The organism is Duganella sp. GW821-FHT01E12, from assembly GCF_059422325.1.
On record NZ_JBWKWR010000004.1, the window covers coordinates 349393 to 404839 of the forward strand.

54 protein-coding genes (1 of these 54 cut by a window edge) are annotated in these 55447 nt (G+C 66.0%); 33 read left to right on the top strand and 21 right to left on the bottom strand.

The window, feature by feature from the left end; translation table 11 throughout:
* Nucleotides 1–284 precede the first annotated feature (284 nt).
* A complete protein-coding gene (locus AC07WS_RS14880) occupies nucleotides 285–551 on the top strand; it encodes a PAAR domain-containing protein (protein ID WP_117009760.1) in 267 nt (88 codons plus the stop codon).
* Here the strand turns inward: AC07WS_RS14880 and AC07WS_RS14885 are convergent.
* Nucleotides 548–1057, bottom strand: coding sequence for a UPF0149 family protein (locus tag AC07WS_RS14885; protein ID WP_494729831.1), 510 nt, complete (start codon nucleotides 1055–1057; stop codon nucleotides 548–550). The genes AC07WS_RS14880 and AC07WS_RS14885 overlap by 4 nt on opposite strands.
* A 120-nt stretch (nucleotides 1058–1177) precedes the next feature.
* Here AC07WS_RS14885 and AC07WS_RS14890 point away from each other — a divergent pair, with 120 nt between their 5' ends.
* Nucleotides 1178–1693, top strand: coding sequence for a hypothetical protein (locus tag AC07WS_RS14890; RefSeq protein WP_494729832.1), 516 nt, complete (start codon nucleotides 1178–1180; stop codon nucleotides 1691–1693).
* A gap of 1 nt (nucleotide 1694) precedes the next feature.
* Here AC07WS_RS14890 and AC07WS_RS14895 read toward each other — a convergent pair whose 3' ends face one another.
* Nucleotides 1695–1844 (bottom strand): hypothetical protein, encoded by a 150-nt coding sequence (locus AC07WS_RS14895; RefSeq protein ID WP_494729833.1) that lies wholly within the window; start codon nucleotides 1842–1844, stop codon nucleotides 1695–1697.
* 117 nt (nucleotides 1845–1961) lie between these two features.
* Between AC07WS_RS14895 and AC07WS_RS14900 the strand changes: the two genes are divergently transcribed.
* From AC07WS_RS14900 to AC07WS_RS14930, 7 genes are all read left to right on the top strand, one after another.
* Complete coding sequence (locus AC07WS_RS14900; RefSeq protein ID WP_494729834.1) at nucleotides 1962–2690, top strand: SIMPL domain-containing protein; 729 nt, start codon at nucleotides 1962–1964, stop codon at nucleotides 2688–2690.
* An 8-nt stretch (nucleotides 2691–2698) separates the two neighbouring features.
* Nucleotides 2699–2941 (top strand): hypothetical protein, encoded by a 243-nt coding sequence (locus AC07WS_RS14905; RefSeq protein ID WP_494729835.1) that lies wholly within the window; start codon nucleotides 2699–2701, stop codon nucleotides 2939–2941.
* 10 nt (nucleotides 2942–2951) lie between these two features.
* Nucleotides 2952–3470, top strand: coding sequence for a hypothetical protein (locus tag AC07WS_RS14910; RefSeq protein WP_494729836.1), 519 nt, complete (start codon nucleotides 2952–2954; stop codon nucleotides 3468–3470).
* A 151-nt stretch (nucleotides 3471–3621) separates the two neighbouring features.
* A complete protein-coding gene (locus tag AC07WS_RS14915) occupies nucleotides 3622–3765 on the top strand; it encodes a hypothetical protein (RefSeq protein WP_494729837.1) in 144 nt (47 codons plus the stop codon).
* 135 nt (nucleotides 3766–3900) lie between these two features.
* On the top strand, nucleotides 3901–4038 hold the full coding sequence (locus AC07WS_RS14920; RefSeq protein WP_175001208.1) for a hypothetical protein: 138 nt from the start codon (nucleotides 3901–3903) through the stop codon (nucleotides 4036–4038).
* A 129-nt stretch (nucleotides 4039–4167) separates the two neighbouring features.
* Nucleotides 4168–4533, top strand: a complete 366-nt coding sequence (locus AC07WS_RS14925; protein WP_494730014.1) for a hypothetical protein — start codon at nucleotides 4168–4170, stop codon at nucleotides 4531–4533.
* A 78-nt stretch (nucleotides 4534–4611) separates the two neighbouring features.
* A complete protein-coding gene (locus AC07WS_RS14930) occupies nucleotides 4612–8037 on the top strand; it encodes a response regulator (RefSeq protein WP_494729838.1) in 3426 nt (1141 codons plus the stop codon).
* Here AC07WS_RS14930 and AC07WS_RS14935 read toward each other — a convergent pair.
* Together AC07WS_RS14935 and AC07WS_RS14940 are read right to left on the bottom strand one after the other, a co-directional pair.
* Nucleotides 8034–9431 carry a M16 family metallopeptidase gene (locus tag AC07WS_RS14935; protein WP_494729839.1) on the bottom strand — a complete coding sequence of 466 codons (1398 nt, stop codon included), beginning with the start codon at nucleotides 9429–9431 and terminating at the stop codon, nucleotides 8034–8036. The genes AC07WS_RS14930 and AC07WS_RS14935 overlap by 4 nt on opposite strands.
* 4 nt (nucleotides 9432–9435) lie before the next feature.
* Nucleotides 9436–10749, bottom strand: a complete 1314-nt coding sequence (locus AC07WS_RS14940) for a M16 family metallopeptidase (protein WP_494729840.1) — start codon at nucleotides 10747–10749, stop codon at nucleotides 9436–9438.
* A 116-nt stretch (nucleotides 10750–10865) separates the two neighbouring features.
* On the opposite strand from AC07WS_RS14940, the gene AC07WS_RS14945 reads away from it, so the two are divergent.
* From AC07WS_RS14945 to AC07WS_RS14960, 4 genes are all read left to right on the top strand, one after another.
* Nucleotides 10866–11345 (top strand): acyl-CoA thioesterase, encoded by a 480-nt coding sequence (locus AC07WS_RS14945; protein ID WP_494729841.1) that lies wholly within the window; start codon nucleotides 10866–10868, stop codon nucleotides 11343–11345.
* Between the two features lie 9 nt (nucleotides 11346–11354).
* Nucleotides 11355–11633, top strand: a complete 279-nt coding sequence (locus AC07WS_RS14950) for a KTSC domain-containing protein (RefSeq protein WP_494729842.1) — start codon at nucleotides 11355–11357, stop codon at nucleotides 11631–11633.
* A gap of 8 nt (nucleotides 11634–11641) precedes the next feature.
* Nucleotides 11642–12163 (top strand): SET domain-containing protein, encoded by a 522-nt coding sequence (locus tag AC07WS_RS14955; RefSeq protein WP_494729843.1) that lies wholly within the window; start codon nucleotides 11642–11644, stop codon nucleotides 12161–12163.
* 206 nt (nucleotides 12164–12369) lie between these two features.
* Nucleotides 12370–12972 carry a hypothetical protein gene (locus AC07WS_RS14960; RefSeq protein ID WP_494729844.1) on the top strand — a complete coding sequence of 201 codons (603 nt, stop codon included), beginning with the start codon at nucleotides 12370–12372 and terminating at the stop codon, nucleotides 12970–12972.
* Nucleotides 12973–13002: 30 nt separating this feature from the next.
* On the opposite strand, the gene AC07WS_RS14965 is transcribed toward AC07WS_RS14960, so the two are convergent.
* Both AC07WS_RS14965 and AC07WS_RS14970 read right to left on the bottom strand, forming a co-directional pair.
* On the bottom strand, nucleotides 13003–15846 hold the full coding sequence (locus AC07WS_RS14965; RefSeq protein ID WP_494729845.1) for a bifunctional diguanylate cyclase/phosphodiesterase: 2844 nt from the start codon (nucleotides 15844–15846) through the stop codon (nucleotides 13003–13005).
* 117 nt (nucleotides 15847–15963) lie between these two features.
* Nucleotides 15964–16719 carry a spermine/spermidine synthase domain-containing protein gene (locus tag AC07WS_RS14970; RefSeq protein ID WP_494729846.1) on the bottom strand — a complete coding sequence of 252 codons (756 nt, stop codon included), beginning with the start codon at nucleotides 16717–16719 and terminating at the stop codon, nucleotides 15964–15966.
* A 143-nt stretch (nucleotides 16720–16862) separates the two neighbouring features.
* Here AC07WS_RS14970 and AC07WS_RS14975 point away from each other — a divergent pair, with 143 nt between their 5' ends.
* The 9 genes from AC07WS_RS14975 (at nucleotide 16863) to fdhD (ending at nucleotide 26138) form a co-directional block, all read left to right on the top strand.
* Complete coding sequence (locus AC07WS_RS14975; protein ID WP_494729847.1) at nucleotides 16863–17138, top strand: hypothetical protein; 276 nt, start codon at nucleotides 16863–16865, stop codon at nucleotides 17136–17138.
* A gap of 13 nt (nucleotides 17139–17151) precedes the next feature.
* Nucleotides 17152–18321, top strand: a complete 1170-nt coding sequence (locus AC07WS_RS14980) for a GGDEF domain-containing protein (protein WP_494729848.1) — start codon at nucleotides 17152–17154, stop codon at nucleotides 18319–18321.
* 123 nt (nucleotides 18322–18444) lie between these two features.
* A complete protein-coding gene (locus AC07WS_RS14985; RefSeq protein WP_494729849.1) occupies nucleotides 18445–19899 on the top strand; it encodes a Ppx/GppA phosphatase family protein in 1455 nt (484 codons plus the stop codon).
* 15 nt (nucleotides 19900–19914) lie between these two features.
* Nucleotides 19915–20703: a substrate-binding periplasmic protein gene (locus AC07WS_RS14990; protein WP_494729850.1), complete on the top strand. Its 789-nt coding sequence runs from the start codon at nucleotides 19915–19917 to the stop codon at nucleotides 20701–20703.
* A gap of 16 nt (nucleotides 20704–20719) precedes the next feature.
* Nucleotides 20720–23350, top strand: coding sequence for an ATP-binding protein (locus AC07WS_RS14995; RefSeq protein ID WP_494729851.1), 2631 nt, complete (start codon nucleotides 20720–20722; stop codon nucleotides 23348–23350).
* On the top strand, nucleotides 23347–23724 hold the full coding sequence (locus tag AC07WS_RS15000; RefSeq protein WP_494729852.1) for a response regulator: 378 nt from the start codon (nucleotides 23347–23349) through the stop codon (nucleotides 23722–23724). Before AC07WS_RS14995 ends, AC07WS_RS15000 begins: the two co-directional genes overlap by 4 nt.
* Before the next feature lie 127 nt (nucleotides 23725–23851).
* Entirely contained in the window at nucleotides 23852–24385 is a 534-nt protein-coding gene (locus AC07WS_RS15005) for a hypothetical protein (RefSeq protein ID WP_494729853.1), read from the top strand.
* 107 nt (nucleotides 24386–24492) lie between these two features.
* Complete coding sequence (locus tag AC07WS_RS15010) at nucleotides 24493–25266, top strand: GNAT family N-acetyltransferase (RefSeq protein ID WP_494729854.1); 774 nt, start codon at nucleotides 24493–24495, stop codon at nucleotides 25264–25266.
* Nucleotides 25267–25319: 53 nt separating this feature from the next.
* On the top strand, nucleotides 25320–26138 hold the full coding sequence (gene fdhD, locus AC07WS_RS15015; protein WP_494729855.1) for a formate dehydrogenase accessory sulfurtransferase FdhD: 819 nt from the start codon (nucleotides 25320–25322) through the stop codon (nucleotides 26136–26138).
* A gap of 44 nt (nucleotides 26139–26182) precedes the next feature.
* Here fdhD and AC07WS_RS15020 read toward each other — a convergent pair whose 3' ends face one another.
* Nucleotides 26183–28504 carry an FdhF/YdeP family oxidoreductase gene (locus AC07WS_RS15020; RefSeq protein WP_494729856.1) on the bottom strand — a complete coding sequence of 774 codons (2322 nt, stop codon included), beginning with the start codon at nucleotides 28502–28504 and terminating at the stop codon, nucleotides 26183–26185.
* 73 nt (nucleotides 28505–28577) lie between these two features.
* Here AC07WS_RS15020 and AC07WS_RS15025 point away from each other — a divergent pair, with 73 nt between their 5' ends.
* On the top strand, nucleotides 28578–28835 hold the full coding sequence (locus AC07WS_RS15025; RefSeq protein WP_494729857.1) for an ArsR family transcriptional regulator: 258 nt from the start codon (nucleotides 28578–28580) through the stop codon (nucleotides 28833–28835).
* Here the strand turns inward: AC07WS_RS15025 and AC07WS_RS15030 are convergent.
* Nucleotides 28832–29806 carry a PEP-CTERM sorting domain-containing protein gene (locus AC07WS_RS15030; protein ID WP_494729858.1) on the bottom strand — a complete coding sequence of 325 codons (975 nt, stop codon included), beginning with the start codon at nucleotides 29804–29806 and terminating at the stop codon, nucleotides 28832–28834. The two genes, AC07WS_RS15025 and AC07WS_RS15030, sit on opposite strands and share 4 nt — an antisense overlap.
* 161 nt (nucleotides 29807–29967) lie before the next feature.
* Here AC07WS_RS15030 and AC07WS_RS15035 point away from each other — a divergent pair, with 161 nt between their 5' ends.
* Together AC07WS_RS15035 and AC07WS_RS15040 are read left to right on the top strand one after the other, a co-directional pair.
* Nucleotides 29968–30435, top strand: coding sequence for a nuclear transport factor 2 family protein (locus tag AC07WS_RS15035; protein ID WP_494729859.1), 468 nt, complete (start codon nucleotides 29968–29970; stop codon nucleotides 30433–30435).
* Nucleotides 30436–30460: 25 nt separating this feature from the next.
* Nucleotides 30461–31024 carry a TetR/AcrR family transcriptional regulator gene (locus AC07WS_RS15040; protein ID WP_494729860.1) on the top strand — a complete coding sequence of 188 codons (564 nt, stop codon included), beginning with the start codon at nucleotides 30461–30463 and terminating at the stop codon, nucleotides 31022–31024.
* On the opposite strand, the gene AC07WS_RS15045 is transcribed toward AC07WS_RS15040, so the two are convergent.
* The 3 genes from AC07WS_RS15045 to AC07WS_RS15055 are packed head-to-tail and all read right to left on the bottom strand — an operon-like array spanning nucleotide 31011 to nucleotide 35319.
* Entirely contained in the window at nucleotides 31011–32546 is a 1536-nt protein-coding gene (locus tag AC07WS_RS15045; RefSeq protein WP_494729861.1) for a COG3904 family protein, read from the bottom strand. The two genes, AC07WS_RS15040 and AC07WS_RS15045, sit on opposite strands and share 14 nt — an antisense overlap.
* 41 nt (nucleotides 32547–32587) lie before the next feature.
* Nucleotides 32588–33775 (bottom strand): DUF1501 domain-containing protein, encoded by a 1188-nt coding sequence (locus AC07WS_RS15050; RefSeq protein WP_494729862.1) that lies wholly within the window; start codon nucleotides 33773–33775, stop codon nucleotides 32588–32590.
* Between the two features lie 11 nt (nucleotides 33776–33786).
* Nucleotides 33787–35319, bottom strand: a complete 1533-nt coding sequence (locus AC07WS_RS15055) for a DUF1800 domain-containing protein (RefSeq protein WP_494729863.1) — start codon at nucleotides 35317–35319, stop codon at nucleotides 33787–33789.
* 133 nt (nucleotides 35320–35452) lie between these two features.
* On the opposite strand from AC07WS_RS15055, the gene AC07WS_RS15060 reads away from it, so the two are divergent.
* On the top strand, nucleotides 35453–36781 hold the full coding sequence (locus tag AC07WS_RS15060; protein WP_494729864.1) for a hypothetical protein: 1329 nt from the start codon (nucleotides 35453–35455) through the stop codon (nucleotides 36779–36781).
* Nucleotides 36782–36809: 28 nt separating this feature from the next.
* Nucleotides 36810–37409, top strand: coding sequence for a YdeI/OmpD-associated family protein (locus tag AC07WS_RS15065; protein WP_494729865.1), 600 nt, complete (start codon nucleotides 36810–36812; stop codon nucleotides 37407–37409).
* Here the strand turns inward: AC07WS_RS15065 and AC07WS_RS15070 are convergent.
* The 7 genes from AC07WS_RS15070 to AC07WS_RS15100 form a co-directional block, all read right to left on the bottom strand.
* Nucleotides 37406–39049, bottom strand: a complete 1644-nt coding sequence (locus AC07WS_RS15070; protein WP_494729866.1) for a methyl-accepting chemotaxis protein — start codon at nucleotides 39047–39049, stop codon at nucleotides 37406–37408. The genes AC07WS_RS15065 and AC07WS_RS15070 overlap by 4 nt on opposite strands.
* Before the next feature lie 240 nt (nucleotides 39050–39289).
* The gene (locus AC07WS_RS15075; RefSeq protein ID WP_008447145.1) at nucleotides 39290–39577 is read right to left on the bottom strand and encodes a hypothetical protein; all 288 of its coding nucleotides are present in this window, start codon (nucleotides 39575–39577) and stop codon (nucleotides 39290–39292) included.
* Nucleotides 39578–39757: 180 nt separating this feature from the next.
* On the bottom strand, nucleotides 39758–40441 hold the full coding sequence (locus tag AC07WS_RS15080) for an ABC transporter ATP-binding protein (protein WP_494729867.1): 684 nt from the start codon (nucleotides 40439–40441) through the stop codon (nucleotides 39758–39760).
* Between the two features lie 17 nt (nucleotides 40442–40458).
* Nucleotides 40459–41250: a phosphonate ABC transporter, permease protein PhnE gene (gene phnE / locus AC07WS_RS15085; RefSeq protein ID WP_494729868.1), complete on the bottom strand. Its 792-nt coding sequence runs from the start codon at nucleotides 41248–41250 to the stop codon at nucleotides 40459–40461.
* Nucleotides 41247–42074: a PhnE/PtxC family ABC transporter permease gene (locus tag AC07WS_RS15090; protein WP_494729869.1), complete on the bottom strand. Its 828-nt coding sequence runs from the start codon at nucleotides 42072–42074 to the stop codon at nucleotides 41247–41249. Before AC07WS_RS15090 ends, phnE begins: the two co-directional genes overlap by 4 nt.
* A complete protein-coding gene (locus tag AC07WS_RS15095; RefSeq protein WP_494729870.1) occupies nucleotides 42074–42895 on the bottom strand; it encodes a phosphonate ABC transporter ATP-binding protein in 822 nt (273 codons plus the stop codon). Before AC07WS_RS15095 ends, AC07WS_RS15090 begins: the two co-directional genes overlap by 1 nt.
* Before the next feature lie 3 nt (nucleotides 42896–42898).
* Nucleotides 42899–43774 (bottom strand): putative selenate ABC transporter substrate-binding protein, encoded by an 876-nt coding sequence (locus AC07WS_RS15100; RefSeq protein ID WP_494729871.1) that lies wholly within the window; start codon nucleotides 43772–43774, stop codon nucleotides 42899–42901.
* 158 nt (nucleotides 43775–43932) lie between these two features.
* On the opposite strand from AC07WS_RS15100, the gene egtD reads away from it, so the two are divergent.
* On the top strand, nucleotides 43933–44946 hold the full coding sequence (egtD, locus tag AC07WS_RS15105) for an L-histidine N(alpha)-methyltransferase (protein WP_494729872.1): 1014 nt from the start codon (nucleotides 43933–43935) through the stop codon (nucleotides 44944–44946).
* 15 nt (nucleotides 44947–44961) lie between these two features.
* Nucleotides 44962–46215: an ergothioneine biosynthesis protein EgtB gene (gene egtB / locus AC07WS_RS15110; RefSeq protein WP_494729873.1), complete on the top strand. Its 1254-nt coding sequence runs from the start codon at nucleotides 44962–44964 to the stop codon at nucleotides 46213–46215.
* Nucleotides 46216–46218: 3 nt separating this feature from the next.
* Here the strand turns inward: egtB and AC07WS_RS15115 are convergent, their stop codons facing one another.
* Nucleotides 46219–47796, bottom strand: a complete 1578-nt coding sequence (locus AC07WS_RS15115) for a cytochrome C (RefSeq protein WP_494729874.1) — start codon at nucleotides 47794–47796, stop codon at nucleotides 46219–46221.
* A gap of 153 nt (nucleotides 47797–47949) precedes the next feature.
* On the opposite strand from AC07WS_RS15115, the gene AC07WS_RS15120 reads away from it, so the two are divergent.
* From AC07WS_RS15120 to AC07WS_RS15130, 3 genes are read left to right on the top strand one after another with little or no spacing between them, the layout of a single operon-like run.
* Nucleotides 47950–49536: an ATP-binding protein gene (locus AC07WS_RS15120; protein ID WP_494729875.1), complete on the top strand. Its 1587-nt coding sequence runs from the start codon at nucleotides 47950–47952 to the stop codon at nucleotides 49534–49536.
* An 11-nt stretch (nucleotides 49537–49547) separates the two neighbouring features.
* Nucleotides 49548–50201: a response regulator gene (locus AC07WS_RS15125; protein WP_494729876.1), complete on the top strand. Its 654-nt coding sequence runs from the start codon at nucleotides 49548–49550 to the stop codon at nucleotides 50199–50201.
* A 30-nt stretch (nucleotides 50202–50231) separates the two neighbouring features.
* Nucleotides 50232–50750 carry a GNAT family N-acetyltransferase gene (locus AC07WS_RS15130; RefSeq protein WP_494729877.1) on the top strand — a complete coding sequence of 173 codons (519 nt, stop codon included), beginning with the start codon at nucleotides 50232–50234 and terminating at the stop codon, nucleotides 50748–50750.
* Here the strand turns inward: AC07WS_RS15130 and AC07WS_RS15135 are convergent.
* Nucleotides 50725–52272, bottom strand: coding sequence for a methyl-accepting chemotaxis protein (locus AC07WS_RS15135; RefSeq protein ID WP_494729878.1), 1548 nt, complete (start codon nucleotides 52270–52272; stop codon nucleotides 50725–50727). The genes AC07WS_RS15130 and AC07WS_RS15135 overlap by 26 nt on opposite strands.
* A gap of 294 nt (nucleotides 52273–52566) precedes the next feature.
* Nucleotides 52567–54267 carry a 2-isopropylmalate synthase gene (gene leuA / locus AC07WS_RS15140; RefSeq protein WP_494729879.1) on the bottom strand — a complete coding sequence of 567 codons (1701 nt, stop codon included), beginning with the start codon at nucleotides 54265–54267 and terminating at the stop codon, nucleotides 52567–52569.
* A 468-nt stretch (nucleotides 54268–54735) separates the two neighbouring features.
* Here leuA and AC07WS_RS15145 point away from each other — a divergent pair, with 468 nt between their 5' ends.
* Nucleotides 54736–55447 carry the 5' portion of a cupin-like domain-containing protein gene (locus AC07WS_RS15145; RefSeq protein WP_494729880.1) on the top strand. 215 nt of this gene lie beyond the right edge of the window, so 712 of the gene's 927 nt are visible here — the first part of the coding sequence; its start codon is at nucleotides 54736–54738; the stop codon falls past the right edge of the window.

Genomic DNA, 55447 nt, shown 5'->3' on the forward strand with positions numbered 1-55447 from the left:
ACCCTCTCCGCCATAATTAAATAAGAAAGCTCCCGCAAGGGAGCTTTTTTATTTCTACTGCGGAAAGGAGCGAGCGCAGCTCGCGCGTGGGATTCGAAGACTCGCGCGTACTAGCGCGAGGGCGGCCTGCGAAACGTAGGCGAATCCCACCCTCTCCGCCACGAATAGCAGTAGAGAAAAAAGCTTCCGGAAGGAAGCTTTTTTTTCGTCCGCGTTTTCGCTGCCGTGCGACGTAGCGAAAATAGCAATGCTATCATCGCCGCATTGAACCAATGCGAGGCGATATGGGCGGGAAGGCGATCATCAGACTGGGCGACAAGACCTCGCACCACGGCACGGTACTGGAGGGTCATCAGGACGTGATCGTGATGGGCAAGCCAGTGGCAGGTGTGGGGCACAAGGTCAGCTGCCCCAAGTGCCGGGGCACGCACACCATCGTCGAAGGCGCGGTCACGCACACCATCATGGGCATCAGCACCGCGGTGGAGGGGATGAAGACTTCCTGCGGCGCCGTCCTCATCGCATCGCAGCAGACCGATACGATCGGTTAAGCGTCGCCGCAGCACTTCTTGTACTTCTTGCCGCTGCCGCAAGGGCAGGGATCGTTGCGGCCAACTTTCGGGCCTTTCGGCGGATGCCAGTAGGCGTTGATCTGGATGACCGATGGCGTCACCGCGTCGGCCCAGGCGTCGCCTTCGCGCTGGAACGGCGCCAGCCATTCCGGATGGGCCGCCCGCAACGGCGCCCACGCCGCCGCGTCGGCCTGCATGCCGGCCGTGAATCCCTCGCACCATTGTTCCGGCCCCCAGCTGCCGCCGCATTCGTAGATGGGCTCGAAGCTGGACGGGTCTTTGCTCATCCAGGTGCGCATGTAGTGGTAGTGGCGCAGCAGCAGCGGCTCGGCGGCCGGATTTTTCAGGGCGGCGGGCAGCCAGCTTTCCGGCGCCGGCGCTCCCGGGCCAATGACGACGGCGGTCAGGAAGCCTTCCAGCCAGGATACGTCCTGCAGCGCGTCCAGCGCATCGTATTCGTCGTCGTTCAGTGGGGTGTGCTGCATGGTGTGGGCCTCGTTGTCTGTTGAGCCGACATTCTACGCACCAATCATGTGGCCATGTTTGCGAGTTTGGCAATATGATGCGTGTCGGCACCATACAATACCGACAACCAAGGAGCAGACATGAAACCGATAAAAACGCTGGCCGCCGCCAGTTTGCTGATGGGCGCGATGTGGGCCCATGCATCGGCCCCCGGCGGCGCGCCGGACGCCGCCCAGGTCAAGGCCGCGCACGACCTGCTGGTGTCGATGCAGGCCGAGAAGATGGTGCGCACCACCGCCGGCATGAGCAAGTATCCCAGCCCGGCCCAGCGCGAACTGATGATGACCAAGCTCGACAAGCTGCCCAATGAGACCGTCTACAGCCGGCTGGCGCTGCCGGTGGCGCGCCTGCTGAGCACCGAGACGGCGGTCGAGATGACCCGGTACTACCAGTCCAGCTACGGCCAGAAGGTGCTGACCCAGACCTACAACGGCCCGCCGCGCCTGTATCCCGCCGATCCGACCCCGACCGCCAAGGAAAAGGCCGAACTGAAGAAGCCGGCCTTCATCAAGGCCAACCAGGAGTTCAAGGCCGCCGAGCAGGCCATCCACCACGAAGCCTTCCTGCTGATCGGCGAGATCAACAAGGGCAAGTAAGCTATTTCGCCTTCGGCGGAACGGGCTTGAGTTTGGGTGTCTCGACGATCAGCACATGCTTGTCGACGGCGCCCGATTTTTCCTGCTTGACCACCTGCACGGCGACCGGGCGGCTGTCATGCACCGAGCGTGGACGTCTTGGAACCAGCATCTTCTTCCCCTGAGTGATTGTTGTTGAAGTCGCAAATGGGCGCGCCGGCGGATTTTGCAAGTTGTTAAATAGTAAAAAGTATTGGATACTTCAACTTTCACTCCTGAAGGAAGTTCGATGCTGAAGAAACTCGCCGTAGCCCTAGCCCTGTTGCCGCTGGCCGTGCAGGCCTCCAATTTGCCGGACTACCCCTTCATCCACGTCGGCGGCGAAGGCTTCCTGCGGGTCATGCCCGACATGGGCGAGATCGACTTCGACATCAGCGCCTTCGACGCCGACACCAACGCCGCCGTGGCCGTGGTGCAGGCGCGCGTGGCGGAAATCCAGTCCTTGCTGGCCGAGCAGGGCGGCGATCCCGGCAAGGATACCGAAGCCGAGGCGTCCTTCCGCGACATGCGCAAGGAAATGCGCAAGGCGGCCAATCCCGATCCGAACGCCGCGCCCGAATACGAGATACGCAGCGCCGTGCACATCGTGGTGCGCGACCTGACTAAATGGCGCGCCATCATGACGGGCCTGCTGAGCAAGCCGAACATCGACCACATGAGCACCGGCTTCGGCAAGAGCGACCGTCTGCAGACCGAACAGGAACTGACCGCCGTCGCGATCAAGGACGCGCAGCGCCGCGCCGAGGGCATGGCGGCCGGCTTCGGCAAGAAGGTGGGCGCCGTCACGGCGATCTCGTCGGGCCAGCTGCGCAACCTGACCAACGCCGTCGGCCTGCTGCCGGTGGACTTCTACAACAACCGGCGCGGCACCAGCGCCACGTCGGGGGAAAAGGACTTCCTGTCGATCCAGTCGCTGCAATGGTCGCAGACCGTGGACGTGATCTTCCGCATCAAGTGAGCGGCGCCGTGCGGGCCGTCCTCGATTGCCTGCCGCAAGGGCTGGACAATTTCGCGTGCAACGACTTCATACACAGCGCGCCGTTGACGGCCTGGCTGCCGGTGCTGAACCATCTGCAACGGGAATTCGGCTTGCCGGATGGCGTATGGGAGCGCATCCCGCAAGGCGCCAACGCCTTGTTCGGGCTGGGCGGCGACGTGATCGTCGAGCTGGTGCCGCCGAATTGGCGGCGGCAGGGCAATCGAAGATAAAGGAGAACGAATGTCCCTGATCAAAGTTATCGCCATCGTCCTGTCGGGCGCGGGCACCGTGGCATCGGCCCAGGACGTGCTGCTTGCCGGTCACGTGCAAAAGGTCATCCTGCAGCCATCGGGGACGGAGAATTGCCCTCGGCCTTGCCCGCTCGAGGCGCCGGTCCAGTCCAATGGCTTGCGTACCGTCTGCGTCTACAACGGCGGTGGTTGCGAGACCATGGAAGTCAAGGTGGATCATGTGTACCGCGGCGAGGCCGGTGGCGCGACGCGGCAGTTCAAGTCCCGCATCGGCGAATGGGGGCCGCGTTTTCCGGCGACGGAACAACAGATCATCGTCAGCGAAGAGGGGGGCTCGGTATCCTGGTCGATCGCGACGGTAAGGGATGGCCGGATCTTCATCGACCCCAAACGCCTGCGCCACATAGCCGGGGTTCCAACCGCGACAACGACCGGCGACGAGTTGATGGCGCTGGACGATGTGCTCGCTGGGGTCAAGTCTGACATTCGGACACGGCCTCTGCCGTAGCGCCCTCGCTACGGCAGAGGCCGTGTCCGAATGTCAGACTTGACCCCAACGGGGGTGCGCTGGCGCACGCCGGGCGGCGATCCGGCGCTTGTTTATCGGCGACCGCCCTCTAAGCTTTGATTAGGTCGATTTTTTCAAGGAGGACCGTCCCATGAATATCCGTGCCCACACCACGCCCGAACCCGATATGCCGCCGCCCCAGCCGGAAAAAGATCCGCCTCCGGACAATATGCCGCTGCCGGACCAGGCCCCCATCGAGGAACCTCAACCCAAGCAACCACCCGTCAAAACCTGATGTCCCGTGAGAAAGTGTGATAGTTGTTGCTCAATGGATACATATTTTAAACTTTGTGTTGGCCGTCACAACGGCGTAATGAAAGTGTTTCTATAATTTAGTCATGTCATCGTTTTTCCTCTCACGGAGAGCATCATGGGCAATTCCTTACACAACAAAATCTACCTCGGCCGTCGTAGCGTCGCCTTCAGTGCGAAGCGTGTCCAAGCCTTGATTTGTGTAGCGGCATTTGCCACCATCGGCCTGATCTGGCTGGCGATACGAGCGTTTTGATCCACACTTTATTTTCGTTTCGATGCGCCCGTACCGCCGCCGCAGGCGCCGGGAGGGCGTATACCTTGCCGTCGCTCCGCCGGGCGCGTACCATGAGGGCCGCAGCAGTCTCTTATGGATAAAATGGCAATGAAGAACGAGAAATTAACGCAAGACGAATACAACGCACTCGATGAGGTCAAGCGCGGCATCAAGGGTGAGCGTGTCAGCGCCTGCGTGGGCCGCAACACCAAGCGCCTGGCCGGCATCAAGCTGTTCAGCATCGCCAGGAACGGCCGCATCTCCCTCACCGACAAGGGCGAGGAAGTGCTGTTCCTGCGCCGCTGCGTGCTGGGCATGCGCGCCGTCGAGGCCGATCCGGCCAGCCCGCTCGACGCCGACGTCGCCCTATTCCTCGGCAAGAAGTCCCACATCGTGCCGCGCGCCGAAGGCGGCTTCGAACTCAGCGACAAGGGCCGGGCATCGCTGGCCGATATCGCCCAGCAAGGCCTGTAAGACAAAAACGCTCCTCCGGGGCGTTTTTTTTGCGGTAATGTAGAGGCATATCAAAACAAGAAGAGACCGCCTGTCGCCATGAAACCGGACACGTTGCAGAAATTCCGTAGACTGTTCGGCGTGCTCGTCGCGGCGGTCGCCGCGGTGTTGCTGCTGGTGTCGCTGTACGTGGCCCATGTGCTGCAGGCCAGCCAGGCGCGCTACTACGCCAACGCGGCCGAGACCGCCCACAACCTGGCGGTCTCGCTGGAAAACTTCCTGCAGTCGCATTTCGAGGAGGTCGATCTGGCCATGCGCCGCGCCGGCGTGGAGTTCCGCGCCATGCAGACGTCCGGCCGCTTCGACCCCGACCGGTTCAGCGCCTACCTGCGCACGCTGCGCGAACGCATCCCGAACGCCCAGGCGGTGCGCGGCTCGGACGCGGCCGGCCGCGTGATCTACGGCGAGCAGGTCGACCCGGCCCATCCGCAGGACCTGACCGTGCGCGAATTCTTCCCGCGCGCCAAGGTCGAGCACGAGCTGATCATCGGCCTGCCGGTCAAGTCGCGCATCAGCGGCGAGTGGGTGCTGCCGCTGGTCTATCCGCTGGCCATGCCGGACGGCAGTTTCGGCGGCACCGCCTACACGCTGATGAACAGCGCGCGCCTGACCGAGCTTTTCTCGTCGCTCAACACCGGCGCCCACGGCTCCATCGTGCTGCTGGACGACCGCCGCCGCGTGCTGCACCGCTATCCCTTCGTCGACACCATGGCGCTCGGCGCCACCATCAATGTCTCGCCGCAGACCCAGGCCATCCTGGACGGGCGGCAAAAGGGCGACACCTATATCATCCTCAGCGACCGCGACCGGCTCGAGCGCACGCTGAGCCTGCAGCGCGTGGGCCGCTATCCGCTGTATGTGGCGGTCGCGCTGGCCAGCGAGGATTTCCTGGCGCCGTGGCGCAAGGAGGTGCGCAATGCGCTGCTGTTCCTCGGCGTGCTGGTGGCGTTCGCGGCGGCGCTGCTGGCCGGCGTGTGGTACGCGATGCGCAAGCAATCGCAGGCGGTGCACCGGCTGGTCGAAGCCGACCGCGCGCTGCAGGCGTCGCTGGTGCGGCTGACCGCCTCCGAATCGCGCTGGCGCTCGCTGACCGAAGGCTTGCCGCAGATGGTGTGGACCGTCACGCCGGCGCTGCGCCTCGATTTCATCAGCCACCACTGGGAGCGCTTCAGCGGCGTGCCGTCGGCGCTGCTGATCGGGGCGGGCGACTGGGCGCCGGTGCTGCACCCGGACGACCGCCCGGCCTTGCTGGCCGAATGGCAGCGCGCCGCCGCCGCCGGCGACGCCTTCCGCTGCGATTGCCGGCTGCGCCGCCTGGACGGCGCCTGGCGCATCTTCGACAACCACGCGCTGCCGCAGAAGGATGGCGACGGCCGCGTCCTCGGCTGGGTGGGCAGCAGCACCGATTCCACCGAGGCGCGCGCGGCCCACGACGCGCTGCGGCAGGCCAAGGAGGCGGCCGACCAGGCCGGCCGCGCCAAGTCCGAGTTCGTGGCCAACATGAGCCATGAGATCCGCTCGCCGATGAACGCGGTGCTGGGCATGCTGCAGTTGCTGCAGCAGACCGAGATGAGCGAGCGCCAGCAGGACTACGCGGCCAAGGCCCACGCCGCCGCCAGCGCGCTGCTGGGCCTGCTCAACGACATCCTGGATTTTTCCAAGGTGGAGGCCGGCAAGCTGGCGCTCGACCCCCATCCGTTCCGGCTCGACAAGCTGTGGCGCGACCTGGCCGTGATCCTGTCGGCCAACGTCGGCAGCAAGAACATCGAAGTGCTGTTCCGCATCGATCCGCAGCTGCCGGCGCTGGTGGTGGGCGACGCCCTGCGCCTGCAGCAGATCCTGCTCAACCTGGCGGGCAACGCCATCAAGTTCACCGAGCAGGGCGAGGTGGTGCTGTCGGCCCGGCTGCTGGCGCGCGCCGACGACACGCTGACCATAGGCTTCGCCATCCGCGACAGCGGCATCGGCATCTCGGAAGAACAGCGGTTGCGCATCTTCGACGGCTTCTCGCAGGCCGAGGCGTCGACCGCGCGCCGCTACGGCGGCACCGGCCTGGGCCTGGCCATCAGCCAGCGCCTGGTGCGCCTGATGGGCGGCGAACTGGGCGTGACCAGCACGCTGGGCCAGGGCAGCGTGTTCGAATTCGCGGTCGAATGCGACGTGGCGGCGCTGCCGGCCGAGGCGCCGGACACCGCGGCGGCGCCCGAGCGCCTGCTTCTCAAGGGCCTGACCTGCCTGGTGGTGGACGACAATCCGGTGGCGCGCATGGTGCTGAGCGAGATGGCGCAATCGTTTGGCTGGCAGGTGGACGTGGCCGGCGGCGGCCACGAGGCGCTGGCCGCCGTCACCGCCCACATGGCCGCGCAGCGCGCCTACGACGTGGTGCTGATCGACTGGCGCATGCCGGTCTTCGACGGCTGGGAGACCAGTTGCGAGATCCGCAAGCTGGCGCCGCACGGCAAGCTGCCGCTGATCGTCATGGTGACCGCGCACGACCGCGAGCTGCTGGCGCAGCGCCACATGGAACTGGAGCCGGTGCTGGACGGCTTCGTGGTCAAGCCGGTCACGGCCTCGATGCTGTTCGACGCGGTGGCCGACGCGCGCATGGAAAGGCGGGCGCCGCTGGCGGCGGTGGCGCTGCCCTCGCTGCGGCGGCTGGCCGGCCTGCGGCTGCTGCTGGTGGACGACAATCCGGCCAACCAGCAGGTGGCCAGCGAGCTGCTGGGCAACGAGGGCGCGCAGGTGGAGGTGGCCAGCTCGGGGCCGATGGCGATCGCCGCCGCGTCGCGCCCCGGCCCGCCGCCGGACCTGATCCTGATGGACATCCAGATGCCGGAGATGGACGGTTACCAGGCGACGCTGGCGATCCAGCGCCTGCTGGGCGCGCAGGCGCCGCCCATCGTGGCGATGACGGCCAACGCCATGCCGGCCGACCGCGTCGCCGCGCTGGACGCGGGCATGGTCGACCACATCGGCAAGCCCTTCGACCTGAGCCAGTTGATCGCGGTGATCCTGCGGCATGCGCGGCGCGCCGGCGCGCCGTTGGCGCTGGCGGCGGCGCCGCCCGAAGCGGTCGCCGACGCGGCCGGCCCGGCGCCGCTGGCGGAGGCGGGCATAGCCAGCGCGGCCGCGCTGAAGCGGCTGGGCGGGCTGCATTCGGTGTATCTGATGGCCTTGCGCAGTTTTGCGGTGGAGGCGGGCAAGTTGTCGGCCGAACTGCAGGCCGCTGGCGCGGCGCAGGACGGCGGCGTGGCGCTGCCGCTGCTGCATACGCTCAAGGGCCTGGCCGGCACCGTGGGCGCCGACCGTCTGGCCGGCCTGGCACACCGCGCCGAGCAGGCGCTGAAGGCGGACGCCGGCTGGGCGCAGCTGGCGCCGGTGATCGACGCCATCCCCGGCGTGGTGGACGAGATCGAACGCCTGGTGCGCCAGCTGGACCCGGCCAGCGTACTTCCCGCGGTTTAGCGCGGCTGGAAACCGTCCGCGCTGATCTGCAGCTCGGTCACCTCGCCGTAGGTCTTGGCGATGTCGCGGATGGCGTCGGCTTTCCCCACCAGCACCGTTTGTAGCCTGGTGCGCGGGAAATGCTTGTCCACCAGCGCCTTGGCGCGCTCCGGCGTCAGGCTGTCGACATCCTGCATGAAGTTGTCGATCTGCTCGCGGCCCACCTTGGACGCGTACATATCGCCCAGCAAGCCGGCCAGCTGCTCGCCGGTCTCGTAGCGCGGCGGGAACTGGCCCTTGACGTAGGCCTTGGCCGATTCCAGCGTGGCCTGGTCGATGCCCTTGTCCCACAAACGCTGATAGGTCTTGTGCGCCAGCGCCAGCGCCGCCTCGGTCTTGGGCAGCGCGGTGAAGCTGGAGATGGCGAAGGTGCCGGTCTGCGCCAAGGTGGCGAACTCGCTGCGGGCGCCATAGGTCAGGCCGGAGTTCACCCGCAGCTCGTCGTTCAGCCACGAGGTGAAGCGGCCGCCGACGATGGTGTTGAGCACCTGCATGGGCACATAATCCGGATCGTTGCGCGCGATGCCGACGCCGCCGATCAGGAAGGTGGTCTCGATCGCGTCCGGCTTGTTGACCAGCCACACGCGCGCCTTGTCGGCCTGCACCTTGCCGTTGTCCTGCTGCGGCAGCGCCGGGCCGCTGGCCTTCCACGCGCCGAACAGCGACTCGATCTGCTTGCGCATCTCGGACGTCTGGAAATCGCCCACCACGATGATGGCGGCGTTGTCCGGACGGTAGTAGTGCTGGTAGTAGCCCTGCACGTCGCTCTGCTTGAGCGCGCCGACGCTGCTGACCGTGCCGCCGGGCGGATTCGCATACGGCGCCTGGCCGAACAGCATGGCGCGGTAGTAGTTGCCCACCACATTGCGCGGCGCCTCCTTGGCCTGCTTCAGGCCGTTGACCTTGCGCTCGCGCAGCTTGGCCAGCTCGGCCTCGTCGAAGCTCGGTTGCTGGACGATCTCGGCAAACAGCGGCAGCAGCGCGGCGCTGTCGGCGCGGGCGAAGTTGGCCTGCACCGTGCTTGCCTCCGTGCCGGCGCCGCCGGCCAGGCGGGCGCCGCGGAAGTCGAAGGCCTGGTCGATGGCGGCCTTGTTGTGGGCTTTGCTGCCCAACAGCAGGGCGTCGCCGGTCAGGTTGGACAGGCCGGGCTGCTTCTCGTCGTTGACGGCGCCGGCCTTGACCACGGCGCGCACCGAGATCAGCGGCACTTCATGGCGCTCCATCAGGTACACGGTCAGGCCGTTGGGCAGGGTGACGGTGTCGAACGCCGGCAGGCGGAATTCAGCTGCGGCGGCGCCGGCCAGCGGCGCGGCGGCCAGCACGGCGGCGGCCATTACGGTTGCTTTGATGCTCATCGGATCAATCCTCCTTCGCAGCCAGCACGCCGACGGTGCGCTGCGATTTCTTCAGGTATTTGGCGGCGACGGCCTGGATATCGGCCGGCGTCAGTTTTTCGTAGGCGGCCGGGGCGTCGAACATCTTTTTGTAGTCGCCGAAGAACACCTCGTAGTTGCCCAGCTGCTGGGCGCGGCCGTTGATGGTCTCCTGTTCGCGGTACAGGTTGAGCAGCTTCTGGTTCTTCACCTTTTGCAGCTCGTCTGCCGTCACGCCGTCCTTGACCAGCTTGTCGACCTCGGCCAGCAGCGCCTGTTCCAGCTGGGCCGGCGGCGTCTTGGCGGTGGCCACGGCCGACAGGTACAGCAGGCCCGGATCGAAGCCGTCCATGCTGCTGGCGCTGACCTGCGTGGCCAGCTGCTGCTCGACCAGCGCCTTGTACAGGCGCGAGGTCTTGCCGTCGCCCAGTATGCTTTGCAGCACTTCCAGCGCGTAGAAGTCCGGGCTGTTGGCGGCCGGGACCTTGTAGGCGATCGCCAGGTTGGCCGAGGTGGCCGATTCCTTGGCCACGAACACGCGGCGTTCGCCCTTCTGTTCGGGCTCCACGGTGCGCACGGCCGGCGGCAGCGCGCGCTTGGGGATGCCGCCGAAATATTTGGTGGCCAGTTTCTTGACCTCGTCGGCCTTGACGTCGCCGACGATCACCGACACTGCGTTGTTGGGCGCGTAGTAGGTGTTGAAGTAGCGCTGCAGGTCCTCCTGGGTCCAGGCCTTGATGTCGGACTCATGGCCGATCACCGGCCACGAATACGGGTGGGCCTGGAAGGCGACGCCGTTGACCTCCTCGTGCAGCGCGCGGATGTTGGAATTCTCCAGCCCGGTGCTGCGCTCGGACAGCACCACGCCGCGCTCGCTGGCGACCATTTTCGGGTCGATCGACAGGTGGGCGATGCGGTCGCTCTCCAGCGTGAAGATGGTCTCCAGCGAGGCCGCCGGGAACCAGTCCTGATACACGGTCAGGTCGTTGCTGGTGTAGGCGTTGTTGGAGCCGCCCTTGGCTTCCATGGTGCGGTCGAACATCTTCGGGCCGTAGTGCTTGGAGCCGTTGAACATCATGTGTTCGAAGAAGTGCGACAGGCCGGTGATGCCGGGCGCCTCGTTGCGCGAGCCGACCTTCCAGAACGTGTACATATTGGCGTTGGGGATGGTGTGCGATTCGAGCACGATGAACTTCATGCCGTTGGCCAGCGTGAAGGTGTGCACCTCGTCCGCCGTCACGGCGTGGGCGGCGGCGGCCGCGCCGAACATGAGGCTGGCGGCCAGGACTTTCCATTTCATGGTTGCTCCTTTTTTCGTGAAGCGCAAAGCATACGATAAAGCTAGTGGTTTTTGATAACTATTTGCGAATGACAAGCTTAGCGGATAGCATGGAGAAAACAACTATGGAGTATGCAATGGAAAAACCGATGAGCTGGACCGCCCACGAACTGAGCATGACCGTGCTGATGACGCCGGACATGGCCAACTTCTCCGGCAACGTCCACGGGGGCACCATCCTCAAATATCTCGACAGCGTGGCCTACGCCTGCGCCAGCCGCTATTCGGGCAGCTATGTGGTGACGCTGTCGGTGGACCAGGTGATGTTCCTGCAGCCCATCCACGTGGGCGAGCTGGTGACCTTCCTGGCGTCGATCAACTACACCGGCCGCACGTCGATGGAGGTGGGCATCCGCGTGGTGACGGAAAACATTCAGCAACGTCTGGTGCGCCACGCGAATAGCTGCTACTTTACGATGGTGGCGGTGGACGAGCACCGCAAGCCGGTCGAGGTGCCGACGCTGGTGCCGCAGACCGAAGAGCAGAAACAGCGCTGGGACCAGGCATTGCTGCGCAAGCAGGCCCGCCAGATGGTGCACGGAGCGCGCAAGGGCTGAGGAGGCTGTATGGAAATGAAACGCATCAACGCCGGCAAGCTGCGCGCCATCGGGTACGATGCGCGCGAGCGCATGCTGCGGGTGGAGTTCGACGACGGCAGCGCCATCGACTACTCGGGCGTGGGCAACGAGGTGTGGCGCAAGCTGTCGACCTCGGCCGCCGCTTGGAGCTATTATCGCGACAATATCGAAGACGAATTCGCCGGCCGGCGCGACGTGGTGCGCAAGCCCACCAGCCGCGCCGAGCTGGAAGACCTGTTCAAGCCGCCCGGCGGCGATCCCAACTGAGCCCACCTATGTTGACTGAAAATGTATTGGAAAGTCCGGCGGTGCTGTCCGAGCAGCCGGCATACGTGGTCAAGACCTCGCCGGTGCACGGGCGGGGCGTGTTCGCCGCCCGCGACATCGCGGTCAGCGAATGCGTGATCGAATACACGGGTCGCGAGATCACCTGGCCCGAGGCGCTGGAGCGCGCCGCCGCGCAGGACCTGCCGCACAACCACACCTTCTTCTTCAGCCTGGCCAACGGCAATGTGGTCGACGGCGGCGACCAGGGCAACGAGGCGCGTTTCATCAACCACTCGTGCGAGCCGAACTGCCAGGCCATTGAGGACGAGGGCCGCATCTACATCTACGCGCTGCACGACATCAAGTGTGGCGAGGAGCTGAGCTACTCCTATCCGCTGATCTACGAAGGCCGCCACACGCCGGCGATCAAGCGCTCGTTCGCCTGCCACTGCGGCGCGCCGGGCTGCACCGGCACCATGCTGGCGCCCAAGCAGCGGCGCCGCAAGCCCGCACCTGCTTCTGCGTCGTAGCCGGGACGCTTGTCCCGCTTGGCCATCGCGTTCGCCTGCCTTAGGAGTATGTACAGGGGGGAGCTCCTCCGCGCTCCTTGTAGCAGAGCTTCGATTTTCTGTTCGATTTTCTTCGATTTTTTCAAGCTTTGAACTATTCCCTGACTTCCCGGTCTAAATATGGGAAAGCCGAAGAAAATAGGGGAGAAAATCGAATGAATACTACAATGAGCGTACAACTGCCCACCGATACCCTGCTCAAGTTGATCGAAAAACTGCGCCGTCGTGGCGGCTCGCAAGACCTGTCGGAAGCCATGGCCCAGGCCATCGAATGCTGGCTGTCGGACCCGGCCAGATTCGAGCCGGGCGCGGACCTGTCGGACATGCACGGCTACCAATGGAAGTCCTTGTTTCTTCCGGAAGGCACCGTGTTGAAATCATGGAGCTACGGCGAGAACAATTACGCGCGCGTCGAGGGCGACCAGATCATCCACAACGGCCACGCCGTTTCGCCCAACCAGTTCGCGCAATCGTTCGCGCGCTCGACGCGCAACGCTTGGCATGATTTATTTATCCGCCGCCCCGGCGACAAGACCTACAAATCAGCACATCGGCTGCGCGACGAACTGATCGCCGCCGCGAAGGCGCCTGCGGCAACATCTGCCGCTGCTCCTCCATTACCTGCTGCATCGGCACCGGCACCGGCATCGCCCACGCCACAGGCCGCGCCGGCGGCCACCGCGCCACCGCGTAACGCCGACCGCGAGCCCGGCTGGGATTTACCGGAGCGCAGAAAATTCCGCTACCGTCTGGAAGACGTCGCCTATTAGTTCAACAGCAACTCCGGCTGCCATTACAATTTATGATATCGGTGCAGGCCGCAGATTCCTGCCCTCGGCCAGCATCCGCTCAAACGCCGCCGCCGGCACCGGCTGGCTGAAGTAATAGCCCTGGATTTCATCGCAGCCGTGCAGCCGCAGGTAGTCCAGCTGCGCGGCCGTCTCCACCCCTTCCGCGATCACGCGCAGCTTGAGGTTGTGCGCCAGCGCGATGATGGACACCACGATGGCCGCCTCGTCGCCATCGCCGATGTCGCTGACGAAGGAGCGGTCTATCTTCAGCACATCGATAGGGAACCTGCGCAGGTAGGAGAAGCTCGAATACCCGGTGCCGAAATCGTCGATCGACAGCGCCAGCCCCAGCCCCTTCAGCTTGTGCAGCAGCTCCACCGCCAGCGCCACGTCGTGCATGAACAGCCCCTCGGTCAGCTCGATGTCCAGGCAGGCCGGCGGCAGGCCGGTCTGCTCCAGCACCTGCGCGATCGAGGCCAGCAGGTTCGGCTCGCCGAACTGGCGCGGCGACAGGTTGACCGCGATCCGCAGCGCCCCGTAGCCCGCGTCCTGCCACGCCTTGGCCTGCGCGCAGGCGGCCCGCAGCACCCAGGCGCCGATCGGCACGATCAGCCCGGTCTCCTCCGCCAGTCCGATGAAGCGGTCGGGCGCCACCATGCCCAGCTCGGGATGCCGCCAGCGTATCAGCGCCTCCATGCCGACGATGCGGCCGCTGCCCAGGTCCACCTGCGGCTGGTAGTGCAGCACGAACTCGTCGCGCTCCAGCGCGCTGCGCAGCGCGGTCTCGATGCGTACCCGCTCCAGCGCCTCCTCGTTCATGGCCGGCTGGTAGAACTGCGTGTTGTTGCGGCCCAGCTTCTTGGCGCGGTACATGGCGATGTCCGCATGCTCGATCAGGCGCTGCGCCGGCGTGCCGTCCGGGTCGTACACCGCCACGCCGATCGAGCAGGTGACGAAGAACTCCTTCCCCTCCAGCAGCACCGGTTGCGCCACCGCCCGCATGATGCGCTGCGTGACGTCCAGCGACAGCGCCTCGTCCGGATATTCGGTCAATATCGCGACGAACTCGTCGCCCGACAGCCGCGCCACGGTGTCGCTCTCGCGCACGCTGTCCCGCAGGCGCTGGGCCACGGTCTTGAGCAGCAGGTCGCCGGCCTTGTGGCCCAGGCTGTCGTTGACGAACTTGAAGCGGTCCAGGTCGATCAGCATGACCCACAGCGGATTGCCGCTGCGGTTGGCGAAGGCGGCCGCCTGCGTCAGCCGGTCCTGCAGCAGCACGCGGTTGGGCAGGCCGGTCAGCACGTCGTGGTGGGCGATGTGGTGGATGCGCTGCTCGGACAGCTTGCGCTCGGTGATGTCGGTGCCGGTGCCGCGATAGCCCTTGAAGCGGCCCTCCTGGTCGAACAGCGGCTCGCCGCTGATGCTGAACCAGTGCAGCTGGCCGTCGGTGCCGGCCAGCGCGTATTCGAAGTTGAGGAAGGGCAGGTGGGCCTGCAGCAGCGCGATGTGGTCCTGGCCCCAGCGCGCCTGGCGCATCTCGGGATGGTGCTCCCAGCGCGTCTTGCCCATGAAGCAGTCCGGGTCCTGCTTGCCCTTGTCGAAGAAGCCGCCGGTGATGCTGGTGAAGCGGAATTGCTCGTCCTGCTCCCAGTACCAGTCCGACGACAGCGCCAGCAGGCGGCGGAAGCGCAGCTCGCTCTCCTGCAGCGCCTGCTCGGTGCGCTTGCGGGCGGCGACGTCCTCGTTCAGGCGCTCGTTGCTCAGCTGGAGCGCGCTGGTGCGCTCGTCCACCAGCCGCTGCACCCGCACCGAGCGCCGCGCCAGCGAGTTGACCAAGGCCGCCGTCAACAGCGAGAACAACAGCCCGCCGATCAGCGTCGACAGCGAGCCCAGGTGGCTGGCCAGGAAGGGGCGCGGCAGCGGCGTCACCTGCACATGCCAGGCCTTGCCGGCCGCGCTGAAGGTGCGGGTGTAGACGTCGTGGTAGTCGAACGCCAGCCAGCGCTGCAGCGGCTTGGCCGCCACCGCCTGGCCGGCCGGCTGGCCGTAGCTGTAGATCAGGTTGTCCGGCCGGAGGTCGTCGCCCACGTACACGCGCACCACCAGCGAGCGGTCGTCCAGCAGGTCGGCGCCGTACAGGATCTTCTGGATCAAGTCGGTGGAGCGGATGACGGCGCCGGTGTTGCCTATCCAGGCCGCGCGCCGCTGTTCGGCCGTGGCGGTCTGCGCGCCCGGCCGGTAGACCGGCATCAGCAGCACGAAGCCTTTCTGCTTGCCCCGTTCCTGCGCCAGCCGCAGCAGCGGCGTGGCCAGCGTGGTGCCGGCCGCCACCGCCTGCTTGACGGTGTTGGACATCGGCCCCAGCGACATCACGTCCAGCCCGAACGCCGCCTCGTTGCCCTGCATCGGTTCCAGATAATCGACGATGGCGTGCAGCGGCCGCGGCGACAGCGGCAGCCGGCCGCCGTCGAACATGGCGTAGCCGGGATAGCGCTCGCGCAGCGCGGCCTCGTAGCGGCGCGCCTGCTCGTCGGTCAGCACGCGGTGGAAATTGAACGCCTGCACAAAGGGATAGCGCGCCAGCAGCGGCCGGGTGAAGTCGCCGAACTGTTCGCGGCTGACCGGGCCCACCGTCTTGAACAGATCGTTGAGGATGGTGACCAGCTCCAGCGTGTCGTCCAGGCCGCCCCGGATGGCGGCCGCGCGCGCCTGGGCGCGCTGCTGGAAGCTGAGCTCCATCTTGCCGTATTCCAGCGCGCTGACGGCCACGAACAGCATGCCGGTCACGGCCAGTCCGGTGACCAGCGTCAGCGTGGCGGCCAGTGAAACCGGCGACTTGGAAAACAGCGGCATGCGGCGCTTTCTGGGTGGGGACGGCAGGGCTGGCGGATGAGTCTAGTGTGGCATAACTCCCGCCCCGGGGACAGCCATTTGGCCCCCGGATTGTCTTATGCAAGCCACGCTTTCGGCCTAGCCCGCTTCTGTGCGCGCCAGGTTCCAGCGCAGGCGCAGCACGATCCAGTGCGCCAGCAGGCGGTTGAGCAGGGCGAAGCCCAGGCCGTGGCTGCGCGCCACCTTGCGCTGCATGGCCAGCGCCGGCGACGGCTTGCCGCCCTTGACCGCGAACAGGATGCGGTTGTTGCCGGCGATGCCGCGGAACCAGCAGATGCGGCCCTGGAAGGTCTCGCGCAGGCGCCGCAGCATGGGGCCGTACTGCGGGTCGTAGCTGAAGATATTGGCCACCATCACGCCGCCGGGCCGCAGCGCGCGCCGGCAGTCGGCGTAGAAGGCGGCGCTGCCCAGCGCCGGCGGCAGGCCGTCGGCGTCGAAGCCGTCCACCAGCAGCACGTCGGCCGCGCCGCTGAAGTTGGCCATGTAGGCGGCCGCGTCGGCCTGGATGATGCGGAAGCGCGCATTGTCGCGCGGGATGGCGAACTGCTCGCGCAGCGCGATCACGTCGGCGCGCAGCTCCAGCACGGTGATGCGGCTGTGCGGCAGGTAGCGGTAACAGAACTTGGCCAGCGAGCCGCCGCCCAGCCCGACCATGACGATGTGCTCGGGGCGCGGATGGAACAGCACGAAGCACATCATGGCGCGCGCATAGCTGAGCACCAGGTCGTCCGGCCGCGACAGCCGCATCTCGCTCTGGATCATGCCGGGCTGGAATTCCAGCGAACGTTTGTCGCCGCGCGTGTGCACGCGCGGCCGGTGGGAGGACTGGGTCAAGGGCGTATTGTGGATTTACCGGGGCGTTTTATAGTAGCATGCCGGCCAGTAAGCCACATTGCATTTACAGACGCAACAATTGTAGGTACATTGGCGATAGCACAGGCCAGCCCCTTCCGGCGCCCCCCTTGGAGACCGACACGATGTTTTTAGACCACCCTACGCTTACCGCCACCAACAGCTTCACCGAGCCAGACCGCCTGGAGCGCCTGACCCGGGTCTACGGCTACGTGGTGGCGCTGGCCGACATGGCCGGCAAGCAGTCCTTTATCGAGAAGGTCAGCCAGCTGCACGACCACAAGGGCACGCTGATCGTGTTCTGGCACGACGCGCCGACCGACGACGAAAAAGCGTATTTCGCCCAGGCCTGGGCCAGCAAGATGGGCGACGGCAGCACCAACGTCGAGCACGAGGTCTGACCCGCCGCAGGTCATGGATATAAAAACCCTGGTACTGGCGCTGGCGCTGGGCAATCTGAGCCTGTGCGCGGCGCTGTTCTTTTATGAGCAAGAGCGCCGCCGCGCCGGCCTGGCGCCGGCCAGTTCCAGCTGGGGCATGGCCAAGCAGTGCCAGGCCGTGGCCTGGGCGCTGCTGTACCTGCGCGGCACGCTGCCGGACTTCCTCACCATCCCCGTCGCCAACGGCCTGCTGTTCGCCGGCTTCGCGCTGGACGCCTGCGCGCTGTGGGAGCAGGCCGGCCGCCGCGTGTGGCGGCGCTACCTGCTGCCGGCGCTGGGCGCGGCCATCGGCGTGTTCACCGGCGCCTGGCTGCTGGAACTGCCGGCCGCCGACCGCATCGCCATCGGCTCGCTGGCGATCGGCCTGTTCTGCCTGGCCGGCGCCGCCGCGCTGGGCCGCGGCTGGCGCGCCGGCACGCTGCTGCGGCGCTACCTGGTGCTGTCCTCGCTGCTGCTGGCGCTGGCCGTGATGGCGCGCGGCCTGCTGACCGTGCTGCTGCCGGACGGCTGGGGCTGGGTCAGCCCGGCCATCGTCCAGGGCGTGGGCATAGGCGCGCTGTACCTGATGATGATCAACAGCGCCTTCGCCTGGCTGCTGCTGGGCCGCGAGCAGCAGCAGGCCGAGCTGGCCCGGCTGGAGGTGGTGGACGCGCTGACCGACGTACCCAACCGGCGCGGCTTCTACCAGACGCTGACGCCGTGGATCGCGCTGGCGCGCCGTCCCGGCCTGCCGACCGCGCTGATCATCCTCAACCTCGACCACTTCAAGCGCGTCAACGACAGCTACGGCCATCCGGTGGGCGACCAGGTGCTCAAGGCCATGGTCGACGTCTGCAAAAAACAGCTGCGCGACAGCGACCTGATGGGCCGCCTGGGCGGCGCCGAATTCGCCATCCAGCTGCCGCGCACCTCGCAGGAGGACGCGCTGATGGTGGCCGAGCGTATCCGCAACGCGGTCGCCGCGCTGCCGGTCAAGGCCGGGAAGGCCGTCATCAACATGACCGCCAGCCTGGGCGTGACCACCATCCGCGCCGACGACACCACCGTCAGCCTGTTCAAGCGCGCCGACGAGGCGCTGCAGGCGGCCAAGCAGGCCGGCCGCAACCGCGTGGCCGAGGCGCAGGCCGGCACGCTGCCCGCCTGATTTGCCACACCGCTGTCATCAGCCGGTAACAAACTGCGCTTATCGTGATTATAATCATGTAAATCGTTTAGTTTGATTCACCCGCGAGCCTTCGTTGCCGTGTGCCGAGAGAGGCTTCCAAATATGTACGCTGCAGTAGATCTGGGTTCCAACAGTTTTCGCCTCCACATCGGCAAGCATGACGGGGAGGCGATCCGCGTCCTGAAGTCCGTGCGCGAGCCGATCCGCCTGGCCGCAGGGCTGGACGAGCAGGGCAACCTGACCCCCGCCGCCATGCAGACCGCGCTGGCCTGCCTGAAAAACTTCCGCGCCGTGCTGGCCGCCTACCGCCTCGACGGCGTGCGCGTGGTGGCCACGTCGGCCATGCGCGTGGCGCGCAATTCGGCCGCCTTCCTGCCCGAGGCCGAACTGGCCATCGGCTACCCGATCGAGATCATCTCCGGCGAGGAGGAGGGGCGCCTGATCTACATGGGCGTGGCCAACGCGCTGGCGCTGCCGGGCGAGCGCCGGCTGGTGATCGACATCGGCGGCGGCTCCACCGAACTGATACTGGGGCGCGGCCAGGAAATCGAGCAGGTCGAATCGTTCAGCGTCGGCACGGTCAAGCAAAGCCTGTCGTTCTTCATCGGCGGCCGGGTCGACGCGCCCTCGTTCGAGGCGGCCATCCTGTCGGCGCGCAGCCATTTCGAGGACGCCGCGCCGCCATATCACCCGCAGTTCTGGAAGCAGTGCTACGGCTCCTCCGGCACCGCCCGCACCATCGCCGACATCATCGTCAAGAACGGCATCGGCCGCGAAGTCAACGCCGAAACCCTCAGCGCCCTCAAACAGCGCTTCATCGAATTCGGCCACGTCAGCCGGATCGAGATGGCCGGCCTGCGCCCCGACCGCGCCGCCACCATCATCGGCGGCCTGGCCATCCTGATCGGCCTGGTGCGCGAGCTCGATATCCCGGTGGTGCAGCCGATCGAGGCCGGCCTGCGCATGGGCGTGATGTGGGACCTGCATCTGCGCTCGACCAAGCGTGACCGCCGCGAGCAGTCGGTGCAGGCCTGCCTGCTCAAGTTCCACTGCGACGAACGGCGCGCCAACCGCGTGGCCGACGACGCGCTGGCGCTGTACGCGCAGACCAAGCCGGCCAGCGACCAGTACACCCGCCACCTGTACTGGAGCGCCCTGCTGCACGAGATGGGCATGGTGGTGTCGCACACCGGCTACCACAAGCACGCCGCCTACATGATCGAGAACGCCGACCTGCCGGGCTTCACCTCGCGCGAGCAGAAGACCATGGCCCGGCTGATCGCCGCCCACAAGGGCAATCTGCGCAAGGTGGTCGACGCGCTGGCGGAGCCGGACTTCACCAGGGCGGTGGTGGCGCTGCGGCTGGCGGTGCTGTTCATGCACTCGCGCCTGGACATCGACTTCACCCTCATCAAGCTGCGCATGAAGAGCCGCATCGAACTGGAAATCCGCCGCGAATGGATAGGCGACCATCCGACCCTGTCCTATTGGCTGGAGAAGGAGCAGGAGCAGTGGGATGAAGTTGGGGTAGACTTCAGCATACGCACTATCGGCTGATCGCCAGGGAGGTCTATGAGCAAGGACGGCATACATCGCAGCTGCTCCGGCGCGCTGTTGGCGTTGTCGTTGCTGTCGCCCGCCGCCCACGCGGCCGGCGCGAAGGAGACGGTCGCCCTGTGCTTCGAGCAGCAGGACGTGCTGCCGTGGCGCACCAGGCAGGGCGGCGGCCTCAATTTCGCGCTGCTGAAGATGGTCGAGCAGCGGCTCGACATCCGCTTCGACTACCAGAGCATCCCGTGGAAGCGCTGCCTGGCCGAGCTCAAAGCCAATGCCGTCGACGGCGCCTTCGCCGTCAGCTACAAGCCTGACCGGCGCGAGCTGGGCGAATATCCCGGCGGCCTGCAGATCGACGCCGGCAAACGCATGCACATCGATAGCTACGTGGTGGTGCGCAGAAAAGGCAGCAAGGTGGAATGGGACGGCAAGAGCTTCCACAACCTCGACGGCGCCATCGGCTTCCAGCTCGGATATTCGGTGGGCGACGTGCTGCGCGCGCAGAACGTGGAGGTGGACGAGGGCAGCCAGCGCGCCGACGAACTGGCGCGCAAGCTGATCGCCGGCCGCGTGGCGGCGGCGGCCATCGGCGGCAGCGACGCCAACGGCTTGATGCACGGCCCGCTGGCGCCGCAGCTGGAGGAGCTGCCCATCCCCATCATCGAAAAGCCGTACTTCCTGATCCTCTCGCACGGCATGCTGGCGGCGCGCCCGCAACTGGCGGAACGCATCTGGCACGCCATCGAGGAAGCCCGCAACAGCGCGGCCTACCGCAAACTGGAAGCGGCCGAAGGAGTCCGTCATTGATACGCGCGGCCCGCCATTGAGCGGCGGCGGCCCGCTGGCGCGCCTGCGCGGCGCATGGCGCCGCAACATCCTGCTGCGGCTGGGGTTCGGCATCTTCGTCTCGGTGGCGCTGTCCACCGCCATCTACACCACCTACGTGCTGCAGGCGCTCAAAAGCGAGGCCGAACAAAACCTGCGCGAACGCGCCGAGCGGCTGACGGCCGTGCTGTCGCAGGCGCTGGCGCGGCCGCTGTTCGACATCAACAGCGCGGCCGTCTCCAGCGTGGTGGACGCGTCGGGCGCCACGCCGGAAGTGCTGGTGCTGCGCGTGCTGGCGCCCAACGGCGCGGAACTGGCCAGCTACGTCTCGCCGCTGCGCGAGCCGGTGGCGGCGATCAAGGTTCACCGCGACATCCGCTTCACCGACGTGCGGCGCAGCTATGCGGTCGGCTCCATCGAGCTGGCCTTCTCGCGCCAGCAGATCGACCAGGACCTGCGGCGCCAGCTGTTCAACACGGTGGCGGCCAATTTGCTGCTGGCGCTGGGCATCGTGCTGTCGATCTTCGTGGTGGGGCGGCGCGCCGCGCGGCCGTTCGCCGACATCCAGTCCGGCCTTGAGAAGCTGACGCGCGGCGAGACCGACATCAAGCTGTCCGGCATCGACCGCGAGGACCAGGTGGGCCGCCTGTCCGGCGCCGTGCTGCGCTTCCGCGACACGCTCACGCGCCTGCGCGACGCCGAATCCGAGCTGCGCGAGTTGAACGGCGAGCTGGAACTGCGCATCGCCGCCCGCACCGGCGAGTTGACCAGCTCCATGCGGCAGCTGGGCGACAGCCAGGCCAAGCTGCAAACCATCCTGGACACGGCGCTCGACGCGGTGGTGCGCATGGACCTGGCCGGCCGCATCGTCGGCTGGAACGCGCAGGCCGAGCGCATCTTCGGCTGGAACCGCGACGAGGCGCTGGGGCTGGCGCTGGACAAGACCATCATCCCGGCGCGCTACCGCTACGACCACCGGCGCGGCATGCAGCGCTACATGGCCGGCAGCGGCCCCGCCAAGGTGCTCGACGCGCGCATCGAAGTGGTGGGGCTGCGCCGCGACGGCAGCGAGTTCCCGATCGAGCTGGCCATCACCCAGGTCAAGTCGGAAGGGCAGGATAGCTTCGAATTCTGCGCCTTCATCCGCGACATCAGCGACCGGCGCGAGCGCGAACAGAAGCTGGTCAACGCCAACATCGCGGCGGAAGCGGCCAACGTCGCCAAGTCCGAGTTCCTGGCCAATATGAGCCACGAGATCCGCACGCCGATGAGCGCCGTGATCGGCATGGCCTACCTGGCGCTGCGCACCGAGATGACGCCCAGGCAGTTCGACTACATCAGCAAGATCCACCGCGCCGCCTTGTCGCTGCTGGGGATCATCAACGACATCCTGGATTTCTCGAAGATCGAGGCCGGGCGGCTGGACGTGGAAGCCATCCCGTTCGCGCTGGAGGACGTGCTGGCCCACGTCTCCAGCGTGACCGCGCAGCGCGCCGAGGACAAGCGCCTGCGCTACCTGGTCTCGACCGCGCCCGGCGTGCCGCGCTACCTGGTGGGCGATCCGCTGCGACTGGGGCAGGTGCTGGTCAACCTGGTCAACAACGCGGTCAAGTTTACCGCCGAGGGCGAGCTGGAACTGCGCTGCGAGCTGGGCGCGGACGCCGCGGCGGACGGCCAGGCCACGCTGCGCTTCTCGGTGCGCGACACCGGCATCGGCATGACGCAGCAGCAGAAGGCCAAGCTGTTCCGCGCCTTCAGCCAGGCCAACGGCTCGACCACGCGGCACTACGGCGGCACCGGCCTGGGGCTGTCGATCTCGCAGCAGCTGGTGCGGCTGATGGGCGGGCGCATCGACGTCGAGAGTGAGCCGGACTTTGGCTCGACCTTCCATTTCGAGCTGCGCTTCCCGCTGTCCGACGCGGCGGCGGTGTCGGTGCAGGCGGCGGTGCATCAGGGGCCGGTGGGCGACCTGACGCTGCTTGCCTCGCCGCGCCGCGCGGCGCGCGTGCTGCTGGCCGAGGACAGCGCGGACAACCAGGACGTGATGGTGGAGCTGCTGGAGCTGCAGGGCATCGAGGTCGACGTGGCGGGCAACGGCCGCGAGGCGCTGGACTTGCTGCAGGCCGCCGGCCCGGACGTCTACGACCTGGTGCTGATGGACCTGGGCATGCCGCTGATGGACGGCCACGAGGCCACGCGCCTGCTGCGCCAGGACGCCCGCTTCAACGAACTGCCGGTGATCGCGGTGACCTCGCACGCGCTGGCCGGCGTGCAGGCGCAGTGCATGGACGAGGGCATGCAGGACTACATCACCAAGCCGGTCGATCCGCAGCGCCTGTACGGGGCGCTGTCGCGCTGGCTGGGATTGTCGATGAAGGCGCTGCCGCCGGTGCCGCCGCGCGCCGATTCCGGCCTGGTCGACGCCCGCCAGGCGATGACGGAGTTGCGCGCGCTGCTGGCGGAGTTCAGCGGCGACAGCGTGGATTATTTCGGCAGCGTGCGCGCCTCGCTGGCGACGCTGCTGCCGGCGGCGGCGATGACCCGCCTGGCCAATCACATGGCGCACTATGAATTCGAGGCCGCCGGGAAGCTGCTGGCGGCGGTCGCACAGGAACAGGAGGACTCATGAACGTCAAAGCCAACCGGCCCACGATACTGATCGTCGACGACACGCCCGACAATATCACGCTGCTGGCCAATCTGCTGAAGGACAAGTACAACACCAAGGTCGCCACCAGCGGCGCGACGGCGCTGCAGATCGTCGCCGCCTCGCCGGTGGACCTGATTCTGCTCGACATCATGATGCCGGACATGGACGGCTTCGAGACCTGCCGCCGCCTGAAGGCCGATGCCCGCAGCAGCGCCATCCCGGTGCTGTTCCTGACCGCCAAAAGCCTGGCCGAGGACGAGGCCATGGGCCTCAGCCTGGGCGCTGTGGATTTCCTGCGCAAGCCCGTCAATCCCGATGTTTTGTTTGCCCGTGTCGCCTTGCATTTGCGTTAAGACAAGCAAAAACATCATAAATGATATATATTGTTTATATTGTTGAATAAAAAATGGAGTTGGTATGAACAAAACTGTCAATGGCCTCCTGAATGGAAAAGCCCCAGCGCTGCCGAAAAAACCGGCCGTGAAACCCGCAAGCAAGGCTGCCGCCAAGCCGGTGGTCAAGGCCGCCGTCAAGCCTGCGGCGACCAAGGCCGCAGCCAAGCCGGCCGCGCCGAAAGCCGTCGCCAAGCCGGCCGTTAAGGCCGCGCCGAAAGCCGCGCCCAAGGCGGCAGCTAAGGCAGCACCTAAGGCAGCACCCAAGGCCGCACCTAAGGCCGCAGCAAAGGCAGCCCCTAAGGCCGCCGCCAAGCCTGCAGCTAAAGCCGTCGTCAAGGCAGCGCCGAAGGCGGTCGTCGCCAAGCCGGCCCCGCTGGACGCAGCCAAGGACAAAACCCGTAAGGAAAAACTGGTGCGCGACAGCTTCACCATGCCGGAAGCGGAATACGCGGTGCTCGGCCAGGTCAAGAAAGCCTGCCTGAAAGCCGGTTTCGAGATCAAAAAGAGCGAACTGCTGCGCATCGGCGTGGCCCTGATCAGCCAGATCGATCTTGCTACCCTGCAAAATGTGTTGTCCGGCCTGCCGCAACTGAAGACCGGCCGCCCAAAGAAAGCCTAAATAAAAAACAACACTTCGGCCCATGTCACGGAACTGACACCACCTTGTCATTTTCCTGAAGTATTCGACCGTTACGCTTGCTTCGTCTCCCACAGAAAGGATGAAGCATGCAAACTTCGATCATACAAGCCGACGTCCGAGCAGCGTCCGGTAAGCTGGTACTCAGTATGGCAAGCACACCGGAAGAGCTGCGCGAAGTGCAGCGCTTGCGCTACAAGGTGTTCATCGAAACGATGGGATTGAGTTCGCTGGTCCGCGAGGATGGCCTGGACAGCGACGAATTCGACGAGCACTGCGATCACCTGATCGTGCGCGATACCAGCACGCTCAAGGTGGTGGGCACCTACCGCCTGCTGAGCGCCGCGCGCGCCCGCAAGCTGGGCCGCGTCTACTCCGAGGGCGAGTTCGATCTGGGCCGCCTGAACAATCTGCGTGGCCGCATGGTGGAAGCTGGCCGCGCCTGCATCCATCCCGACTACCGTGGCGGCAGCGTCATCATGCTGCTGTGGTCCGGCCTGGCCGAATACATGCGCCGCGAGAACTGCGACTACCTGGCCGGCTGCGCCAGTATCAGCCTGGCCGATGGCGGCCACAATGCGGTCGCGGTCTACCAGTCGCTGGCCGGCGCCCACCTGGCCCCGTCCGAATACCGCGTCACCCCGCACCTGCCGTTCCCGTTCTCGAAGCTGGAAGCGGCGCAGAAGCCGCAAGTGCCGCCGCTGTTGAAGGGCTATATGCGTTCGGGCGCCTGGATCTGCGGCGAACCGGCCTGGGATCCTGATTTCGAAAGCGCCGACCTGTTCCTGCTGCTGCCGCTGGCGAACCTGGACGGCCGCTACGCCCGCCACTACGGCGTGGCCGGCGAACAGCTCGCTGCGTGATGTGCTCCCACCCCGTGTAGAATAAGCCGTTGTGCTTATTCAGCGGGGCTGGGATGAAGTTTGAAACAGAGGCGGAACGGTCTGGATTGCAGGAGCGCGCCGTGTTGCGCCGGCGCGGCACGGCGCCGCAGGACGCCGCCCGCGGCACCGACCGCGTCGCCGAGGAAATGCCGGTGGCGCTGGTCTTCAATGGCATCTCGCATGCCGTCATGATGGTCACGCCGCGCGAGCTGGAAGCGTTCGCGCTCGGCTTCGCGCTCACCGAGGGCCTGGTCGGCAAGGCCGCCGACGTCTTCGATATCGAGCTGCGCGAACATGCGCGCAGCTTCGAGGTCGCGCTCACCATCGCCCAGGAAGAATTCATGCAGCTCAAGCAGCAGCGCCGCTCGATGGCGGGGCGCAGCGGTTGCGGCGTGTGCGGCGTCGAGAGCCTGGCGCAGCTCGATCTGCAGCCGGCGCCCATCGGCGCGGCGGCGCTGCACGATGCGGATGCGCTGCCGCCCGCCATCGCCCGCGCGGCGGCGGAACTGGGCAAGCACCAGGAGCTGATGCAGGCCACCGGCGGCGTGCATGCCGCCGCGTGGTGCGACGCCGCCGGCGCCGTGCTGCGGGTGTGCGAGGACGTGGGCCGCCACAACGCGCTCGACAAGCTGATTGGCCACCTGGCGCGCGACGGCGTGGACATGCGGCGCGGTTTCGTCTTCATGTCCAGCCGGGCCAGTTATGAACTGGTGCGCAAGGCTGCGCGCATGCACATCCCGATGCTGGCCACCATCTCCGCTCCCAGCACGCTGGCGATCGATGTCGCCGTCGAAGCGGGCGTGAAGCTGGTGAGCTTCTGCCGCCAGGACGGTTGCGTCGAATATACCTAGCTTTTACCCCGCACGGCCAGGCGTATCGCTAATCGCTTGGGTGGTTATTCGGCTGACGATTGCTCGGCCGACAGCTGCAGCAGAACCGGAATCGATTTCGAGGTCGGCGTGCCGGCGCCGTCGGCGGTGCTGTGCAGCGGGACCAAGCCGTTCGTCTCCGGGAAGTAGGAACCCAGGCAGCCGCGCGGGATGTCGTATTCCACCAGCAGGAAACGCTCGGCGCGGCGCTCCACGCCGTCGTCCCACACGCTGACCAGGTCCACCCACTGGCCGTTGCGCATGCCCAGCATCGCCAGGTCGTCGCGGTGGATGAACACCACGCGGCGCAGGCCGAACACCCCGCGATAGCGGTCGTCCATGCCGTAGATGGTGGTGTTGTACTGGTCGTGCGAACGCGCCGTCATCAGCGTCATCAGGCGCTCGCCGTGCAGCGCGCGGGCGCGGTGGATGGGCGTGTCGGTGTCGACCGCGTGCGGCACGAACTGCGCCTTGCCGCTGGCGGTGCGCCACTCGCGCTCGCGCGAGGCCACGCGCAGGTGGAAGCCGCCCGGCTTGGCCACGCGCGCGTTGAAGTCGTGGAAGTCGTCGAACACTTTTTCGATGGCGTCGCGGATGCGGGCGTAGTCGCTGCCGTAGCCGATCCAGTCCACCTTGCCGCTGCCCAGCGTGGCGTGCGCCATGCGGGCCGTGATCATGGTCTCGGACAGCAGGTTGTTGGAGGCCGGCGTGTTCATGCCGTAGGACAGGTGGACCATGCTCATCGAATCCTCCACCGTCACGCCCTGCGGCACTCCGGCCTGCATGTCGATCTCGGTGCGGCCCAGCGTCGGCAGGATCAGCGCGTCCTTGCCGTGCACCAGATGGCTGCGATTGAGCTTGGTGGCCACGTGCACCGTCAGCTCGCAGGCGCGCAGGGCGTCGAAGGTGAGCGGCGTGTCCGGCGTGGCCATGGCGAAGTTGCCGCCCATGCCGAAGAAGACTTTGACCTTCCCGTCCAGCATGGCCTGGATGCTCTCCACCGTGTCGTAGCCGTGCGCGCGCGGCGGCTCGAAGCCGAACACCTGCCGCATGCGGTCGAGGAAGGCCTTGGCCGGCTTCTCCTCGATGCCCATGGTGCGGTCGCCCTGCACGTTGGAGTGGCCGCGCACCGGGCACAGACCGGCGCCGAGGCGGCCGATATTCCCGCGCATCATCATCAGGTTGGACAGCATCTGGATCGTCGCCACCGCGCCCTTGTGCTGGGTCAGGCCCATGCCCCAGGTACTGATAACTTTTTTACCCTGGATGTAGACCTCCGTCAGCGCCTCGATCTGCGCGCGCGGCACGCCCGATTCGGCCAGCAGCTGGCCCCAGTCCTGGGCGCGCAGGTCCTGCTCGAAGGCCTCGTAGCCGCTGGTGTGGGCGGCGATGAAGTCGCGGTCCAGCAGGCTGGCCTGGCCGGCGGCCAGCGCCGCGTCGTCGCGTTCCACCAGGCGCTTGGCGATCGCCTTGATCAGCGCGAAGTCGCCGCCCAGCCTGGGCTGCACGAACATGCTGCTGATGTCGGTGCTGGAATTGGTCAGCATTTCCACCGGATGCGAGGGGCTGGTGAAGCGTTCCAGCCCGCGCTCTCGCAGCGGGTTGATGGAGACGATGGTGGCGCCGCGCCTGGCGCAGTCGCGCAGCTCGCCCAGCATGCGCGGGTGGTTGGTGGCCGGATTCTGGCCGAAGATCAGCAGCGTGTCGGCGTGCTCGAAATCCTCCAGCGTGACCGTGCCCTTGCCGACGCCGACGGTGCCCGGCAGGCCGCGGCTGGTCGGCTCGTGGCACATGTTCGAGCAGTCGGGGAAGTTGTTGGTGCCGTACATGCGCACGAACAGCTGGAACAGGAAGGCCGCCTCGTTGCCGGTGCGGCCGGAGACGTAGAACGTGGCCTGGTTCGGATCGGGCAGGGCGCGCAGGTGGCGGGCGATCAGCGCGAAGGCGTCGTCCCAGTCGATGGGCAGGTATTTGTCGCTGGCGCTGTCGTAGACCATCGGGTCGGTCAGGCGGCCGTGCTGTTCGAGCTGGTAGTCCGATTGCGCCAGCAGTTCGGTGACGGTGTGGGCGGCGAAGAAGTCGGGCCGCACGCGCTTGCTGGTGGCTTCGGCCGCCACGGCCTTGACGCCGTTCTCGCAGAACTCGAAGGTGGAGGCGTGTTCGCGATCCGGCCAGGCGCAGCCGGGACAGTCGAAACCGTCCGGCTGGTTTTGCTTGAGCAGTGTTTTGTAATTGCCGCCGGCGACCTTCTCGCGCACCAGGTTGATCGCCACCTGTTTCACCGCGCCCCAGCCTGCGGCTGCGTGTTGATAGCGTTCGATGCGTCCTTCGGGTTTCGTCTTTTGCATGCCTTGATCCAGTCTATCTTGTTGAGCGGAGTATAGTGCAGAATTGCGCCTTTGCGCTTGACGGGTGTGTCGTATGGATGAAGAGGTGATGGCCGCGCTGGTCGGCGTGCTGGAGGCGCTGTGGCGCATCAATGCGGAGTGGCCGGACAAGCCCTGCACGCTGGCCAAATTGAGCAAGCAATCGGAGCGCCCGATGTCGGTGCTGCGCCGCCAGCTCACGCTGTTGGCCGATGCCGGCTGGGTCGAGGTGGAGCTGGAGGAGGGCGGCGTCGCCGGCACCGTGCTGCTGACCGATAGCGGCCGGCAGTTGGGCCGGGAGTTGTTCGCCTAAACCTGCTGCGCGCGCCGGCGGCGCATGGCCAGCAGGCCGGCGCCGGTCAGCAGCATCGCGTAGGTGGCAGGTTCCGGCACGGGCGCCAGCTGGTAGTGATACAGCGCCAGGTGCAGGTTGGGATTGGTCAGCGACTGGTCGCTGTGGTCCGGGTCGACCACCTGTTCGATGTACATGTCCAGCGCACCGTTGGCGCCTTCGCGCAGCGCCAGTCCTTCCATTTCCAGATCGCCCAGGGGCTGCGGCAGGCGCAGCACTTCCTCCACCGCGCCGGTCAGCAGGTTGCTGCGGTAGATCGACTGCGTGTCGTTGTCCGAGGCCATGTACAGCCAGTCGCCGATCACCTTGGCGCCCTGGATGCGCGACAGCGGGGCGTCCAGCGTGATCGTGTGGCTGAAGCTCCAGTCGCCCAGGTTGTAGACGTTGATGGTATTCCCGTTCTGCCACTCCTTGCCGTAGCCGACGCCGTGTTTGGCGTCCACCGCGACCCAGCTGGCCAGGTCCTTGTTCGGATTGGCCGGCGTGCCGCCCAGTTCATAGGTCTGGCCGGTGTAGCTCAGGTCCGAGGCGTTGAACAGCGCCACGTGCGGCTTGGTGTAGCCGGCGGTGGAATCGAGCGAGGCGTAGATGATGCCATTGTGGTAGTCGATATCGCCGATGTGGTTCAGGCCCTGCGCCAGCAGCGCGGCCGGGATGCCGGGCTTGAGGCCCCCGGCCAGCGTGAGCGAGGAATTGCGCTGCAGGGAGTCGAAGTTGTCGTTGGCGCGTTCCAGGCCGTACTGCCACGAGAAGAACCATTGCTTGCCGTCGGTGGCCATGCCCTGGCTGCGATACAGGCCGGTGAAGGAATCGGGCGTCGGCGTGTGCATGTAGAAGTTGTCGACGCCGGCGAGTTTCCAGCTATCGGCCGCGTGGGCCGGGACGAGCGCCGCAGCGCTCAACGCCAGGGCCAGCAGGGTGGGAATGCGCATGATCTGCTCCATTATCAAATTGGAATGCAGTTATGCTAACCCTATTTTATGACCGGCCCACGACAAAGAGGTGCTCCGGAAAATCCGCTTGCAATCGTTGAGGGCGGGGACTACACTTCGTTTGTACCGTTCGGTACAAACTACATGAAAAGGTAATCAAAATGACACGTCCACCCCTCCCTCCGTTCACCCTTGAAACCGCAGTCCTGAAGGTCCGCCTGGCAGAAGACGGCTGGAACACGCGCAACCCGGAAAAGGTCTCGCTGGCCTACACCGAGGACTGCCGCTGGCGCAACCGCGCCGAATTCGTCACCGGCCGCGCCGCCATCGTCGGCCTGCTGACGCGCAAATGGACGCGCGAACTCGAATACCGCCTGATCAAGGAATTGTGGGCGTATGAGGGCAACCGCATTGCAGTTCGCTTCGCGTACGAATACCATGACGATTCCGGCCAGTGGTATCGCGCCTACGGCAACGAGAACTGGGAATTTGCCGAAGACGGCTTGATGCGCCACCGCCTGGCCAGCATCAACGAAGCGCCGATCGCGGCGGCCGACCGCAAGTTCCATTGGGACCTGAACGGCCCGCGTCCGGCAGACCATCCGGGCTTGAGCGAGTTCGGATTCTGAATGGGCGTTTTTTAAGAAAGCAGCTATGGCAAGAACGACGGTTGAACGCGGCGATGTGATCCCGCTGCTGGCGGAAGTGTTCCGGACTTACGGCTTCGAGGGCGCAAGCCTGACCCGTATTTCCGAGGGCACCAAGCTTGGCAAGGGCAGCATCTATAACTTTTTCCCCGGCGGTAAAGACGAGATGGCGGACGCCGTGCTGGCCGAGATCGACGGCTGGTTCCGCGATCAGGTGTTCCAGCCGCTGCGCACCGCCGACAACGCGGCGCAGGGGATAGAGCGGATGTTCGTCGCGGTCGGCCGTTACTTCGAGTCGGGCCGCAAGGTGTGCCTGGTGGGGGTGTTCGCGCTGGGGCATGAGCGCGACCGCTTCACCCTCAAGGTGCAGGGCTACTTTGCCGAGTGGGTGGCCGCGCTGGCCGATGCGCTGGAGCGCGCCGGCCGCGACGCCGACACCGCGCAGGCGCTGGCGGAAGACACGGTCGGCGCCATCCAGGGCGCGCTGGTGCTGGCGCGCGCCGCCGGCGAGCCGGCGCTGTTCATGCGCGCACTGGAGCGTCTGCAGCGGCGCCTGGTCAGCGCGGCGTAGTGTCCTGATACATGGCTTGCAGGGCCATCGCGCGCTGCGCCGGCGGCAGCGACATCACGCCGCGGTTCAGCGACTGCACCGCGTCGCAGTAAACCGTGGCCTGGTCTTTGTGGGCCTCGATATCCGACATGACCTTGAGCTGTTCCGGCGTCAATCGGGACGCGACGCCGGCCAGCACCTGGCGCGCCTCGGCGGAAACCGGCTTGCCGGCCTGCGTGCCGGGCGGCGCGGACAGGGCATTCATCAGGAACGATTTTTCGTGCGCGATCACGGCGGCCGGCAGCGTCGCCGTGATATCGAGCTTGCCGTTCAGCAGACGCGCGCAGGCCTCATCGCTGACGTCGCGCGCGGCGTTCAATTCATCGAGCATCAGCTTCCCGAAATCGAGCAGGGTGGTGTCGTCCGCGCTTTGCAGCAGGCGCGGGATGGTTTGCGACGCCACCGCCCGCGTGGCGTTCTGTATGTCCTTGTCGGTGCCGCCGGCTGTCTTGACGGCCCAGGCCTTGTCGGCCATCTCGTTGAGGATGCCCGGGAAACGACGGTCGTATGCCTGCAGCAGCGGCATCTCCTTCAATGTCAGCAGCAGCTCGGCCCTGGTCTTCAGGCCGGCCAGCGCGTAGCCGCCTTCGCCGCCCAGCGACACGCGGGTCAGGACGTTGGCGGCGATCATTTCGTCGCGGCTCGGATACCACATGCTTTCGGCCGGCGTGCGCGCGATGTGGCGCAGGAAGTCCTCGGGCAGCCCCGCCTTGCGGTAGACCGCGGTCATCGCTTCGGTGGCGAGCGTCTGTGCCTGCGGATCGCCGCCCGCAAAGCTGGGCTGGTGAAAGCCGATCTGCGCGTTCGGTGTCGCCGCGCGGTCCTGGCCGGCCAGGAAAATATAGGTGCAGGCGCTGACGCAGCGGTTCTCGACGTAGGTGTTCAGGTGCCGTTCGCCGACCGCCTCCATCAGCAATCGCGCTTCGCGCAACCTGCCGCCGTTCGAATTGAGCACGAGGATTTTGGCGTTCGGTGCGGCGTCCATGGCCTTGATCGCGACGGCGGCGGAGCCTTCTCCCAAGGTGCCCTGCAGGATGATCGCCTTGCCGTCGGGCGAAGCACTGACCTGGATGACGCCAAGCGGGTCCTGGCCTGTCGCGATCAGCCCGAGTTCGTGCAGCTGCGGGGCGATGGAGCCGAACAGCCTTGAGACGGTGGCGATGGTGCCGAGTACGACCACGACGCGCGCCGCGATCGCCCAGCCCCTGGAGCCCCCGCGCGTGGCGTGCCTGCCGGCGGAGCGCCAGATCCCGACCGAGGACCACACCCATAACGACAGCGCAAACAGATGCTGGACGATGCTGGCGATCGCGATGGACTGCAGCGACGCATTGCCCATGGCCGCGAGGATGGCCGAGGAAAGCAGCGTGGCGCCGGTGAGGAGCAGCGAGCCGTTGAGCCAATAAGAGACGGGGAGGGTGAGTTCGCCCCGCCAGTGCCGGAGGAAGTAGTTGGCTTGTGACGGTGCGGCTTGGTCGTTCAATTTTTACCTTCGTGATCGCAGCGTCCTGCGTGAAGCCTCCATCATACCAGCCCGATGTCGCGCCCCCTGGTGCCGAAGATATGTTCGACCTGTCCCGCATTGAGGCCGTACATGCGCGCGAGCAGGCCGCCGAACATGGCGCGGTATTCGTTGAGCACCGGGTAGTCGCGGTTCTGGAACAGCGTGGCCTGCTCCACGCGTATCTGTTCGCCGCGCACCTTGCCGCCCTGGACGCCGCCGCCCAGCACCCAGTACACGGAGCCGTGTCCGTGGTCGGTGCCGCGGTTGCCGTTCTCGCGGAAGGTGCGTCCGAACTCGCTGACCACGATCACCACCGTGTCCTTCCAGTCCGGCCCCATCTCCTGCGCGAAGCCGGCCAGGCCGCGTCCCAGTTCGTCCAGCCGGCCGGCCAGGTAGCCGGTGGCGCCGCCCTGGCCGACGTGGGTGTCCCAGCCGCCGACGTCGACGAAGCCGATGTTGTACTTGTCCTTCATCAGCTTGGCGATGCGGCGCGCCTCCAGTTCGAAGCCCTTGGCCGTGATGGCGTTGCGGTTGGCCGCGTCCATCTCGCCGATCATTTCCTTCATCACGTCCTCGCGCACCGCGAAGCCGTCGCGCACCGGCTGCGACAGCGGCGTGCCGTCGTACATGGCGGCGATCAGCTTGGCCTGGCGCGCGTCGACCGAGGGCTTGGCGATGGAACGCAGCGCCATGTTCGGCAGCTGCACGCCGCCCTGCATCACCAGCGGCAGCTGGTCGGTGAAGGAGATGGCGCTGGCACGGTCGGCGGTCAGCATCTGCGCCAGCCGGTTCAGGAAGCCGGAGCGGTAGTCGCGCGTGCGGTCCAGCGCCTGTCCGAGCTCGATACTGTCCTGGGTTTCGAAGTGGCTGCGCGAGATGTCCTCGGTGCCGGCGAACGGCACGAACGCCGCCTGGCCGGCCGTGAACAGCGGGTAGATGCTGTCGCGCAGGGCCGGATGCAGGCCCCAGTCGCTGTCGATGGGCAGGGCGGAATTGAGTTCGGCGCTGGGCTTGGGCACGGCGATGTTGGGCCGCGCCTGGTAGTAGAACTGGCTGGAGATCGGCACCAGCAGGCTGGCGGCGTCGTAGCCGCCGCGCATGAAGACGAACAGCAGCCGGGACTTGCCGGCCGGTGCGGCCCACAGATTGCCCGCCATCGCGGGCAGCGCCAGCGCGGACAGGGACTTGAGCAGGGTACGGCGTTGCATGGTGCGGTTCCTTAGCGGTGCATCAGTTCGGGCGACGACAGCAGGAAGGTGTTCCATTCCTGCGGCGACGTGGCCTGGTCCAGCACCTGGCGGGTGGCGGGGCCGATGGTCTTTTGCAGCGACTGGTAGTACAGCGCGTTGGCCAGTTGCGGGAAGGCGGCGCGTTCCTGCGCCTGCGGGCCGTCGGTCTTGAACAGGCCCGCGTTGCCGGAGCCGATGGCCTTGGCGATTTCGAAGCGGGTGGTCATCTGGCCCGGACTGGCCCAGCCGGACTGCGTGAGCTGGTAGCCGTCCGGCGTCTGGCGGCCGTACAGCGGTTCGGCCATGCGCGTGAGCCAGTACAGCATCGGCCCGGTGTTGAGGACCACCTTGTCGTCGTAGGCCAGGCGCACGGCGGACACCACGTAATGCGCGGGGTCCTTGAACTTGCGGCCCAGCGACTGCGCGAATTCGGCTGACGTGAACATGGTGCGCAGCACGGCGGCGATGTCGCCGTCGCTGGACTGGAAAGTGGCGGCCATGCGTTCCACCAGCGCCGGCGGCGCCTCGTCGGCGACGAAGTAGAGCGCCAGCTTGCGGCTGACAAAGCGCGCGGTGGCCGGGTGGCGGCACAGGCGGTCGAGCGCTTCGTCCACTTCGGCCAGGCCGCGTCCCTTGACGGTCTGGCCGAGGAATTCCTTGTTGCCGTAGTCGTGGCGGTTCGGGTTGAACTCGAACAGCCCTTGCCGCACATACTGCGCTTGCAGTTCCTTCTTCACGTTCGGCGTCGTGGTGCCCATGTTGACGCCGACCCCGGTGAGGATGCGCGCCAGTTCCTGCACGTCGCGCTGGCTGTAGCCGCCGTCCACGCCCAGCGTGTGCAGCTCCATCAGTTCGCGCGCGTAGTTTTCGTTGATATGGCCGGCGGCGTTCTGCTCGTTGTCCAGGTAGCGGATCATGGCCGGATGGCGCAGCGTGGCCGCCAGCAGGTCGCGGAACTTGCCCAGCGCGTGGGCGCGCACCGCCGTGTCCTCGTAGTCGCCGACCAGCACGCGCAGGTTGCTCTTGCCTTGATGGACGTTGAAGTGGTTCATCCAGAACCATGTCATCTGCTCCTGCAGCTGGTTGGACGAGTACAGATCGCGCAGCAGCGAGCGCGTGGCGGCCTCCTTGGCGATGCGGTTCAACTCCTGCTGGTAGGCCTGCTGCGCGGCTTTTTTCTGGTCGTCGTCGGCGATCTTGTCGGCGTCCTTGCGCTGCTGGTCCAGGTCCTGGTTCAGCTGCGCCAGCGGCTTGCGGGTGATGGTCATGGCGTCGATCTGCGCCTGCGCGGCGGCCGGCAGACGCGCGGCGGCCGGATGCAGCTGTTGATCCAGCCAGGCGTCGTAGCCGAGCTTTTCGGCCTGCTGGTAGGTGCCCAGGTTGACGCCCCAGCTGACGCGGTTCAGCGCTCCACTGAGCTGCTCGGGCTTGACGACGGACGAACCGGCGCCGCCGGTCGTGGCGCATCCCGCGAGCATCAGCAGCGCGCCGCAGGCGGACAGGGATAGTGATGGATGTCTCATGAGCTGAGTATAGTTCGCGAATTGCGCCGGGCGGCGCGCATAACAAAATGTTACAAACTACGTAATAGATAAGTGTTGTCTTAAATGCCAGTCCCCTCTAGAGTGGTCTTTTCATCTCACCGGATCCGCACCCATGAATCGCATTCCATTGTTGGCCGCATTGGCGTTGACCGCCAGCGCCGGCTGCCAGGCGGCCATCACGCTGCAAGTGACCACGTTCGTGCATTTCGAGCCGTCGCCAGGCGCGACCAACCTGCCGCCGGACAGCAAGAGCACATCGTTCGTCACGCTGGCGGACGATTACATCGCCGCCAAGTCGGACAATGCGACGACGATTTACGACTTCAGGAACCGGCGCCGCGTGGTGCTCGATGACGCGAACAAAACCTATGTCGACTACTCGCTGTACGATACCCTGGGCGCCCGGGTCTTCGAGATACGCAACCGCGCGGCCCTGAACGCGGCGATGGCCAAGATCAAGCCTGACCACAAGCCAGTCCGCAAGGTGGACCTTGAGCAGGAGTTGGCGCTGGCCGAAGACAATGCCACCGTCATTGACGCCGCCACCAGCGGCGACATGCTGAAGTTGTCCAGCGAAGGCAGTCCCCTGGCGGCATGGAGCAAGCATGGCGCCAAGGCCGGCGCGCGCGATGCGGCCCACTTTGCGCAGCTGCTGCGTTACACGCAGGCCGTCCATCCGCAATTGCTGGCCAGGCTGGCCGAAAGCAGCGTGATTCCGGATACGCTGACCTTCACCACCAATACGCCGCTCACCGCCGTGACGGTGCGCCTGGCGGTGGAGAAGGTGCAGAGCGCGTCGCCGCCGGCCCTTACGCTGCAAGGTTATGCGCGCCGCGAGGCCGCGCCGGGAACGCTGGACGCGCTGCTCGACCACATGGCGGCGCAGACCCCAGAACAACTGGACGCCCTGCGCGCCGCCCATCCCTGCGATACGGAGGCCGCCTACCGCGAGGACCAGCTGCTCGACACGATGTTAGGACGCGTCGAATGCACGCTGGCCAACGGCGCGCCGATGCTGGAGTTCACGCCGGCGCAGCTGGAGCAGATGCGTGCCAGCGTCCCGGTCAGCCTGGCCTTCAGCGCCACCAAGGTCACCAAGCAGGAGGAATATGTGGCGGCGGTGAAGACCTTGTCCGGCCTGCGCAGCCAGGCGCCGCGCAAGGCCTATGTGCTGAAGCTCTTCGAAGCGAACAACCGCGCCAGGCTGGGACAGTTCGATGAATCCCGCCTGCTGTTTGCCGATGTGCTGGCGGCCAATCCGGTGCTGGGCGGCGCCTGGAAGGACATGGGCGACCTGATGGCCATGCGCTTCGACATGCCCGCCGCGTGGCGTAGCTGGGACATCGGCCGCCGCATCGCGCCCAAGCTGCCCAATTTCGCCGCGGTGAACCAGCTCGAAGAGGAAATGGCCAAGCGCCATCCCGAGTATTTGGTATATTGAGGCAAACAACAACCAGCCGAGCATCGTCATGCCCACCATCGACCCGCGCGTTGACGCTTACATCGCCAAGTCCGCCGAGTTTGCGCAGCCCATCCTCACCCATCTGCGCGCCATCGTCCACGAGGCCTGCCCGGAAGTGGAAGAGACCATGAAGTGGAGCTTCCCGCACTTTATGTACAAGGGCATGATGTGCGGGATGTCCGCCTTTAAGGCCCACTGCGCGCTGGGCTTCTGGAAGGGCGAGCTGCTGATGGCCGATGCGGCCAACCGCGAGGCGATGGGCCAGTTCGGCCGCATCGAATCGGTCAAGGACCTGCCGTCCAAAAAAATCCTGGCGGGCTACGTCAAGAAGGCGATGAAGCTGAATGACGACGGCGTCCCCGCGCCGGCGCGCGCCAAGCCCGCCGAACCGCGCCCGCTGGTCATCCCCGACGACCTGACCGCCGCGTTGAAGGAAGTGCCTGCGGCATACCGGCACTTCGAAGCCTTCAGCCCGGGCAAGAAGCGCGAATACGCGGAATGGATCGCCGAGGCCAAGACCGAGGCGACCCGCACGCGCAGGCGCGAGCAGGCCGTCGAGTGGATCGCCGAAGGCAAGGCACGCAACTGGAAGTACGAGAAGTGTTAGCCCGAGCTGCTTAGCCGGGCCGCGGCACGCGCCTGCAACACGGGCTTGCGGCCGCTGTGCGCAAGGCCTGGCCGCGCAGCCGGTTCCGCGTGCAGCTTGAACACCTGCACCGCTGCGGTCAGGTGTTCGGCCTGCTGTTGCAGGCTGCCCGCCGCCGCTGCCGCTTCTTCCACCAGCGCGGCGTTCTGCTGCGTGACCGCGTCCATCTGCGACACCGCCTGGTTGATCTGCTCTATGCCCTGCGTCTGCTCGCGCGTGGCGGAACTGATCTCGCCCATGATGTCGCTGACGCGCCGCACGCTTTCGACGATCTCCGTCATCGTGCTGCCGGCTTCGCCCACCAGCCGGTTGCCGATGGTGACCTGGCCCACCGAGTTGTCGATCAACGTTTTGATCTCCTTGGCGGCGCTGGCCGAGCGCTGCGCGAGGTTGCGCACTTCGCTGGCCACCACCGCGAAGCCGCGTCCCTGTTCGCCGGCGCGCGCCGCTTCGACGGCGGCGTTGAGCGCCAGGATGTTGGTCTGGAAGGCGATGCCGTCGATGACGGCGATGATGTCGACGATCTTGCGCGACGAGTCGTTGATCGAGTTCATGGTGTCGACCACCTGCGACACCACGTCGCCGCCCTTGGCCGCGACGCTGGTGGCGGTGGCCGCCAGCTGGTTGGCCTGGCGGGCGTTGTCGGCATTGTGCTTGACGGTGGATGTCAGCTCCTCCATCGAGCTGGCCGTCTCTTCGAGCGAACTGGCTTGCTGCTCGGTGCGCGCGGACAGGTCCAGGTTACCGGTGGCGATCTCGCCGCAGGCCGTGGCGATTTCGTCGGTGCTGTGGCGCACCTGGCCGACGATGTTGAGCAGGTTGTCGTTCATGTCGCGCAGCGCCTGCATCAGCTGCCCGGTTTCGTCGGCGGATTTGACTTCGATCGAGGAGGTCAGGTCGCCCTTGGCCACCTGCTGCGCCACGTCCAGCGCTGTGCGCAACGGCCGCGCGATGACGCGCGCCACCCACACCGCCAGCGCCAGTCCGCCCAGGATGGCGGCGGTCAGCAGCGCGATGGTCCACATGCGCGAGCTGGCGAAGATACTGGCCGCCGTCGCTCCCGACTGGTCGGCGCCGTCGAGGTTGATCTTGACCAGCTGGTCGATCTGCGCGCTCAGCTCAGTCAACCGCTGCGCGGAATCGCCGGACAGCAGTGCCTTGGCGTCGTCGGACTTGTCCGGGCCGGCCGCCAGCAGGGCCATGATTTTTTCGTGGGCGGACAGATAGCCGGCCATGGACCTGGTCATCTCCGCGTAGACGCGCTTCTCCTCGGGTTCCGATACCTGTGCCGCGTAGACGGCGGCGTCCTTGTTGAGCGCGGAGAGGGCCGCCGCCAGGCGCGTATTGACCTTGGCGCGACCCGGGCCGTCGCTGTAGAGGAAGGACGACAGCTCCCAGCGGCGCACCTCAAGCAGGTCGGATTTGACGGTCATCACCGCACGCACGCTGGGCAGCCAGTTGCTGGCCAGGTCCACGGTGGAGCCGTTGATGGTCCCCATGTTGACGATCGAGATCACGCCGTTGGCGAGCATCAGGCCCAGGACCACCAGGAAGGAGGCGACCAGCTTGGTGGCGATATTCAAATCGTAGAACCATTTCATGATGTTTTCCTTTCGGGAACAACGTGATTGCAGGAACCAGAGGCGCGGGAATAGGGAAGCGGCAAAAATCAGTATAAGCCTGATTTATTGTCGATGGGTATCGAACTGCAAGGTGTGGAAGGGGTGAGACAGGTGGGAGGTAATGCGGCGTTCAGCGGGGTTTGGGCTGTACGCAGTGCGCATTTGAGGGCGCCGGATACCGCATGCCGGCGCCTGGCATGGCTTGATCAGCTGGGCTGTTCAATGCATAGACGCGGTCGACAGATCCTTCAGTTCCCGTATGCTGATATCTGACTTTTCATGCATACGCAGCAAAATGGTAGCCCCGACGGCCAACTTACGGTGCCGGATTTTGCTGATGATGGGAGGTTGCACCTCTAAAACTCTGCAAAGTTCCGCATCGTTTTTCAGGTTCATTTTTTCGATCAAAGTATCAAGAAGCTTGTTCGGAACAAAACTGGATGGCTCCAGTGCCCGAGCGCGATTCATGGCTTCGATCAGTTCCAGCTTTTTTTGCCGTACGTTCATGATTGCTCCTCCTTTGCTCAAAACGTGAAAAGAAATTACGTTTCCCGGCAAGGCTAGCGTCCACACTTTTTTGGTCTGAATGTGGTACGCAACTCAACATTCTTGATAACCATGCAAGTTAATTTCAATAATACTACGCGGACGCAAGAATAGGAGGGTTTGATAAAAAAATTATCTTGTTTATTGCTTAAACGTGTTGACGATTGTTGTTTCTTGTATGCCTGATTTTGAAAGTTGTAGGACTTTGTCTGTCATTTCCGCCGCCGCCTGCGAATGCGTGACCATGATCGCACATGCGCCGGTGGATTTGATCTCCCGCCGCAACAAAGTCAGGATGCTGTGGGCGGTATCGGGGTCGAGGTTGCCGGTCGGTTCGTCGGCCAGCACCAGGGCGGGGCGGTGCACCAGCGCGCGGGCGATGGCCACCCGCTGCATCTCGCCGCCGGACAGTTGATGCGGGAAGTCGCCGCCGCGCCCGCCCAGGCCCACGGCCTCCAGCATCTCCGCCGCGCGCTGCGTCGGCAGGCCGTTCAGCAGCAGCGGCAGCGCCACGTTCTGCAGCAGCGTCAGGTGCGGCAGCACGTGGAAGGCCTGGAAGATGAAGCCCATGCGCGCGCGCCGCAGCTTGGTGGCGGCGTCGTCGTCCAGGCCGGACATCGGCACGCCGTCGACCACGATGGGCGAGTCGCCCGCCGCCGCGTCGGGCGTATCGAGGCCGGCGATGAGGTTGAGCAGCGTCGATTTGCCGACGCCCGAGTCGCCCATGATGGAGACGAATTCGCCGGCCTTGAACCGCCACGACAGGTTGGACAGCACGGGATGGCCGCTGGCATAGGATTTGGACAGGTTGCGCAGTTCGAGCATGTTGGCCTTGGCGATAATTAGCGGGTGAGGACGCGGCGCAGCGCGAAGCTGATGCCGTCGACTAGCGCGACCAGCAGCAGCATGGCGATGATGACGGTGGCCGCCTTCTCCATCTGGAACAGCGACAGGTGGTACTTGAGCATCTGCCCCAGCCCGCCGGCGCCGACCACGCCGAGGATGGCGGCGGCGCGGATGTTGTTCTCCCAGCGGTACAGCGTGTAGGACAGCATCTGCGGCAGCGTTTGCGGCAGCGTGGCGTAGAAGAAGGCCGCAGCGGCGGAGGCGCCGTTGGTGCGCAGGCTTTGCTCCGGCAGCGGCGCGGCGTTCTCCAGCGAGTCGGCGAACAGGCGACCGAGTACGCCGGCGGTGTGCGCGCCCAGCGCCAGCGTGCCGCCGAACGGCCCCAGGCCGCAGGCGATCAGCAGGATGGAGGCCCACACCAGTTCCGGAATGGAGCGCAGCACGTTGAGCAGCCCGCGCATCAGCGCGCGCGCCACGGCGCCGAAGCGGCCGGACGCGGACAGCGAGAACGCCAGGCCGGCCATCACCGCCAGCAGCGTGCCGAGCGCGGACATGGCCATCGTTTCCAGCGCGGCCCAGCCGGTGCGGGCCAGGAAGGGCGCGGACAGGTCGGGCGGCGCGAAGCCGGCTAGCAGTTCCAGCGCGCTGTTGACCGCTTCCAGCGTGAAGAACTCGCGCCACTTCAGCGGCAGCGAGGCGAAGCTGGCCACGACCAGCACCGCCAGCATGGCCAGCATGGCCAGCACGGTCCAGTCGCGGCGCGGCGGTTTGGGCATCAGGTGGTTCATCCGAGGCGCCTCCGCAGGATTTTGGAGAACTGGTCGGCCAGCGCCACCAGCAGCACGAACACCAGCAGCATGGACGACACTTCGGCGCCGGCCAGCATCTTCATCGATTCGTCCATGCGCTGACCGAGGCCGCCGGCGCCCACGAAGCCCATCACCACCGAGCCGCGCACCGCGCATTCCCAGCGGTAGAAGGTGTAGGACATCAGTTCCGACGCCGCTTCCGGCAAGGTGCCGTACAACAGCGCGGCCAGCCGCCCGCTGCCATTGGCCAGCAGCGTGTCGCTGGCGTGGGCGTCGGACGATTCGAGGATCTCGGCGTACACCTTGCCCAGCATGCCGCAGTAGGTGAGGGCGATGGCCAGCACGCCGGCGGTCGGCCCCAGGCCGATGATGCGCACGAACAGCAGCGCCCACACCAGCTCCGGCACGCTGCGCAGCAGCACCAGCGTCCAGCGCACCGCCTGGCGCACCAGCGTGGCCAGGGGCCGCATGCGGCCCGTGCCCAGGCGCGAGATCGACAGCTGCTCGTTGACGATCAGCGTGGCGGGGATGGCGCCCAGCAGCGCCAGGGCCAGGCCGGAGGTGGCGATGGCGATGGTCAGCCAGGTCTGCTCCAGCAGCATGGCGAGGAATTCGGTGCTGTGCGCGGGCACCAGGAAGTCGGCCAGGAAGCGGCCGGTGGCCGTGAGGCTCTGCCAGTCGAACAGTATCCACGGCTTGAATTCGGTGATCACCAGCGCGGGCCACAGGATCAGCAGGCAGACCGCGGTGGCGGCGACGCGCCCGCGCCAGGCCGGGTCGGGATGGGAGGACAACGTCGCCATCACAGGCAGGCGCCTACGCCGAGTTTGATCGCCATCGCCTCATGGTCCTGCGGCTTGGCGCTGGCGGCGGGCGGCTCGCCCTGATACAGCGCGGCGATCATGTCGGGCGTGACCTGGGCGCGCGGCAGGTCGAATTCGATGCGGCCGTCGCGCAGGCCGACGATGCGCGGGAAGTGGCTCAGCGCCAGGTCGACCTGGTGCAGGCTGCAGATCAGGGTGGCGTTGCGGGCCTTGGCCTCCTCGCGCAGGGTGGCCAGCGTCAGCTCGGACAGCACCGGGTCGAGCGCGGACAGCGGCTCGTCCACCAGCAGCGCCTTGGCCGGCGACAGCAGCAGCCGCGCCAGGCCGCAGCGCTGGCGCTCGCCGCCGGACAGGCGGTCGACGCGGGAATACAGCTTGTCGCCGAGGCTAAAGCGCGACAGCGCCTGCCACGCCGCTTCCGGGTCGGCAGGCTTGAACAGCGAGACCAGCGCGCGCCACAAGCTCCATTGCGGCAGGCGCGCGGCCAGCACCGCCGTCACCACGCGCTGGCGCGGCGGCAGTGGCGGCGTCTGCGGCGCCAGGAACAGCTGCGCGCGCAGGCGGTGGCGCTCGGCGTGGCCCAGCGCCCACGGATCGACGCCGAAGGCCTGGAAGCTGCCGTCGGCCGGCTGGTGGGCGCAGGCTAGCGTCGCCAGCAAGGTGGTCTTGCCGGCGCCGGAGGGGCCGATCAGGGCCAGTTGCTCGCCCTGTTGTATCGTCAGCGAGATCGCATGCAGTGCGGCCGCCTGCGATGCGCCGAGGTGGCGCACCGTCAGGTTCCGCAGGTCGTAAGTGGACATCGATTACTTCTTCAGCAGGCCCGCGTTTTGCGCCGCGGCTTCGATCGCCGTGTAGTTCTCAGCCTTGGTCGGGATGAACTTGGAGGCGCGCTGCAGGTCCATGATGGCCTTGTCCTGCGGGTTCTTGGCGTCCAGCGCCAGGAAGGCGTCGGTCAGCTTTTTCTTCAGGTCCGCGTTCATGTCGGTGCGCACGCTCCAGTTGTAGTCGTAGTAGCCTGGCGTGGTGTAGAACACGCGGACCACGGCAGGATCGACCTTCTTCTCGGCGACCATTTTTTCCCACACCGAGATGTTCAGCGCGCCGGCATCGACCTTGCCGCCGGCGACTGCGGCCACGGTGGCGTCATGCGCGCCGGAGAAGGCGATGCGTTTCAGGTCGGTGTCCGGATTGATCTTCGCGGCCAGCAGGTAGGAGCGCGGCATCAGGTGGCCCGAGGTCGACGATTCCGAACCAAAGCTCAGCGTGTGGCCCTTCAGGTCTTCCAGCTTGTGGATGTCCTTGTTGGTGGTGATGAAGACGGACTTGAATTTTTCGTCTTCGGCGCGCTGCACCAGCGGCGTGATCTGGTTCTTGCTGCGGTCCTTGGCCTGCACGAAGGTGAAGCCGCCGAACCAGACCATGTCGACCTTCTTGTTTATCAGCGCTTCGACCGAAGCGGCGTAATCGGTGACGGGAGTGAACTCGACCTTCATGCCGATCTTCTTCTCCAGGTACTCGCCCAGCGGCTTGAACTTGCGCTGCAATTCGGTCGGCGCTTCGTCCGGGATGGCGGACACGCGGAACACGTGGTCGGCCGACTGCGCCTGCGAGTGCGCGGCTGCCAGCATCAAGCCGGCGGCAAACAGGGATTTGATCGTGCGCATGGCGGAAAATTTCATGTTCGGGAGCCCTTATTTTGTAAGATTTATATGTTCGTTACGACGAATGTGAAAGACCGCACGGATTTATCGGTCGGGTACTGCAAAATGGATATTCGGCTATCATAACAAAAATGTTATCCGCAGCAGGGATGACCACCTTTAAAGGCAGAGCATATATGCAGATGTCCCGCTCCTCGGCGATCCGTGTTGTTTCGCCCGACGACAGCAACACGCCGGCGCCGCAGCGGCGGCAGCACGCGCACGGCAGCGCGGAGGTGGTCGCGGAAATCAGCGACGGCCTGCTGGCCGGCCGTCCGCACATTTCGCCCAAGTACCTGTACGACGGCCTGGGTTCCAAGCTGTTCGAGGCCATCTGCGAGCTGCCCGAATATTATCCGACCCGCACCGAGGCGGGCATCTTCGCGCTGCATGGCGCGGACATGGCGCGTGCCGTCGGCGCCGGCGCCGTGCTGATCGACCTGGGCGCGGGCAATTGCGCCAAGGCCGCCAGCCTGTTCCCGCTGCTGCAGCCGGCGCAGTATGTGCCGGTCGATATCTCGCGCGACTTCCTCACCGAAGCGGTCAGCCGTTTGCGGCAGCGCTTCCCGGACATCGAGATGACCGCGCTGGGACTGGACTTTTCCAACGGCTTCGAGCTGCCGGACAGCGTGCGGCGCAGCCGGCGGCTGTTCTTCTATCCCGGTTCGTCGATCGGCAATTTCTCGCCGGAGCAGGCGGTCGGCTTCCTGCGCGGCCTGCGCGACAACGCCGGCGCCGACGGCGGCCTGCTGATCGGCGTGGACCTGATCAAGGACAAGGCCGTGCTGGATGCGGCCTACGACGATGCGCTGGGCGTCACGGCGGCCTTCAACCTGAACATGCTGCGCCATCTGAACCATCTGGCCGGCGCCGACTTCGATGTGGGCCAGTGGCAGCACCGCGCCTTTTTCAACGAGGCCGATAGCCGCATCGAGATGCACCTGGAGGCGCGCGCCGCGCTGACCGTGCGCTGGAGCGGCGGCGAACGCGAATTCGCATGCGGCGACCGTATTCACACCGAGGACAGCTACAAGTACACGCAGCAGTCCTTCGTCGGCCTGCTGGAGCGGGCCGGCTTCTCGTCGGCCCAGGTCTGGACCGATCCATCGAACTGGTTCGCCGTGATCCACGCCAGGGTCACTCCTTCCTGAAAGCCGATCACGCCTATGGACATGCGCCCACCGCAACTGGAACTCAATGCCCGCTACGACAAGGTGCGCCGCCGTTCGCTGGCGCTGGCCGAGCCGCTGACCGACGAGGATTGCGGCGCGCAGTCGATGCCGGACGCGAGTCCGGTCAAATGGCATCTGGCGCACACCACGTGGTTCTTCGAGACCTTCATCCTTGAGCGCATGGAGGCGGATTTCGCGCCGTTCCATCCGGCGTTCCGGGTGCTGTTCAATTCCTACTACAACGGCATCGGCGAGAAGCACCCGCGTGCGCAAAGGGGCCTGCTGACGCGGCCGGCGATGGCGCAGGTGCGCGCCTACCGCGCCGACGTCGACGCCCGCATCGGCCGCCTGCTGGCCGCCGGTCTCGATGCCGAGCGGCGAGTGCAGTTGACGGCGCTGGTCACGCTGGGGCTGGAGCACGAACAGCAGCACCAGGAACTGATGCTCACCGACGTCAAACACCTGCTGGCGCAAAGCGCGCTGCTGCCCGGGTACATGGACGTGCCGCTGGCGCGGGCCAAGGCTGCGCCGGCGATGGCGTGGTTGCCGTTCGCGGGCGGCCTGACCGACATCGGCCATCAAGGCGGCGGCTTTTGCTTCGACAACGAGCTGCCGCGCCACAAGCAGTACGTGGCGCCGTTCGAACTGGCCTCGCGGCTGGTGACGAACGGCGAGTACCTGGAATTCATCGCCGCCGGCGGCTACTTCAACGCCGCGCTGTGGCTGGCCGAGGGTTGGGATTGGGTGCGCAGCCAGAACCTGGGTTGTCCGATGTACTGGCATCAGGACGGCAAGGGGCAGTGGCAGGAATTCACGCTGCACGGCGCGCAGGCGCTGGACCTGTCGCGGCCCGTCACGCATCTGTCGCTGTACGAAGCGGATGCTTATGCCCATTGGGCCGGCGCCCGTTTGCCGACCGAGGCGGAATGGGAATTCGCCGCCGCGCAGGCGGTGGTGGAAACCGGATCGCTGCATCCGGCCGGCGCCGCCGGTGCGCATGGCCTGTCGCAGATGTTCGGCCACTGCTGGCAATGGACTAGCAGCAGCTACGCCGCCTATCCCGGCTTCCAGAGCGCGCCCGGTGCGCTGGGCGAATACAACGGCAAATTCATGCTGAACCAGTATGTTCTGCGCGGCTCGTCCTGCGCCACGCCGGACGGCCATGCGCGCACCAGCTACCGCAATTTCTTCCCTGCCGGCGCCCGCTGGCAGTTCACGGGCATCCGGCTGGCGAGGCTGGCGCCGTAAGCCTTACAGCGCCTTCATGAAGGCCGCCAGGTCGGCCGCCTCCTGGGCGGTGAAGCCGATGTTGAAGCGCTTGTCGTAGAAGGCCACGACATCCTCGATCGTATGCACCGAGCCATTGTGGAAGTAGGGCGAGCGCGATTCGATGCCGCGCAAGCCCGGAACCTTGACGCGGCCGATGTCCTTCCATTTCCCCGTTTGCATGGCGGCGCCGGGATCGGTGGTGGTCACCGTATCGCCGGTGAGGTTGTTGCGCAGCGTGTAGAGCGGCATGTCGGCCGTGCGGCGCGAGCCATCGGAGACGCCGGTGTTGAACATGCGGACCACCGAATGGGTGCCGGAGGCTGGCGTGTCGTGGCAGCTGGCGCAGGTGCCGCGCTGCAAAGGACGCCGCAGTTCGTCGTTGAAGCCGGCCACGTTGGTGATGTTGAACGGCTTGTTGTTGAAGATTTGTTCGCCGCGCGCGATCGAGGCGCGGGCCAGGTTCTGCGGGCTTGGCGCGGCTGGCGGCGGCGGGGCGGGGCGTCCGCGCGCAGGCGGTGGCGGAGGCGGCGCAGGGCGGTCCAGATTGCGCCAGGCGCCGAAGATCGCCATCACGTTGCGGTTGAACGGCACGCCGGTCTGGTAGTCGCCGGATTCGAGGTCGTTGATGCCGAAGTAGAAGGCGGCGGAGGCCAGCCGCGACGGGCCGCCCAGCGCGCCGGCGTCGGTCAGGCTGCCGGCGTCGATGGAGCCGACCTGGGTGGTGAACAGGGTTTTTTCGAAATCGACGATGGCGCGTTGCTCGGTGGCGGTCAGGTCCTGCGCGGCTTCGGCGTGGCCGCGCACGGCGTCATTCGCCTGATGCAGCAGGCTGGCGTCGGCGCTGGCGAAGCATTGCGCTGGCCGCAGGTCCTTCAGGCACAGGGCGGAAGTGGCGTCGCTGGCGGTTTCGCGGCTGTCCCACATCACGCTGCTGGTGAATTTGAGATTGGTGGTGGGCAGCGGACGGCGGAACAGCGAAAGCTCCTTGGCGCTGGCGTAGTTGTAGGGGTCTTCGGTTTTGACCAGCGTGAATTCGGCTCCGGCGGGCATCGGCAGGCCGACGCGTATCAGGCCTTTGGTCAGCAGCATGCTGTAGGCGACGCGCTTCTGGTCCAGCGTGGCGGTGGCCGCCAGCGGCGAGACGGCGCCGTCCACCAGGCGGAACACCGGATCGGTGCCGCCGCTGTTGGTGAAGCGCTCGGCCAGCTTGTCCGGGCCTATGCTCCAGCCGTTGTCCGGCTGGTGGCAGGTGGCGCAGGAGCGGCCGTTGCCGAAGGGTTTGAAGAAGGGATTGGTCGCGTCAACGGCGCCTGCGGTACTGAAAGTGAGCGAGGTGCCTTCGTCGTTGGCCACCGGCGCGAGGACCACCGGCGGCGCGGCCGCAGGCGCGGGCGCGCCCTGCACGGTGAGCGAGGCCAGCGTGGTGGCGGCGGGGGCGCCGCCTTGCAACAGGCGCTGGGTGGCGCTGCTCGTGTTGTCCGCCGTTGGATCGCTGCCGCCGCAGGCAGCCAGCAGGGCTGCGGCGATGGCCGGTGTGAGGTAAAGCGCGCGTTGATACATGGTGTTCTCCGTCTGGTGTGATGACGGTGCGAGATTGCCGCGCAAATGTGTAGAAAAAATGAAGACGGCAGGCGATGTCGCGTTTTTGCCAGTGCCTCATAATTTCTCCACATTTGGCGGTTATGATGGAGGCATGAAGCCAAGGAGCCAGCCATGCGGTTGACCATCGCCCGCAAGATCGCGCTGGCGGTGACCGCTATCGTCATCCTGTGCGTGGGTACGATGGCGTGGGTGGCCAGCAGTAACCTCAAGCGCGGCTTCGTCGCCTACCTCAACGAACTTCAGGTCCAGGATTTCGACCAACTGCGCGAGCTGCTGGAGGACCGCTATCGCACCGAGGGCAATTTCGAATGGCTGCGGGGGCAGCCGCGCGCGCTCGGCGACGTGCTGGCGCGGATGACGCCGCGCAGCCAGGTGTTCGAGCCGGACGGCGATCCGCGCCGCCCGCGCCACGGCCGCCGTCCGCCACCGCCGCCGGACGGCGCGCCGCCACGCGGCTACGGGCCGAGACGAGACGAGCCGCCGCGCCTCGGCGATCCGCCGTCGCGCCTCGCCGACCCGCCGCCACGCGGCTATGGGGCACCGCGAGAGGAGCCGCCGCGTCCAGCCGATCCGCCGCCGGCGGAAGGACCGCCGCGCCGCAACGACCCGCTGGACTTCGCCTCCCGCATAACAATCACGGATGCCCAGGGCCACCGGCTGATCGGCCCTCCCGACCTGCCGCAGGGGACGGAGCGCGCCATCAAGGTCGATGGCGTGGTGGTCGGCCATATGCGGCTGATGCCCTTGCGGCAGACCGGCGGCGAGGACTCCAGCGCCACGGTTTTCCTGCGCGGGCAGTTGCAGTCCATCCTGATGCTGTCGGCCGTATTGATCGGGCTCGCGGTGCTGGCGGCGGTATGGCTTGCCCGCCATTTGCTGCGGCCCGTGGCCGCGCTGCGCGACGTGACGGCGCGACTGGCATTGGGCGAATTGAGCGCCCGCGCGCCCTTGCTGTCCCGCGACGAGGTGGCGGAACTAGCGCTGCACGTCAACGCCATGGCCGAAGCGCTGGAGGACAGCGAACGCCGACGCCGCAAGATGCTGGCCGACGTTTCGCACGAACTGCGCACGCCGCTGACGGTGATACGCGGCGAGATCGAAGCGCTGCTGGACGGCATCCGCCAGGCGGACACCAACGCGCTGCAATCGCTTCATGCCGAGGTGCTGCGTTTGAATAAGCTGGTCGACGACCTGCACCAGCTGACGATGGCCGATGCGGGCGACCTGCACTACCATTGGCACGAACTGAATCTGGCCGAGCTGCTGCGGCCCACGCTGGAGCGCTACCAGCCGCGCGCGCAGAAGTGCGGTTTGGACTTGAGTTGGAGCCTGCCGTCCGCGCCCTTGCTGCTGCAGGGCGACGCAGGCCGTTTGCAGCAGGTGTTCACCAACCTGCTGGAAAACAGCCTGCGCTACACTGACAGCGGCGGCCAGGTGGTGGTGGCGCTGGGCAGCGCCGGCGGCCATGCGGAAATCACGGTGGAGGACAGCGCACCCGGCGTGCCGTCCGCCGTCCTTGGCAGCATCTTCGAGCGGCTGTATCGCGTGGACGGCGCCCGCACGCGAGAACGTGGCGGCAGCGGACTGGGACTGGCGATCTGCAAAGCGCTGGTGGAGGCGCATGGCGGAAGTATAGTCGCCACGCCGTCGGTGCTGGGTGGTGTCAAAATCCTGGTGCGCCTGCCGTTGAAAACATAGGAAGCGAAGACGTGCCCAATATCCTGATCGTTGAAGACGACACCAAGATCGCCGCGCTGCTGGCGGACTACATGAGCGCCGCCGGCTGGACCACGCGGCAGGCTGCCGATGGCCGCGGCGCGGTCGATATTGTCCGCAGCGGCGGCGTGGACCTGATGCTGCTCGACCTGATGCTGCCGGAGCTGGACGGGATCGGCGTCTGCCGCGAAGTGCGTGGCTTTTCGCAGGTCCCCATCATCATGCTGACCGCCCGCGTGGACGAGATCGACCGTCTGCTGGGGTTGGAAAGTGGTGCCGACGACTACGTCTGCAAGCCATTCAGCCCGCGAGAAGTGGTGGCCCGCGTGCGGGTGCACTTGCGCCGCAGCGGGGCTGCCGCTCCCGGCTCGCCGTTCCAGATCGACCGCGCCGGCATGCGCGTGCTGCACAAGGGCGCCGCGCTGGCGTTGACGCCGCTGGAATTCCGCCTGCTGGCGGAGTTTATCGACAATCCGAGCCGGGTCTACACCCGCCAGCAGCTGCTCGATTTTGCGCATCAGGACCAGCGCGACATCAGCGACCGCACCGTCGATTCGCACATCAAAAACATCCGCCGCAAACTGCCGGACGCCGAGTGCCTGCAATCCGTTTATGGCGTGGGTTATCGCTTCGAGTTGCCGCTATAATTGGCCGCTTACAGCCTGCCTGGGAGAGCCATGTCAATTCGTCGTCTTGATCCATCCGATGCTGCCGCGTTCCGCTCCCTGCGGCTGACGGGCTTGCGTGCGTCGGCCTCCGCTTTCGGTTCCAGCTACGAGGAGGAGTGCGACATGCCGCTCGCCGCCACCGAGGCGCGGCTGGCGCCGGATTCGGGCCGTTACGTGTTCGGTGCTTTCGACGACGGCCAGCTGGTTGGCATTGTCGGTCTGGCGCGCGAGACAGCGCTCAAGGTCCGCCACAAAGCCTTTGTGTACGCCATGTACGTGGCCGAATCGCACCGTGGCAGGGGCGTGGGCCGGCGTTTGATGGAACAGGTACTGGCACATGCCGCCACGCTGGAGGGCGTGCAGCGCATGACTATCTCGGTCACCGCCGGCAATGCGGAGGCGACTGCCCTGTATGAATCGCTGGGCTTCAGGGAGTTCGGCCGCGAACCGGATTCGATGATCGTCGACGGCCGGTTCTACGACGAGATCATGATGTCGGCCGCTATGCCGCCAACCGGAACTGACTAACCACCTGATTCAGCGCCCCGGCCTGGTCCTGCATCGCCGCCGCCGCGGCAGCCGCCTGTTCGACCAGTGCGGCGTTCTGCTGCGTCACCTGGTCCATCTGGCTGATCGCGATATTGATTTGTTCGATGCCGCCGGTCTGCTCGTGATTGGCCAGCGTGATCTCGCCGACGATGTCGGTCACCTTGCGCACGCTTTCCTGCACTTCGCTCATGGTGGTGCCGGCCAGGCCGACCAGGCGCGCGCCGGCCGCCACCTTGTCCACCGAGTCGTCGATCAGCGTCTTGATTTCCTTGGCCGCGCTGGCCGAACGCTGCGCAAGGTTGCGCACTTCCGACGCCACCACCGCAAAGCCGCGCCCCTGTTCTCCGGCACGTGCCGCCTCCACCGCCGCATTCAGCGCGAGGATATTGGTCTGGAAAGCGATGCCGTCGATGACGCCGATGATGTCGACGATCTTACGCGACGAATCATTGATCGAGTTCATGGTGCCCACCACCTGCGCCACCACGTCGCCGCCGCGTTGCGCCACCTGCGACGCCGATTGCGCCAGCTCGTTGGCCTGCTGGGCGTTGGCTGCGTTCTGCTTGACGGTGCTGGTCAGTTCCTCCATCGACGCGGCGGTTTCCTCCAGCGAGCTGGCTTGCTGCTCGGTGCGCGAGGACAGGTCCAAATTCCCGCTGGCGATTTCCGCCGAGGCGGTGGTGATGGCGCCGGTGCCATTGCGCACGCGGCCGACGATGTGGGCGAGGTTGTCGTTCATCTTGCCCAGTTCCTCCAGCAGCTGGCCCATTTCGTCGCGCTGCTCGTTGGTGACGCGGCAGGTCAGGTCGCCTGACGCCACGGCGCGCGCCATCTTGAGCGCGTGGCCGATCGGATCGGTAATCGAGCGCGTGACGCGCCACGCGAAGGCCAGGCCCAGGGCCAGCGCCACGAAGCCCAACCAGCCCATGATCTGGCTGGCCATGGAGATATCATGCCTGACCAGTTCACCGTTGAGGGAGGCGACGGACTTTTGCAGCTCCGACAGATGGCGTATGCTGGCCTGCACCTTGGCCAGCTTGGGTTGCATGTCGGTGCGCAGCGCGGCCAGGGCGTCGTCGCGCTGGCCATCGGCCAGCATCTTGGCGATGCGTGTAAACGATACGACGTAGGCCTTGCGCAGTTCGCGGATGCCGGCCATCACCGCCTTGCCTTCGTCCGTATAGAGCAGCGAGTCGAGCGTTTCGAGCGCGGTGCTGATGGTTTTTTTATTGACGTCTATCTCGCGGTAGATTTCCGCCGTGCGGGCAGGATCGCCGGTGGTGAACAGTTCCAGCGTCAGTGCCGCATTGGCGCGGGTGGTGCTGCCGACGACGGCCGCCGCTTCGGCTTTCACCCAGTCCTTGTCGAGGATGACCGCATTGAGGCGGCTGATGCTGCTCAGCCTTTGCAGGCCGACGCCGATCAGCGCCGCCATCAACACCAGCACCGCACCGAAGGCAATCGCCAGCCGCATGCCGATTTTCAGATTCGAGATATTCATGCATGACTCCATGAGAACACCGAGCGAAAGCCAAGTATAGCGACAATGGTGCGATGCGGAGATATCGGCGGAAGGCGACTGTTGCGCCGGATGGACGGTGCATAGTATCGCGACACTTTTATCAATGGAGTAAGCATGCCGGAACGTCTACGCGCCGGCCTGAAGGCGACTCTTCCTGGCACGGTGCCGCTTCCATGGCGTGTCTGCAGACCGGGCCGGAATAGCGCGGTTGCTTGGCCAGGCCGGTGACGGCGCCGCGCGAACGCGGCGCCTGGCATCCTCCGCCAGATGGGTTTATGCGGTGGCGTCGGCGCCCGCTGGTGCTGCCGCGTTTTCACGCTGCGAGAGCTGGCGGTTGACGGCGCTCAGCACAGCCTTGAACGAGGCCGTGACGATGTTGCTGTCGATGGCGGCGCCGAACAAGGTCGGGCCGTTGGCCAGGCGCAGTTCGACGTAGCAGGCCGCCTTGGCATTGGCGCCCGAGCCGATCGAATGCTCATGGTAGTCCATCAGTTTGATGTCGAGGCCCAGCGCGTTGACGAAGGCGTCGATAGGTCCGTTGCCGCCGCCCTGCAGCGCCAGTGGCGCCTTGCGGTGGGTGAGGGCGATATCGATCTGCACCGGCTCGTCGCTGCTGGTGTCTTCCACCATCTTGTGTGCGTTGTAGGCGTACGGCGTAAGCTGCTCGAAGTACTCCTTGCTGAAGATGTCGTAGATGCCTTCGGCGGTGATCTCCAGGCCAGTGGAATCGGCCACCGCCTGCACCGCGCGGCTGAACTCAATCTGCAGGCGGCGCGGGAGCACCAGGCCGTAGTCCTGCTCCAGCAGGTAAGCCATGCCGCCCTTGCCGGACTGGCTGTTGACGCGGATGACGGCGTCGTAGCTGCGGCCCAGGTCCTGCGGGTCGATCGGCAAGTAAGGGATCTCCCACAGCGCGCCTTCCTGCTGCTGGGCGAAGCCCTTCTTGATCGCGTCCTGGTGCGAGCCGGAGAAGGCGGTGAACACCAGGTCGCCCACGTACGGATGGCGCGGATGCACAGGCAGCTGGTTGCACTCTTCGACGCACTTGCGCACCTCGTCGATGTCGGAGAAGTCCAGGCCCGGATGCACGCCTTGCGTGTACAGGTTCAAGGCCAGCGTGACCAGGTCGACGTTGCCGGTGCGCTCACCGTTGCCGAACAGGCAGCCCTCGACGCGGTCGGCGCCGGCCATCACGGCCATCTCGGCCGAGGCGACGGCGGTGCCGCGGTCGTTGTGCGGGTGGACGCTGATGATCAGCGAATCGCGGCGCGCCAGCTTGCGCGACATCCATTCGATCTGGTCGGCGTAGACGTTGGGCGTGCTGCATTCCACCGTCGACGGCAGGTTGATGATCATCTTGTTGTTCGGGGTCGGTTCCCAGATCGCCGTGACGGCGTCGCAGATATGCTTGGAGAAATCGAGTTCGGTGGTGGAGAACGATTCAGGCGTGTACTCGAAGCCCCATTCGGTCTGCGGGTGCTGCTTGATCAATTCCTTCACCAGCTTGGTGCCGGTGGTGGCGATATTGGTGATCTCTTCGCGCGACATGCCGAACACCACTTTGCGGAACACCGGCGCCACCGAGTTATACAGGTGGACGATGGCGCGTTTGGCGCCGGCCGCCGATTCCACGGTGCGGCGGATCAGTTCATCGCGCGACTGGGTCAGCACGATGATGGTGACGTCGTCGGGGATGCGGTTTTCCTCGACCAGCTTGCGCACGAAATCGAAGTCGGTCTGCGAGGCCGAAGGGAAGCCCACTTCGATTTCCTTGAGGCCGATCTTCACCAGCAGTTCGAAGAAGCGCAGCTTCTTTTCGGCGCTCATTGGTTCGATCAGGGCCTGGTTGCCGTCGCGCAGATCGGTGCTCATCCAGATCGGCGGTTTGGAGATGACGTTGTTCGGCCACTGGCGGTCGGACAATTGGACAGGTGGGAAGGCGCGGTACTTCGCTGCTGGGTTCTGCAACATCATGGGGTACTCCTGGGTCTCAAATGGGGAAATGCTGATGCCATGGGCCGACGAATCGGGTGTTGGCGCTCTGTTGTGGCGAAGGGCTGCCGTGCGGCCACGGGATACTAGGCGCGGCAACCGATCGGTAGTTTTAGCAGTAGCGACAAGGCTGGGAACATCGGTGCAAACTTTCCTGGGGTTTGAAGACGTGTGCGGCTTATGGCCGGCACAGGGGTACAGCTGGAACGCGGATTAAGCGCGTGCTAGTAGGCGCGCTGCTAGCGATAGGGCGCTAGCAGACGGCAGCAGGAAAGCGGATAGGTGCAGATGCGAGGTCATGGCCTTAAATGTACGAGATGGGCGGCGTGGCTGTCAAGGGAATTTGGATTCCCGGCGGTGATTAAAGGCCATCGTGTCTTTTTTGGCATCCGAACTGCATGGTCGGCGCAGCAGTTATACTGTCGCCCTGCAAAAATTTAAGTTCGGGATATGTCGAAAGAGAAGAAGCTGGCGCGCGCGCCGCGCCTGCCGCCAACCAGGCAGGAATCGGAGTCCGCATGGGCCTCCGATCCTGCCGCCCAGAAGCAGGCGCGCGAGCGCAAGGACGCGCAGGTTCGCGGCGTCACGTCGATACCGGCGATGCGCGAGGCGATCAAGCGCGTCTCGCGCGGCCTGCCGGCGGTTTCCGAGGTGCCGCGCTTGCGGGCGCTCGACGCCGCCGCGTTCCGCCAGCGCGCCGCCGAAGGGCTGCCGTTCCTGATGACGGGAATGGTCGACCGCTGGCCGCTGTGCGCCCTGACGCCGGAATCGCTGCGCGCGCAGTACAGCCACCTGCCGGTGCGCGCGCGGGTGGGCGACTACATCAACACCGCGTTCGCGCCAGACCGCGCGATGCAGGACATGTCGATGCTGGAGTATCTGGAGCTGGTGGCCGCCGGCGCGCACGACCTGCCGCCGTACCTGGGCAATCTGGAACTGCGTGAGCTGAACCGGCTCTGTCACTGGCCGACCTACTTCGACAAAATGGGCCCGCCGCGCTTCTGGCTCGGCCCCGCAGGCACGGTGACGCCGCTGCATTGCGACTACGACGACAACATCTTCGCGCAGATATGGGGCACCAAGCGCATCTTCCTGGCGCCGCCGCATCACGACGAATTCCTGTACCCGAACGAGGCCAACGCCATCCTGTTCGGCTCTCCGT

Coding starts and splice junctions, on each gene's coding strand:
- AC07WS_RS14880 (WP_117009760.1), top strand. CDS start 285: ATGGGCGGGAAGGCGATCATCAGACTGGGCGACAAGACCTCGCACCAC.
- AC07WS_RS14885 (WP_494729831.1), bottom strand. CDS start 1,057: ATGCAGCACACCCCACTGAACGACGACGAATACGATGCGCTGGACGCG.
- AC07WS_RS14890 (WP_494729832.1), top strand. CDS start 1,178: ATGAAACCGATAAAAACGCTGGCCGCCGCCAGTTTGCTGATGGGCGCG.
- AC07WS_RS14895 (WP_494729833.1), bottom strand. CDS start 1,844: ATGCTGGTTCCAAGACGTCCACGCTCGGTGCATGACAGCCGCCCGGTC.
- AC07WS_RS14900 (WP_494729834.1), top strand. CDS start 1,962: ATGCTGAAGAAACTCGCCGTAGCCCTAGCCCTGTTGCCGCTGGCCGTG.
- AC07WS_RS14910 (WP_494729836.1), top strand. CDS start 2,952: ATGTCCCTGATCAAAGTTATCGCCATCGTCCTGTCGGGCGCGGGCACC.
- AC07WS_RS14915 (WP_494729837.1), top strand. CDS start 3,622: ATGAATATCCGTGCCCACACCACGCCCGAACCCGATATGCCGCCGCCC.
- AC07WS_RS14920 (WP_175001208.1), top strand. CDS start 3,901: ATGGGCAATTCCTTACACAACAAAATCTACCTCGGCCGTCGTAGCGTC.
- AC07WS_RS14925 (WP_494730014.1), top strand. CDS start 4,168: ATGAAGAACGAGAAATTAACGCAAGACGAATACAACGCACTCGATGAG.
- AC07WS_RS14930 (WP_494729838.1), top strand. CDS start 4,612: ATGAAACCGGACACGTTGCAGAAATTCCGTAGACTGTTCGGCGTGCTC.
- AC07WS_RS14935 (WP_494729839.1), bottom strand. CDS start 9,431: ATGAGCATCAAAGCAACCGTAATGGCCGCCGCCGTGCTGGCCGCCGCG.
- AC07WS_RS14940 (WP_494729840.1), bottom strand. CDS start 10,749: ATGAAATGGAAAGTCCTGGCCGCCAGCCTCATGTTCGGCGCGGCCGCC.
- AC07WS_RS14945 (WP_494729841.1), top strand. CDS start 10,866: ATGGAAAAACCGATGAGCTGGACCGCCCACGAACTGAGCATGACCGTG.
- AC07WS_RS14950 (WP_494729842.1), top strand. CDS start 11,355: ATGGAAATGAAACGCATCAACGCCGGCAAGCTGCGCGCCATCGGGTAC.
- AC07WS_RS14955 (WP_494729843.1), top strand. CDS start 11,642: ATGTTGACTGAAAATGTATTGGAAAGTCCGGCGGTGCTGTCCGAGCAG.
- AC07WS_RS14960 (WP_494729844.1), top strand. CDS start 12,370: ATGAGCGTACAACTGCCCACCGATACCCTGCTCAAGTTGATCGAAAAA.
- AC07WS_RS14965 (WP_494729845.1), bottom strand. CDS start 15,846: ATGCCGCTGTTTTCCAAGTCGCCGGTTTCACTGGCCGCCACGCTGACG.
- AC07WS_RS14975 (WP_494729847.1), top strand. CDS start 16,863: ATGTTTTTAGACCACCCTACGCTTACCGCCACCAACAGCTTCACCGAG.
- AC07WS_RS14980 (WP_494729848.1), top strand. CDS start 17,152: ATGGATATAAAAACCCTGGTACTGGCGCTGGCGCTGGGCAATCTGAGC.
- AC07WS_RS14985 (WP_494729849.1), top strand. CDS start 18,445: ATGTACGCTGCAGTAGATCTGGGTTCCAACAGTTTTCGCCTCCACATC.
- AC07WS_RS14990 (WP_494729850.1), top strand. CDS start 19,915: ATGAGCAAGGACGGCATACATCGCAGCTGCTCCGGCGCGCTGTTGGCG.
- AC07WS_RS15000 (WP_494729852.1), top strand. CDS start 23,347: ATGAACGTCAAAGCCAACCGGCCCACGATACTGATCGTCGACGACACG.
- AC07WS_RS15010 (WP_494729854.1), top strand. CDS start 24,493: ATGCAAACTTCGATCATACAAGCCGACGTCCGAGCAGCGTCCGGTAAG.
- fdhD (WP_494729855.1), top strand. CDS start 25,320: ATGAAGTTTGAAACAGAGGCGGAACGGTCTGGATTGCAGGAGCGCGCC.
- AC07WS_RS15020 (WP_494729856.1), bottom strand. CDS start 28,504: ATGCAAAAGACGAAACCCGAAGGACGCATCGAACGCTATCAACACGCA.
- AC07WS_RS15025 (WP_494729857.1), top strand. CDS start 28,578: ATGGATGAAGAGGTGATGGCCGCGCTGGTCGGCGTGCTGGAGGCGCTG.
- AC07WS_RS15030 (WP_494729858.1), bottom strand. CDS start 29,806: ATGCGCATTCCCACCCTGCTGGCCCTGGCGTTGAGCGCTGCGGCGCTC.
- AC07WS_RS15035 (WP_494729859.1), top strand. CDS start 29,968: ATGACACGTCCACCCCTCCCTCCGTTCACCCTTGAAACCGCAGTCCTG.
- AC07WS_RS15040 (WP_494729860.1), top strand. CDS start 30,461: ATGGCAAGAACGACGGTTGAACGCGGCGATGTGATCCCGCTGCTGGCG.
- AC07WS_RS15050 (WP_494729862.1), bottom strand. CDS start 33,775: ATGCAACGCCGTACCCTGCTCAAGTCCCTGTCCGCGCTGGCGCTGCCC.
- AC07WS_RS15055 (WP_494729863.1), bottom strand. CDS start 35,319: ATGAGACATCCATCACTATCCCTGTCCGCCTGCGGCGCGCTGCTGATG.
- AC07WS_RS15060 (WP_494729864.1), top strand. CDS start 35,453: ATGAATCGCATTCCATTGTTGGCCGCATTGGCGTTGACCGCCAGCGCC.
- AC07WS_RS15065 (WP_494729865.1), top strand. CDS start 36,810: ATGCCCACCATCGACCCGCGCGTTGACGCTTACATCGCCAAGTCCGCC.
- AC07WS_RS15070 (WP_494729866.1), bottom strand. CDS start 39,049: ATGAAATGGTTCTACGATTTGAATATCGCCACCAAGCTGGTCGCCTCC.
- AC07WS_RS15075 (WP_008447145.1), bottom strand. CDS start 39,577: ATGAACGTACGGCAAAAAAAGCTGGAACTGATCGAAGCCATGAATCGC.
- AC07WS_RS15080 (WP_494729867.1), bottom strand. CDS start 40,441: ATGCTCGAACTGCGCAACCTGTCCAAATCCTATGCCAGCGGCCATCCC.
- phnE (WP_494729868.1), bottom strand. CDS start 41,250: ATGAACCACCTGATGCCCAAACCGCCGCGCCGCGACTGGACCGTGCTG.
- AC07WS_RS15090 (WP_494729869.1), bottom strand. CDS start 42,074: ATGGCGACGTTGTCCTCCCATCCCGACCCGGCCTGGCGCGGGCGCGTC.
- AC07WS_RS15095 (WP_494729870.1), bottom strand. CDS start 42,895: ATGTCCACTTACGACCTGCGGAACCTGACGGTGCGCCACCTCGGCGCA.
- AC07WS_RS15100 (WP_494729871.1), bottom strand. CDS start 43,774: ATGAAATTTTCCGCCATGCGCACGATCAAATCCCTGTTTGCCGCCGGC.
- egtD (WP_494729872.1), top strand. CDS start 43,933: ATGCAGATGTCCCGCTCCTCGGCGATCCGTGTTGTTTCGCCCGACGAC.
- egtB (WP_494729873.1), top strand. CDS start 44,962: ATGGACATGCGCCCACCGCAACTGGAACTCAATGCCCGCTACGACAAG.
- AC07WS_RS15115 (WP_494729874.1), bottom strand. CDS start 47,796: ATGTATCAACGCGCGCTTTACCTCACACCGGCCATCGCCGCAGCCCTG.
- AC07WS_RS15120 (WP_494729875.1), top strand. CDS start 47,950: ATGCGGTTGACCATCGCCCGCAAGATCGCGCTGGCGGTGACCGCTATC.
- AC07WS_RS15130 (WP_494729877.1), top strand. CDS start 50,232: ATGTCAATTCGTCGTCTTGATCCATCCGATGCTGCCGCGTTCCGCTCC.
- AC07WS_RS15135 (WP_494729878.1), bottom strand. CDS start 52,272: ATGAATATCTCGAATCTGAAAATCGGCATGCGGCTGGCGATTGCCTTC.
- leuA (WP_494729879.1), bottom strand. CDS start 54,267: ATGATGTTGCAGAACCCAGCAGCGAAGTACCGCGCCTTCCCACCTGTC.